Source organism: Rhizobium sp. ARZ01 (assembly GCF_014851675.1).
Classification (GTDB): domain Bacteria; phylum Pseudomonadota; class Alphaproteobacteria; order Rhizobiales; family Rhizobiaceae; genus Mycoplana.
Window position 1 is genome coordinate 460,811 of record NZ_JACVAE010000004.1, and the last position, 40,912, is coordinate 501,722.

At 61.4% G+C, this 40,912-nt stretch carries 38 protein-coding genes and 5 pseudogenes (1 of these 43 only partly in view); 24 read left to right on the forward strand and 19 right to left on the reverse strand.

Annotation, left to right across the window (positions count from 1 at the left end; all coding sequences use genetic code 11):
• Nucleotides 1-398: the final stretch of an NADH-quinone oxidoreductase subunit NuoG gene (gene nuoG / locus IB238_RS22255; RefSeq protein ID WP_192252323.1), read on the forward strand. 2,161 nt of this gene lie to the left of the window's left edge; the window shows 398 of its 2,559 coding nt (coding positions 2,162-2,559); its start codon lies beyond the left edge, outside the window; its stop codon occupies nucleotides 396-398.
• A gap of 100 nt (nucleotides 399-498) precedes the next feature.
• Here the strand turns inward: nuoG and IB238_RS22260 are convergent, their stop codons facing one another.
• From IB238_RS22260 to IB238_RS22280, 5 genes are all read right to left on the reverse strand, one after another.
• Nucleotides 499-939, reverse strand: coding sequence for a CBS domain-containing protein (locus IB238_RS22260; RefSeq protein WP_192252326.1), 441 nt, complete (start codon nucleotides 937-939; stop codon nucleotides 499-501).
• Between the two features lie 43 nt (nucleotides 940-982).
• Nucleotides 983-1,549 carry an NADH-quinone oxidoreductase subunit I gene (locus IB238_RS22265; protein WP_192252329.1) on the reverse strand — a complete coding sequence of 189 codons (567 nt, stop codon included), beginning with the start codon at nucleotides 1,547-1,549 and terminating at the stop codon, nucleotides 983-985.
• 30 nt (nucleotides 1,550-1,579) lie between these two features.
• Nucleotides 1,580-2,566, reverse strand: a complete 987-nt coding sequence (gene nuoH, locus IB238_RS22270; RefSeq protein ID WP_192252332.1) for an NADH-quinone oxidoreductase subunit NuoH — start codon at nucleotides 2,564-2,566, stop codon at nucleotides 1,580-1,582.
• Between the two features lie 395 nt (nucleotides 2,567-2,961).
• On the reverse strand, nucleotides 2,962-4,122 hold the full coding sequence (locus IB238_RS22275) for an alpha-hydroxy acid oxidase (RefSeq protein WP_192252334.1): 1,161 nt from the start codon (nucleotides 4,120-4,122) through the stop codon (nucleotides 2,962-2,964).
• 73 nt (nucleotides 4,123-4,195) lie between these two features.
• On the reverse strand, nucleotides 4,196-5,473 hold the full coding sequence (locus IB238_RS22280; protein ID WP_192252337.1) for an L-fuconate dehydratase: 1,278 nt from the start codon (nucleotides 5,471-5,473) through the stop codon (nucleotides 4,196-4,198).
• 186 nt (nucleotides 5,474-5,659) lie between these two features.
• Between IB238_RS22280 and IB238_RS22285 the strand changes: the two genes are divergently transcribed.
• Nucleotides 5,660-6,496, forward strand: coding sequence for an amidohydrolase (locus IB238_RS22285; RefSeq protein WP_192252340.1), 837 nt, complete (start codon nucleotides 5,660-5,662; stop codon nucleotides 6,494-6,496).
• A 16-nt stretch (nucleotides 6,497-6,512) separates the two neighbouring features.
• On the opposite strand, the gene IB238_RS22290 is transcribed toward IB238_RS22285, so the two are convergent.
• A complete protein-coding gene (locus IB238_RS22290) occupies nucleotides 6,513-6,680 on the reverse strand; it encodes a hypothetical protein (RefSeq protein ID WP_192252343.1) in 168 nt (55 codons plus the stop codon).
• A 233-nt stretch (nucleotides 6,681-6,913) separates the two neighbouring features.
• The gene (locus IB238_RS22295; RefSeq protein WP_192252346.1) at nucleotides 6,914-7,672 is read right to left on the reverse strand and encodes a class I SAM-dependent methyltransferase; all 759 of its coding nucleotides are present in this window, start codon (nucleotides 7,670-7,672) and stop codon (nucleotides 6,914-6,916) included.
• Nucleotides 7,673-8,000: 328 nt separating this feature from the next.
• Here IB238_RS22295 and groL point away from each other — a divergent pair, with 328 nt between their 5' ends.
• The 5 genes and pseudogenes from groL to IB238_RS22320 all read left to right on the forward strand — a co-directional run bounded on the left by groL (nucleotide 8,001) and on the right by IB238_RS22320 (nucleotide 14,664).
• The gene (gene groL, locus IB238_RS22300; RefSeq protein ID WP_192252348.1) at nucleotides 8,001-9,626 is read left to right on the forward strand and encodes a chaperonin GroEL; all 1,626 of its coding nucleotides are present in this window, start codon (nucleotides 8,001-8,003) and stop codon (nucleotides 9,624-9,626) included.
• Between the two features lie 42 nt (nucleotides 9,627-9,668).
• A pseudogene (locus IB238_RS22305) lies at nucleotides 9,669-9,821 on the forward strand (helix-turn-helix domain-containing protein); the annotation flags it as partial.
• A gap of 277 nt (nucleotides 9,822-10,098) precedes the next feature.
• Complete coding sequence (locus tag IB238_RS22310) at nucleotides 10,099-12,177, forward strand: c-type cytochrome (protein ID WP_192252353.1); 2,079 nt, start codon at nucleotides 10,099-10,101, stop codon at nucleotides 12,175-12,177.
• Nucleotides 12,146-14,032 carry an ATP-binding protein gene (locus IB238_RS22315; protein ID WP_210333676.1) on the forward strand — a complete coding sequence of 629 codons (1,887 nt, stop codon included), beginning with the start codon at nucleotides 12,146-12,148 and terminating at the stop codon, nucleotides 14,030-14,032. The genes IB238_RS22310 and IB238_RS22315 overlap by 32 nt, the downstream gene beginning before the upstream one ends.
• Entirely contained in the window at nucleotides 14,029-14,664 is a 636-nt protein-coding gene (locus IB238_RS22320; RefSeq protein WP_192252356.1) for a response regulator, read from the forward strand. Before IB238_RS22315 ends, IB238_RS22320 begins: the two co-directional genes overlap by 4 nt.
• 89 nt (nucleotides 14,665-14,753) lie before the next feature.
• Here the strand turns inward: IB238_RS22320 and IB238_RS22325 are convergent, their stop codons facing one another.
• Both IB238_RS22325 and IB238_RS22330 read right to left on the reverse strand, forming a co-directional pair.
• Complete coding sequence (locus IB238_RS22325) at nucleotides 14,754-15,698, reverse strand: sugar phosphate isomerase/epimerase (RefSeq protein ID WP_192252359.1); 945 nt, start codon at nucleotides 15,696-15,698, stop codon at nucleotides 14,754-14,756.
• Nucleotides 15,699-15,723: 25 nt separating this feature from the next.
• Nucleotides 15,724-16,902 (reverse strand): Gfo/Idh/MocA family oxidoreductase, encoded by a 1,179-nt coding sequence (locus IB238_RS22330; protein WP_192252362.1) that lies wholly within the window; start codon nucleotides 16,900-16,902, stop codon nucleotides 15,724-15,726.
• A gap of 384 nt (nucleotides 16,903-17,286) precedes the next feature.
• Here IB238_RS22330 and IB238_RS22335 point away from each other — a divergent pair, with 384 nt between their 5' ends.
• The 7 genes from IB238_RS22335 (at nucleotide 17,287) to IB238_RS22365 (ending at nucleotide 23,999) form a co-directional block, all read left to right on the forward strand.
• A complete protein-coding gene (locus IB238_RS22335; RefSeq protein ID WP_192252365.1) occupies nucleotides 17,287-17,769 on the forward strand; it encodes an isoprenylcysteine carboxylmethyltransferase family protein in 483 nt (160 codons plus the stop codon).
• A gap of 249 nt (nucleotides 17,770-18,018) precedes the next feature.
• Nucleotides 18,019-19,284 carry an ABC transporter substrate-binding protein gene (locus IB238_RS22340; RefSeq protein WP_192252368.1) on the forward strand — a complete coding sequence of 422 codons (1,266 nt, stop codon included), beginning with the start codon at nucleotides 18,019-18,021 and terminating at the stop codon, nucleotides 19,282-19,284.
• A gap of 133 nt (nucleotides 19,285-19,417) precedes the next feature.
• Nucleotides 19,418-20,320, forward strand: coding sequence for a sugar ABC transporter permease (locus tag IB238_RS22345; protein WP_192252370.1), 903 nt, complete (start codon nucleotides 19,418-19,420; stop codon nucleotides 20,318-20,320).
• Between the two features lie 11 nt (nucleotides 20,321-20,331).
• Nucleotides 20,332-21,189, forward strand: a complete 858-nt coding sequence (locus tag IB238_RS22350; protein ID WP_192252373.1) for a carbohydrate ABC transporter permease — start codon at nucleotides 20,332-20,334, stop codon at nucleotides 21,187-21,189.
• Between the two features lie 5 nt (nucleotides 21,190-21,194).
• Entirely contained in the window at nucleotides 21,195-22,256 is a 1,062-nt protein-coding gene (gene ugpC / locus IB238_RS22355; protein ID WP_192252376.1) for a sn-glycerol-3-phosphate ABC transporter ATP-binding protein UgpC, read from the forward strand.
• A gap of 16 nt (nucleotides 22,257-22,272) precedes the next feature.
• Nucleotides 22,273-23,013: an SUMF1/EgtB/PvdO family nonheme iron enzyme gene (locus tag IB238_RS22360; protein ID WP_192252545.1), complete on the forward strand. Its 741-nt coding sequence runs from the start codon at nucleotides 22,273-22,275 to the stop codon at nucleotides 23,011-23,013.
• Entirely contained in the window at nucleotides 22,992-23,999 is a 1,008-nt protein-coding gene (locus tag IB238_RS22365; RefSeq protein WP_192252379.1) for a ScyD/ScyE family protein, read from the forward strand. The genes IB238_RS22360 and IB238_RS22365 overlap by 22 nt, the downstream gene beginning before the upstream one ends.
• 49 nt (nucleotides 24,000-24,048) lie before the next feature.
• Here the strand turns inward: IB238_RS22365 and IB238_RS22370 are convergent.
• The 5 genes and pseudogenes from IB238_RS22370 to IB238_RS22390 form a co-directional block, all read right to left on the reverse strand.
• Nucleotides 24,049-24,590, reverse strand: a pseudogene (locus IB238_RS22370) (ornithine cyclodeaminase); the annotation flags it as partial.
• Nucleotides 24,591-24,681: 91 nt separating this feature from the next.
• The gene (locus tag IB238_RS22375; RefSeq protein WP_192252381.1) at nucleotides 24,682-25,569 is read right to left on the reverse strand and encodes a branched-chain amino acid ABC transporter permease; all 888 of its coding nucleotides are present in this window, start codon (nucleotides 25,567-25,569) and stop codon (nucleotides 24,682-24,684) included.
• Between the two features lie 22 nt (nucleotides 25,570-25,591).
• Complete coding sequence (locus tag IB238_RS22380) at nucleotides 25,592-26,323, reverse strand: ABC transporter ATP-binding protein (protein ID WP_246723792.1); 732 nt, start codon at nucleotides 26,321-26,323, stop codon at nucleotides 25,592-25,594.
• A gap of 108 nt (nucleotides 26,324-26,431) precedes the next feature.
• A complete protein-coding gene (locus IB238_RS22385) occupies nucleotides 26,432-27,586 on the reverse strand; it encodes an ABC transporter substrate-binding protein (RefSeq protein ID WP_192252384.1) in 1,155 nt (384 codons plus the stop codon).
• A 20-nt stretch (nucleotides 27,587-27,606) separates the two neighbouring features.
• Nucleotides 27,607-29,484 (reverse strand): branched-chain amino acid ABC transporter ATP-binding protein/permease, encoded by a 1,878-nt coding sequence (locus tag IB238_RS22390; protein WP_192252387.1) that lies wholly within the window; start codon nucleotides 29,482-29,484, stop codon nucleotides 27,607-27,609.
• A 171-nt stretch (nucleotides 29,485-29,655) separates the two neighbouring features.
• On the opposite strand from IB238_RS22390, the gene IB238_RS22395 reads away from it, so the two are divergent.
• Genes IB238_RS22395 through IB238_RS22415 form a run of 5 tightly spaced genes read left to right on the forward strand, consistent with a single transcriptional unit; the run spans nucleotide 29,656 to nucleotide 34,773 of the window.
• Nucleotides 29,656-30,537: a MurR/RpiR family transcriptional regulator gene (locus IB238_RS22395; RefSeq protein ID WP_192252390.1), complete on the forward strand. Its 882-nt coding sequence runs from the start codon at nucleotides 29,656-29,658 to the stop codon at nucleotides 30,535-30,537.
• 44 nt (nucleotides 30,538-30,581) lie between these two features.
• Nucleotides 30,582-31,244 carry an isochorismatase family cysteine hydrolase gene (locus IB238_RS22400; protein WP_210333677.1) on the forward strand — a complete coding sequence of 221 codons (663 nt, stop codon included), beginning with the start codon at nucleotides 30,582-30,584 and terminating at the stop codon, nucleotides 31,242-31,244.
• A gap of 33 nt (nucleotides 31,245-31,277) precedes the next feature.
• Nucleotides 31,278-32,624 carry a glutamine synthetase family protein gene (locus IB238_RS22405; RefSeq protein WP_192252393.1) on the forward strand — a complete coding sequence of 449 codons (1,347 nt, stop codon included), beginning with the start codon at nucleotides 31,278-31,280 and terminating at the stop codon, nucleotides 32,622-32,624.
• Between the two features lie 14 nt (nucleotides 32,625-32,638).
• On the forward strand, nucleotides 32,639-33,457 hold the full coding sequence (locus IB238_RS22410; RefSeq protein ID WP_192252396.1) for an N-formylglutamate amidohydrolase: 819 nt from the start codon (nucleotides 32,639-32,641) through the stop codon (nucleotides 33,455-33,457).
• Nucleotides 33,457-34,773, forward strand: a complete 1,317-nt coding sequence (locus IB238_RS22415; RefSeq protein WP_192252398.1) for an aspartate aminotransferase family protein — start codon at nucleotides 33,457-33,459, stop codon at nucleotides 34,771-34,773. Before IB238_RS22410 ends, IB238_RS22415 begins: the two co-directional genes overlap by 1 nt.
• Before the next feature lie 61 nt (nucleotides 34,774-34,834).
• Here the strand turns inward: IB238_RS22415 and IB238_RS22420 are convergent.
• Nucleotides 34,835-35,239: pseudogene (locus IB238_RS22420) on the reverse strand (DDE-type integrase/transposase/recombinase); the annotation flags it as partial.
• A 44-nt stretch (nucleotides 35,240-35,283) separates the two neighbouring features.
• Here IB238_RS22420 and IB238_RS24715 point away from each other — a divergent pair.
• Nucleotides 35,284-35,512, forward strand: a pseudogene (locus IB238_RS24715) (integrase); the annotation flags it as partial.
• 248 nt (nucleotides 35,513-35,760) lie between these two features.
• On the opposite strand, the gene IB238_RS22425 reads toward IB238_RS24715, so the two are convergent.
• Nucleotides 35,761-35,952 carry a hypothetical protein gene (locus tag IB238_RS22425; RefSeq protein WP_192252401.1) on the reverse strand — a complete coding sequence of 64 codons (192 nt, stop codon included), beginning with the start codon at nucleotides 35,950-35,952 and terminating at the stop codon, nucleotides 35,761-35,763.
• 23 nt (nucleotides 35,953-35,975) lie between these two features.
• Between IB238_RS22425 and IB238_RS22430 the strand changes: the two genes are divergently transcribed.
• A complete protein-coding gene (locus IB238_RS22430; protein ID WP_246723768.1) occupies nucleotides 35,976-36,401 on the forward strand; it encodes a protein-L-isoaspartate O-methyltransferase in 426 nt (141 codons plus the stop codon).
• Entirely contained in the window at nucleotides 36,398-37,084 is a 687-nt protein-coding gene (locus tag IB238_RS22435) for a hypothetical protein (RefSeq protein WP_192252404.1), read from the forward strand. Before IB238_RS22430 ends, IB238_RS22435 begins: the two co-directional genes overlap by 4 nt.
• Here the strand turns inward: IB238_RS22435 and IB238_RS22440 are convergent.
• Both IB238_RS22440 and IB238_RS22445 read right to left on the reverse strand, forming a co-directional pair.
• On the reverse strand, nucleotides 37,059-37,481 hold the full coding sequence (locus IB238_RS22440) for a type II toxin-antitoxin system VapC family toxin (protein ID WP_192252407.1): 423 nt from the start codon (nucleotides 37,479-37,481) through the stop codon (nucleotides 37,059-37,061). The genes IB238_RS22435 and IB238_RS22440 overlap by 26 nt on opposite strands.
• The gene (locus IB238_RS22445) at nucleotides 37,478-37,723 is read right to left on the reverse strand and encodes a plasmid stabilization protein (protein WP_192252410.1); all 246 of its coding nucleotides are present in this window, start codon (nucleotides 37,721-37,723) and stop codon (nucleotides 37,478-37,480) included. Before IB238_RS22445 ends, IB238_RS22440 begins: the two co-directional genes overlap by 4 nt.
• A 774-nt stretch (nucleotides 37,724-38,497) precedes the next feature.
• Between IB238_RS22445 and IB238_RS22450 the strand changes: the two genes are divergently transcribed.
• A complete protein-coding gene (locus IB238_RS22450) occupies nucleotides 38,498-38,983 on the forward strand; it encodes an adenosine-specific kinase (RefSeq protein ID WP_192252412.1) in 486 nt (161 codons plus the stop codon).
• Between the two features lie 63 nt (nucleotides 38,984-39,046).
• On the opposite strand, the gene IB238_RS25080 is transcribed toward IB238_RS22450, so the two are convergent.
• On the reverse strand, nucleotides 39,047-40,051 hold the full coding sequence (locus tag IB238_RS25080) for an ABC transporter ATP-binding protein (protein ID WP_348648286.1): 1,005 nt from the start codon (nucleotides 40,049-40,051) through the stop codon (nucleotides 39,047-39,049).
• Nucleotides 40,052-40,712: 661 nt separating this feature from the next.
• Between IB238_RS25080 and IB238_RS22460 the strand changes: the two are divergent.
• A pseudogene (locus IB238_RS22460) lies at nucleotides 40,713-40,912 on the forward strand (helix-turn-helix domain-containing protein); the annotation flags it as partial.

The following is a 40,912-nucleotide window of genomic DNA, read 5'->3' on the forward strand; positions in this document are numbered from 1 at the left end:
CGTACTTTGCAGCAGCGCCCGCCTCGACTGCGGCCGGCGGGCTCATGCTGACCACCGGCAACAGCCTGTTCCACAATGGCTATCTTTCCGAACGCTCGGAGATCCTGAATACAGTCGCCAACGACCCGTATGTCGAGATGAGCGCGCAGGACGCCGCGCAACGCGACCTTTCCGATGGGGATCAGGTGGTCGTGCGTTCCGCCCGGGCCGAACTGACGGCGCGGCTAAAGGTCAACCGGCAGTTTCCCAAGGGACTCGTCTTCGTTCCGGAAAACTACAGAGCCATGCGTCTGAACAGCCTGATGCGGCGGGGCGAATACCCGTGCCCGGTGGAGGTCCAGAAAGTACACTCCAGCCAGGAGGTCGACCGGACGAGCCAGATCTGGCGTGGGGCATGAAGATTGGGAGGGCGGGGGGCATGAAGCCTCTCAATGCCACACGTCGATCAGCGTGCGCAAGGATGTTGCGGCTGTCCGGCGGAACTCGCAATGCGGCCCGTTAGTGATAACTGGTTCCGGAAATATAGTCGTGCAGGTCTTTTTCCGTGCGGTGCGCTTCTTCAAGCCTGTGCTTCACCACGTCGCCGATGCTGACCACGCCGACCAGCGCATCGCCATCCATGACCAGCACATGGCGTGTCCGCCGCTCGGTCATGATCGCCATCGCCACCGGCAGCAAATCTCCTGTCGAACAGGTCGCCGCGCTGGGGTTCATGATGTCCGCGACGCGCATCAACGCGGCCTCCGCCCCATACTCCGCCATCGCGTTGCAGCAATCCCTTTCCGACAGCGTACCCAGGCATCTCCCGGGCGAAAGGCTGACGACAACGAAGCCGATGTTGGTGTCGCGAAACAGCCGCAGAACGTCCACCATCGTCTGATCAGGGGTAACCGCGATGACGCCGACACCCTTGTTCCTCACGATTTCGCCGACAAACATCTGGACCTCCTCCCTGCCTCCGTGGCCGACGGCTGGCGTGCGTTCACGTTCGCCGGATATTCCGCCACCAGTTGTATCCGTGGGGTTCGCTCGCCTCGACCCGCACCTCCCGTTCGGTGTTCAGGTGCGCGGCGACAACGCCGCCGCCGGTCATCGCCTTGCCCGGCTTGGCGAGCAGGTCGTCACGCCCGATTACCAGGTCGCGCGACGAGAAACTTGAGAATTCGTACTGCTGGCCGAGCGCGATCGCATCCGCCGGGCAGGCGTCCTCGCACAGCCCGCAAAACAGGCAGCGTGCCGTGTCGATCTCGAACTTGATTGGATGGCGCTTGCCATTCTCGTCCTCGTAGGGGACGACTTCAATACAGTCGCACGGACAGATCTTCGCGCAGAGTTCGCAAGCCACGCACTTGATCTCGCCTTCTTCGTCCCGCTTCAGAAAGTGATGACCGCGGTAACGCGAGTAGGGCAGCCATTTCTCCTTGTCCGGATATTGCATGGTCACGGGCCGGGAGAACATGTAGCCGAAGGTCAGGGCGAGGCCGCCCGCCAAATCGGCGAAGAACGCCCAGCCGATCCATGTTCCAGCTCTGTCCAGTGCACGTGACATCGCCGCCCCGCAGTGGAGCCGCTGCGGCTCCTAAGAGATGACAACTCCTGTGATAATTATGTTCGCCAACGACAGGGGAAGCAAGACCTTCCAGCCGATCGCCATCAACTGGTCGTAGCGGTAGCGGGGGAAGGTGAAGCGAAACAGCATGAACAGGTAGACGAAGAATGCGACCTTGAGCACAAACCAGAGGAGCGGCGGCAATGGGATCAGTACGCCATTCCAGCCGCCGAAGAACAGGATCACCACCAGGACCGATACGAGCACCATGATGACGTATTCGCTGACCATGAAAAATGCGAAGCGGATGCCGCTGTATTCGGTATGGAAGCCTGCCCCCAGATCGCCTTCCGCCTCCGCCAGGTCGAAGGGGATGCGCTGCGCTTCGGCGAGCCCCGCGACGAAGAACACGAGGAAGCCGACCGGCTGGTAGACGACATTCCAGACATCGGCCTGCGCGCGGACGATCTCGAGCAGGCTCATCGATTGTGCCATCATGACCACGCCGATGACCGCAAACCCCATCGGAATTTCGTAGCTGATCATTTGGGCGCAGGTCCTCAGGCTGCCGAGGACGGCATATTTGCTGTTGGCGGCCCAGCCGCCGAAGATCACGCCATAGACCTCGATGCCGATGACCGCGAAGACGAAGAGCAGCGCCACGTTCATGTTCGAGGCGTAGAGCGAGATGTCGTGGCCGAGCACCGAGATATCCTCGCCGAAGGGGATGGCGACGAACACCACGAAGGGCGGGGCGAGCGCCAGGATCGGCGCCAGCTTGAACAGGAAGCGGTCCGCCTCGGCCGGAATGTGATCCTCCTTGGTCAGGAGCTTGATGCCGTCCGCCACCGGCTGCAGCAACCCGTGCCACCCCACGCGCATCGGTCCCATCCGCTGCTGGATGCGCCCGGCGATCTTGCGTTCCAGCCAGGTCAACGGCAACGGCAGCAGCAGCAGCATCGCGATCAGCAGCGCGACCTTGAAGGCGATCAGGCCAAGGGCGAGGGCAAGGTCCATAATCCCGGCTACTCGGCAAGGGTTGAAACTTGAGGCCTATCAGTACTGCACGGTACAACGGCGGTGCACCACATGCAAATGCCATCATGAGGGCGCTAGATGTGCTCTGTTGCAACCGGTGGTTCGAGAATGAAGTCTTGCGAATGATACCAACGGGTTATCACTCGCAAAAAAGCCGCAATGAGGTCGATTCTCTGACCGTCACGGACGCCGAGCTGTTTGATATCACAATGCGACGCATGCAAGTGCCTTGGCTACCAGACGCCGGTCGAGCGCAAGACACTGCTCGCCCAGATAAGGCACGCAGGCTAGCTCAAGCGTTCGTAAGTCGCGGTTCACCATGAACTCACAATTTCCACAACCACTTGAATAGCAACTCGACTGCACCATGACCGCTAATCGATCCGTGCACCAACGCCTCCCTGGTGCAGATTGCGGCGCGACAGGTTGCGCACGTCGCGCTCGCCGCACAGCGCCATGGTGATGTCGAGTTCCTTGCGGATGATCTCCAGTGCCTTGGTGACGCCCGCCTGGCCGCCGGCGCCGAGGCCGTAGAGGAAGGGGCGGCCGATATAGGTGCCCTTGGCGCCGTAGCAGAGCGCCTTCAACACGTCCTGGCCGGAGCGGATGCCGCCGTCGATGTGCACTTCGACCTGACCGCCGACGGCATCGACGATGCGCGGCAGCATGCTGATCGAGGAGGGGGCGCCGTCAAGCTGGCGGCCGCCGTGGTTGGAGACGATGATCGCATCCGCGCCGGTCGAGACCGCCATGCGCGCATCCTCCTCGTCCAGAATGCCTTTCAGGATCAGCTTGCCGCCCCAGCGCTCCTTGATCCAGGCGACGTCGTTCCAGGACAGCTGCGGATCGAACTGCTCGCTCGTCCAGGCGTTCAGCGTCGACAGGTCGGTGACGCTCTTGGCGTGGCCGACGATGTTGCGGAAGGTGCGGCGCTGCGTGCCGAGCATCTGCATGCACCAAAGCGGCCGGGTCGCCATCTGCCAGACATGCTTGAAGGTGAACTTCGGCGGCGCGGACAGACCGTTGCGCACGTCCTTGTGACGCTGGCCGAGGATCTGCAGGTCGAGGGTGAGCACCAGCGCCGAGCACTTGGCCGCCTTGGCGCGGTCGATCAGGTTGAGGACGAAATCGCGGTCCTGCATCACATACAGCTGGAACCAGAACGGCTTGGTCGTGACGGAGGCGACGTCCTCGATCGAGCAGATGCTCATGGTGGACAGCGTGAAGGGCACGCCGAACGCTTCGGCCGCCTGCGCCGCCAGCATCTCGCCGTCGGCATGCTGCATGCCGGTCAGGCCGGTCGGGGCAAGCGCCACCGGCATCGACACCTTTTCGCCGATCATCTCGCTTTCCAGCGAGCGGTTCGACATGTCGACCAGCACGCGCTGGCGCAGCTTCACCTTCTGGAAATCCTCCTCGTTCGCCCGGTAGGTGCCTTCGGTGTAGGCGCCGGAATCGGCATAGTCGAAGAACATCTTCGGCACACGACGTTTCGCGCGCGCCTTCAGATCGGCGATCGTCAGGATTTCACTCACGGCAGTCTCCCCAGGCAGGATGGGACGGCACGCCGGACGGCGGTGCCGCAAAACGGAAAGCAGTGTCCGTCTTTTAGGGCCGGAACGTATAATCGGCAATCGATTCCGGCTTCATCTCGATCGAAAATCCCGGGGTCGACGGCGGCATATAGGCTGCATTGCGAATGATGCAGGGATCGACGAAATGCTCGTGCAGATGGTCGACGTATTCGATCACTCTGCCGTCTTTCGTGCCGGAGACGGCCACATAGTCGATCATCGACAGGTGCTGGACATATTCGCAAAGCCCGACACCGCCCGCATGTGGCCAGACGGGCAGACCGTACTTCGCCGCGACCAGCAGCACCGCCAGCACCTCGTTCAGCCCGCCCATGCGGCAGGAGTCGATCTGGACGATATCGATCGCCCCTTCCGCGATGAACTGCTTGAACATGATGCGATTCTGGCACATCTCGCCGGTCGCGACCTTCACGGGGCCGATAGCCTGTCGGATCTTGCGATGGCCGGCAATATCGTCCGGACTGGTCGGTTCTTCGATGAAGAAGGGCTTGGCAAAGGCGAGCTTCTTCACCCAGTCGATCGCCTGGTCGACCTCCCACACCTGGTTGGCGTCGATCATCAGGTAGCGGTCCGGGCCGATCACTTCGCGGGCTATCGTCAGCCGACGGATATCGTCATCGAGGTCGCGGCCGACCTTCATCTTTACATGGTTGAATCCGGCGTCCACCGCCTCCTGACAGAGGCGTCGCAGTTTCTCCTCGGGATAGCCGAGCCAACCAGCCGACGTGGTGTAGCAGGCATAACCCTCACGCTTCAGCGTTTCGATCCGCTCCGCCTTTCCGGCCTCGGCCTTCTTGAGGATCGCAACAGCCTCTTCGCGGGTGAGCACGTCGGTGAGATAGCGGAAGTCCACAATGTTGGCGATCCCTTCTGGCGACAGCTCGGAGACGAGTTGCCAGACAGGCTTTCCGGACTGCTTTGCCAGCAGGTCCCACACCGCATTGACGACTGCACCGGTAGCAAGGTGCATCGCACCCTTGTCCGGACCGATCCAGCGCAACTGGCTGTCGCTCGTCAGGTGGCGCCAGTATTTTCCAGGCGCTTTGCGCACCTCGTCCAGCTCCGTGCCGACGACCAGATGCTCCATCGCCTTGATCGCCATGCAGCAGATGTCGTTGCCGCGGCCGATCGTGAAAGTCAGCCCGTGACCGGCAAGGCCGGCTTTGTCCGTGTCGAGAATGACGTAGGCGGCCGAATAGTCCGGATCGGGGTTCATCGCATCGGAGCCGTCCAGGCTCTTGGATGTCGGAAACCGCAAGTCGAATACACGCATGCCGGTGATACGGGCCATTCTATCCTCCATGGTGCAGCGAACGGCGGTCGGCCGCCACTTGTGTTTCCACAATTGTTCTTTATACATAAAGGACAAATTTTGCCGCTGTCAACAAACGATACGGGCGATCAGCCGGCGGATTGAATGGCAACTCCGCTCGGCGCAGCAAGCGCCTTGAACGCGGTAACATGAGGGGGACGCGCCATGTTCATCGACACGCACCTGCATCTGATAGACCAGTCCAAGCTTGCCTATCCCTGGCTTTCGGGCGCGGGCGAATTGGATCGTGATTTCACCTATGCCGAGTACGCTCTGGAAGCGAAGCGGCTGGGCATTGAGGCGGCCGTGCACATGGAGGTTGATGTCGCCACCTCCGACATTGAGGTCGAAACCGAGATGGTACGCAGCCTCGCGGTGTCGCAAGGCGGCATGATCCAGGGCGTGATCGCCGCATGCCGGCCGGAAGAGGTCGGTTTTGCCGCCTATCTGGAACGCTGCGAGGCCGATCCCTTCGTCAAGGGCTTTCGTCGCGTGCTGCATGTGGTACCCGACGACATCTCTGAGCAGGCACTCTTCCGCGACAACCTCAAGCGCATGGCGGGTAGTCGCCTCACCTTCGATATCTGCATGCTGGCCCGCCAGCAACCGCTGGCGATGGCGCTGATCGACAGCGCGCCGGACGTCCGTTTCGTGCTCGATCACTGTGGCGTGCCGGATATCATTTCAGGGCAGTATGACAGCTGGAAACGCGGCATCAGCGAAATCGCCCGTCGGCCCAACGTGACGGCCAAGGTTTCCGGCATCGTCGCCTATGCCGATCCGCAAGCCTGGACTGTCGAGACGATCCGCCCCTATGCGGAGCACATCGTTTCCGCCTTCGGTTGGGATCGGGTTCTCTGGGGCAGCGATTGGCCGGTCTGCACACGTGGCGGGGGGCTGTCGACCTGGGTCGGCGCGACTCAAGCGATATTCGGCGCCTGTACCGCCGAGGAACGAGAGAAGCTCTACCGGGCGAATGCCAAGCGGTTCTGGAACCTTTAGAGAGGCGCAAACTCGATCAGAGCAGGCCAAAGACCAGAGCGACGACAAAGAGGAAGGCCGCGCCTGCGACCACGTTGCAGACAACACCATCAAGAGCCCAGCGCCGGGCGCGCTCCGGATGCGGAGAATGCGGTTGGCGCTTGTGGCCGAAGCTGGCCTTGCCGAAAGCATTCGCGTTGCCCATCGTCGTCATCCTTTCCTTCGGACGCAGCCGTCGGGCAAGCGTCTCCGGCCGGGCACTCATGCCCACGGGGACGAATTATAGAGAATGTCTATAAGAATGATAGGGTTCAATTTCTCTTTTTTGCCACAATCGTAAACAGCCATTTCGTGGACGGCAACGACAGTGGGCAGGACCGACCACTCCTGCCGGCCCATGCCATCCCGGCCAGGAACGGCCGCTTGGCTTGTTTGGTTTTAATCTTTTCGGCCTTCGAAGGTGATGATCCAGTCATCGGAATTCGGCGCCCGGCCGTGATCATGGCTGCCCGAGACGGAGATGTCGCTGAAACCGGCAGCACCCATCGCAAGCACGAATTCATTGACACCCCACCAGCGCAGCGTGAAAAGTTCGAGCTGCGTCTCGATCAGGCGCGTGTCGCGCCAGCGTTCGTAGCGGAGATGGGAAACCCGGCGCTGGGCGATATAATCGAAATCGGCGTGCTGCACCTGCAGCGTGATCAGGTCGCCATCGCCGACCGACCAACTTCTGACGCTTGTCGAGGAATCGATGATCTTTCCGGCCGGGTCGAGGTCGATGATCAGGCGGCCGCCGGGCGCAAGATGATCGTGGAACCGGCGCAGAACGGCAAGCGCCTCGGTGAAATCCCAGATTAGCTGGAACGAGCCGACGGGCACGATGATTGCATCGAACCGATGGTCATAGGTGAAATCCTGGAACCGCATCTGGTCCAGCCTTGGGAAAAGGTGCCGTTCGCGACAATGCGCCAGACAGCGCAGCAGCATTTCCTTCGAGGCGTCAAAACCCTCGACGTTCAGTCCGGCCTCGAGGAGAGGGATCAACAGGCGACCATTCCCGACACCCGGCTCCAGGATTGGACCACGGCACTCCGCCAGGCGGTTGCGGTAGAAGGAAAGTTCATTGCCGAATGTGCGGCCGATGGGCTTGTCGAGATCATAGACGAGGGCAGCAAGGCTACCGTAATGATTGTTCATGGCCATCCGTCAAATGTCTTTGCGCCAGTTATGGGACCGACGCGCGGCTCGACCGATTCTGGGCATCGCCGATGTTTCGCGCAGTGGTTGATTTTTGAACGCTTCTGATTCCAGAGTTATTCCCTGGTTTCAAGAACAATTCTCGGCGACTCTCTCGCGCCGCAATTATCCCACGAGTGACGAGGTCAGAAGACCAAGAGCCGCTTTCGGCGGGCAGTTCGGTGAAACACGTTAGCAGTCTTCCTAAGGGAGTGCTAATATTTGCAGTCGCATCCCTGAACGCGAAAAGTCATAGACCGAAACCGCTTAGCTACCGAAGGAGGAGGACATGGCCGCGAAGGAAGTGAGGTTTCATGCCGATGCGCGTGAAAAGATGCTGCGTGGCGTCGATATCCTTGCCAATGCCGTGAAGGTAACGCTCGGCCCGAAAGGCCGTAATGTCGTGCTCGACAAGTCGTTCGGCGCTCCCCGCATTACGAAGGACGGGGTCACGGTGGCAAAGGAAATTGAGCTCGAGGACAAGTTCGAAAACATGGGCGCCCAGATGGTGCGCGAAGTGGCCTCGAAGACGAGCGACATAGCCGGCGACGGCACCACCACAGCAACCGTCCTCGCCCAGTCCATCGTCACGGAAGGTGCAAAGGCCGTCGCCGCCGGGATGAACCCCATGGACCTCAAGCGCGGCATCGACAAGGCGGTCGAGGCGGTCGTCGAGGAATTGAAGAAGAACGCCCGCAAGATCACCCGGAACGACGAGATCGCCCAGGTCGGGACCATCTCTGCCAATGGCGACAGCGAGATCGGGCGCTTTCTGGCCGAGGCGATGGAGAAGGTTGGAAATGAAGGTGTCATCACGGTCGAGGAAGCCAAGACCGCGGTGACGGAACTGGAGGTGGTGGAGGGCATGCAGTTCGACCGCGGCTACCTCTCGCCCTACTTCGTCACCGATCAGGAAAAAATGCGCGTCGAACTGGAAGAGCCGTATCTGCTGATCCACGAAAAGAAGCTGTCCAATCTGCAGGCGTTGCTTCCTGTCCTGGAGGCCGTGGTCCAGTCAGGCAAACCGCTGCTGATCATTGCCGAAGACGTGGAGGGCGAGGCCCTCGCCACACTGGTCGTCAACAAGCTTCGCGGTGGCCTTAAGGTGGCGGCGGTCAAGGCGCCGGGTTTCGGCGATCGCCGCAAGGCGATACTGGAGGATATCGCCATCCTCACCGGCGGCACGACCATCTCCGAGGACCTCGGCATCAAGCTCGAGCACGTCACGCTGGACATGCTCGGCCGCGCCAAGAAGATCGTCGTGGAAAAAGAACACACAACGATCGTCGATGGCGCCGGCGCAAGGCAGGAAATCCAGGCGCGCATCACCCAGATCAGGGCACAGATCGAGGATACCACCTCCGACTACGACCGGGAGAAGCTCCAGGAGCGGTTGGCCAAGCTTGCCGGCGGCGTTGCCGTTATCCGGGTTGGCGGCTCGACGGAAGTCGAGGTCAGGGAGCGCAAGGACCGGGTCGACGACGCCATGCACGCAACCAGGGCCGCGGTCGAGGAAGGCATCCTGCCCGGCGGCGGCGTCGCCTTGCTGAGGGCCGTTACGGCGCTGAGCCGTGTTCAGACCGAAAATTCTGACCAGAAACACGGCATCGAGATCGTCCGCCGCGCCATTGAGGCCCCTGTGCGCCAGATCGCGGAAAACGCGGGCGCCGAAGGCTCGATCATCGTCGGCAAGCTGCGCGAGGTAGCCGACTTCGGTTATGGCTGGAACGCACAGACAAACGCGTTCGGCGACCTTTTCGCGCAGGGTGTTATCGACCCCGTCAAGGTCGTGCGCACCGCGCTCCAGGACGCCGCGTCGGTGGCGGGCCTGCTGGTCACTACCGAAGCCATGGTGGCGGAGAAGCCGAGGAAAGAAGCGCCAATGCCACAGATGCCGCCCGGCATGGACTTCTGACAAATGCAACGTACTCGCACGCCACGTGTGCGGGTACGTTGTGAACTGTCGAGAATCGCGGTGCTTAACGCGCTACTGTGTTTTTATCCGGAGTCGCATCTCTCCTGCGAAAGCAGCTTGGTGGTCTTCCCGTCGAACGCCCAGTTGTTGATCCGAGCGCACGGTATTGCTGGCACGACGCTCTCAAAACATCTTCTTCAGTTCGGCTGCGGATCATGAGGCGACTTCGAGTCGAAGTGACATTTGCAACGCTTCGTCTCCATCCACGAACCGATTGCCAACCTGCTCCACATCCGTGCCACCGCCGCCGGAGGCAAAAGGCGGTGAACAGGATGGGTACGGCCAATTCTGAAAAATGATATTTGACAAGCGCTTATAGGGAAAACCCTCATTGAAGACGGGATCGCCCCAAATCGTTTTCCCGTGTTGACGGTTCTATTCTCCTCCGTGCAATTGATACAGGATTCATGTCATGCACGAGAGAAACAGAGGGCGTTTGAGGTGGCTGAAGTTCGCGGCCGCGTCAGCGATTGTCCTTGGTGGTGGATTTGCCATCTTGATGGCGGTGCCGCCAAGCATTACGGCAGAAGAGCCAGATCCGGGCCAACTGTCCGATCCCGCCCTGGTCGCGCGCGGCAAGTATGTCGCGCAGCTTGGCGATTGCATCGCCTGTCATACCGACAAGGGTGGTGACGAAATGGCGGGCGGTCTCGCGCTTGAAACGCCCATGGGAACGATTTGGTCGACCAACATCACGCCGGACTCAAAGACAGGCATAGGCAGCTGGTCCTTTGGCGAGTTTGACCGCGCGATGCGTAAAGGGGTCGATGCCGACGGGCACAATTTATACCCCGCCATGCCGTATCCCTCGTATGCGAAGATCACCGACGAAGACATGATTGCGCTGTGGGCCTACCTTTTGAACGGCGTCAAGCCCGTCGAAAAGGCCAATCGCGATGCCGCGATGAACTTCCCGTTCAACCTTCGATTCGGACTTGCCTACTGGAACGCCGTCTTCGCGGACGACACACGCTTCGTCTTCGATCAAACGAAGGATGACGCTTGGAACCGAGGTGCCTATCTGGTGCAAGGGCTTGGTCATTGCGGGGCGTGCCACACGCCACGGGGCATCGCATTCCAGGAAGTCGCGATGACGGAAAAGGACCCTAAGGGCGACCAGTTCCTCGCCGGCGCGAAGGTGGAAAACTGGCATGCGGTCGAGCTGAGGAACCTGTGGACAGTGAATGACACCGTCGAACTGCTTAAGACAGGGCGGAATCGCTTCACGACTGTTTCCGGCTCGATGACCGATGTCATCCTGCATTCGACGCAGAATTTCACCGACGGCGATTTGGTTTCCATAGCCACATATTTGAAGTCGCTTCCGTCAGACACGCAGAGAGCGGTAGTGACGGAAGCTGTTTACGGCGATGCGCCCTCGACCGCCTATACAACCCCTGGCGGGCTCGGATACATGCAGTTCTGCAGTGACTGTCATCGGCCGGACGGGACAGGTGTGAAAGGAATCTTCCCAGCCCTCGCGGGGAACCCGACGGTCTCGGCGCTCGATCCCTCGACCCTCATTCACATCACATTGACGGGCTGGGAAACCGCGTCGACGAACGCCCATCCTCGAACCTATACGATGCCTGCCTTCGCGCGTATCGAGGATCAGGAGATCGCAGACATCCTCAGCTATGTGCGGAAGAACTGGGGAGCAGGGTCTCCGGCGATTTCCAAGGGCCAGGTTGCTCAAGCACGCAAACACATTGATCCGAAGATTGATGACTCGAGCTTCGAGACTCCACGTCTTGCCGCGCTACTTGATGAGCCAAATTCCGAGCAGCTTGTGCGCGGAATGAGATTAAACGCGGAGACGCGCAAGCTCGTGCCAGATAACGTTGGTAACGACCTGAACTGCGCATCGTGCCATCTGAATGCCGGTACCGTTGCCGATGGCTCGCCCTATGTCGGTGTTTCGGCATTTTTCCCAAGCTATGCGCCGCGCGCGGGCAAAGAGATCACGATGGAGGAACGCATCAATGGCTGCTTCCGTCGATCGATGAATGGCAAGCCGCTCAAGGTCGATAGCGACGATATGAAGGCCATGGTTGCCTACTTTGATTGGATGAGGGGTGAAACCAAGCCGGAAGACAAAGTTCCAGGTCGTGGAGTCGGCAAAATCGACCAGTCGCTCATTCCCGATCCGGTGAATGGCCAGAAAATCTACGCGGCCCAATGTGCAGTCTGCCACGGAGCCAACGGGGAAGGTTTGAAGGATGATGTCGGACGGCTAGTCTATCCGCCGTTGTGGGGTGATCGGTCGTTCAACATCGGCGCGGGCATGGCTCGTACCTATACGGCGGCCGCCTTCGTGCAGCGGAACATGCCTATCGGCTTTCACGAGAAATTTCCGCTTGGACAGGGCGGTCTGACGGACCAAGAAGCCCTCGACGTCGCGGATTACTTCAGTCACATGCCGAGACCAGACTTTGCCGACAAATTGAAAGACTGGCCAAATGGCGGGAAGCCAAAGGATGCGCGCTACTAGCCCATCAATCTGCGTCGAAGAGAGACCGGCAGTTTCAACGCTGCCGGCCTCTCGCTTTGCAAAAATTAGGGGCTTTGTCTCGCAAAGGTCGATGATCCGCGTACTGCTCGCCGTTCTCTGTATTTTGGTACCTGTGGACCTCGCGCAGGCGCGCGAGATCAGGATTGCTGTGCTTGCATTCCAGGGCTCTGAGAGAGCCGCAAGAGATTTTGAACAAACCTTTGAATATCTCGGCGATGCCTTGCCGGAGTTCCGGTTTGTCATGGTTCCTCTTGATCTTGCTGGTGTATCGCGTGCCGTGCAGTCGAACTCTGTCGATTTCCTAATCACCAATCCCGGCAACTACGTCGAATTGGAAGGACGCTTCGGGGTAACACGTGTCGCCACTTTCGAAACTCGAGAGAACAATGTTGCGGTTGATACCGTAGGTTCAACCGTGATCGTGCGAAATCGGGACGACCACCCTACCGACTTCAAAGGACTTGTTGGAGCAAGGATTGCAGTGGTTGCTGCGGATGCCTTCGGCGGGTGGCAGGTGGTGTGGCGGGAATTCGAGGATGCCGGCGTGCCGCTCACCAAGACCGGCGGCCTCGTTGAAACAGGCTTTCCGATGTCAAACGTCATTGAGGAAGTGCGTGCTGGACGGACAGACGCTGGCGTCCTGCGCACCTGCCTCCTGGAGGAAGAAGTTGCGGCAGGGCGGGTCTCCGTCGACGAATTTGCGATCGTCGCCGAAAAGGACCCGGGCGGATTTCCTTGCAGGCGTTCCTCTCGTCTTTATCCGGACTGGGCATTCGCCAGGTTGGCAACCACATCCGGCGACCTTGCCAAGTCGGTCACCGCCAAACTCTTGGAGATGGTCCCAAGCGATGGTCGCGGTTGGACCGCACCTCAGGACTACAACCCCGTTCTCGCGCTGTTCCGCGATCTGAAAATCGGGCCTTTCGAGGACCTGTCGCGCGTAACGTTGTTCGGTTTCGTGCGGGAGCACTGGCATTGGTTCGCCATTGCGGCTGTGGGCCTTGGCTGGTGGATCGTTCACGTCGTGCGTGTAGAGACCTTGGTGCGTCGACGAACGGCTGAACTTACGCGCGAGATCCAGGAGCGTGGTCGGGCGGAGGAGGAGGCGCGAGCCCACCGGCAGGAGCGCGACCAGTTCTCGCGCCTCGGCATTCTCGGGGAGATGGCGTCCAACATCGCGCACGAGCTGAACCAGCCGCTTGCTGCGATCACAAACTATGCGGAAGGTATGACGCGCCTTATTGATGCCGGGCGTAACGACCCGGCCATCCTGCGCGATGGAACTCGCGGAATTGCAGGACAGGCTGAAAGAGCTGGCACCATCGTTCGCCGCATTCGGTCTTTCGTTCGCCGCAGAGAGATCAGGCGCGAAAATCTGGACATCAACGAAGTGGTACGCGAAGCGCTTCTCCTTTTCGAAGCCACAGCGAAGCGCTGTAACATTCCTTTCCACGTCCGTCTCGCCGCGGATTTGCCGCAGGTTAAGGCGGACAGGATCGAGATTGAGCAGGTTCTTCTCAATCTTTTCCAGAATGCCGTTGATGCAATGGCCAATGCTAAACAGCCCGAGCGAGGTATTGTGGTTTCGACAAGCCGCACCGACGGCAAGGTAGAAGTGGCAGTGCGGGACCACGGAACCGGGCTCGCTCCTGACATCGAAGCACGGCTTTTTGAGACGTTCTTCACGACCAAGCCACAGGGACTTGGTCTTGGACTTTCCATTTGCCGCACTATCGTCGAAAGCCACGGCGGGCGGCTCTGGGCGTCAAATGAACAGGCAGGTGGCCTATCCATGCGGTTTGCCCTGCCCGTGCAGGCGGAGGATGGTGAATGAACGATATCGATGCTCCGCTTGTTCTCATTGTCGATGACGATGAAGCAATGCGCTCTTCCATGGCGTTCCTGTTTTCATCGGTCGGACTGGAAGCGAAGGTTCACGCATCGGCGGCAGAGCTTTTGGCCGAGCTACCGCCTGACGAATCCGTGCGTCCGGGAGTCTTGGTGCTGGACGTGCGCATGCCGGAAATGAGTGGGCTGGAACTTCAGCGAAGGCTGGTAAACAGTCAATTTCCCCTGCCGATTATTTTTGTTACTGGTCACGGCGATGTCCCCATCGCGGTTGAGACCCTGAAGGTTGGCGCATTCGATTTCATCGAAAAACCCTTCAAAGAACAGTATCTCCTGGATTCAGTTGCGGCTGCTATCCAGCTCTCGCGGACGAACTTGGCCCTCTATGCGCAGCGTCGTTCGGTAGAAGAAAAACTCTCCAGACTTGGGCGTCGAGAAGTGGAGGTGATGAATGGTGTTCTGGCTGGCAAGCCCAACAAAGTGATTGCCCATGAACTCGACTTGTCGATCAAGTCCATCGAGGTCTATCGCGCCTCCGTGATGTCGAAAATGCAGGCAAGCTCGCTCGTGGAACTTGCGAGGCTGGTCGACGCGTTGGCTTATAGTAATACGCGATAGCTACCAGTGAAACACTTCCGGTGCATCACATGCAAGCCATCACAACTAATGGGGCCTGCTGCAGCCATGTTCCGTGGAGTCTTTCGGCTTCAGGGGGTGTCCTTCGCGCTCTCGGCGATACAGAATTTGAGCGTGGAAACCGAAGTGGAGACCGCTTCCTTTGCATCAAGAGAGTAGTCCTCGTTCTCGATCGAGATGACATCGTCGTAGCCGACAGCGCGCAACGCTCGAACGATTTCGAGCCAGGCCCTGACGGGGTTGCCGTGGCCGAGCGAAACGTAGTTCCAGAAGCGACCGCGGACAGGGACAACAGGCTTGGTGTCCAGCAATCCGTTGATGCGTGACTGGAGCTCTATCCGCGTATCCTTGCCATGCACATGGTAGATGCTGGAACCCAGTTCACCGATGGCGGATACCGGATCGCCACCCATCCAGATGAGGTGTGACGGATCGAAGTTCACGCCAACCGTGGGGCCCACGGCCTCGCGCAGCCGAAAAAAACTCTCTGAATTGTACACGGCCTGCCGCCCATGTTGCTCGACGCAGATGCGTATACCCTCTTTCTCCGCCGCGGCTGCAAACGCCCGCCACCATGGCAGGATTCGCTCCTTCCATTGCCATCCCAGGATCTCCATAGCCTCAGGCGGCCATGATGATGTGATCCAGTTGGGATGGCTATCGCCAGGACCCGCGGGGAGGCCCGACATCATGACCACGCGCCGGACGCCGAGCAGTGCTGCAAGTTCCACCGTGATATAGGCCAACTGGCTGTCGATCGACCCGGTTTCTCCGGGATGCAACTGGTTTCCCGAACAGTTCAACGCCGAGATTTCGAGGCCGCGATCCCTCACATTGCCGAGCAATTGATCGCGCGCTGCAGAACTGGCGAGCAGTTCGGCGATGTTGACGTGCGGCGCGCGCGACCATCCACCCATGCAGAACTCGACGTTCGTGATGCCAAGCTCGGCGGCCTGGTCGAGGCATTCCTCGGTCGGGATATGTCCAAAACCATCCGTATTGAAACCGATTTTCATCTTGTTTCCTCCCTGTGGACGCTGCTCAGGCTGGCGCGTGCGCGATACGCGTCGCAGTACCCGTCTCGGCTGACCGTTGGATCGCGTCCAGAATTTCTGCCACGCGCAACCCGTCGAGCAGCGTGCCGCTTGCGATCGGTTTGCGTTCCGCGATCGCGGTCAGGAAGTCGTGGATCATGAAACCGAAGATTTCGGCGTATCCGACACCGACGCCGTCATAGGGGACGGGAAGCATCTCTTTTAGATTCGGTGAGGACGGCCGGTTCGCGACGGTAGCGAAGGGCGTCTGTCCCGAGCCGTCGAAGCGCGCAATCTCATACTGGTTGAGGAGTTTCGTCGAGAACTTCGCGCTGGCCTTCGTCCCGAAAACCTCGAACGAAAGCGTGTTGCCCATGCCGATGGCCACACGGCTTGCGGAAAACAGGCCCTGCGCACCGCTGCGAAAACGCAGAAGGGCCGACATCACGTCGTCGTTGTCGACGGTCTTTTTCTCTGTGCTCAGGTCCCCCCTGTCATGCCCGACCGTCGCGCCGGCGGCAACGAAGCGCTCCTTGATCGAGATATTCGAAACCGCGCCAACAATTTCGTCGATTTCGCCGCAGAGATAGCGTGCGGTGTCGATCGCGTGGGTACCAATGTCCGCCAGTGCGCCCGATCCAGCCCGATCCCTTTCGTAGCGCCAGGAGTGAGGCAGATATGGATCGGCGGCATACTCGCACTGGAACTGCACGAGGATGTTGACGATTTCGCCCATCTCACCGGCGGCAATCCTGTTACGGATCTCGATGACAGCGGGGATGCGGCGGTAGTTGAAGACCGTTGCCGCACAGACTTCTGTTCCCTTTGCCGCTTCATAAAGACGACGTGCGTCGGCGGCACTCAACGCCAGCGGCTTTTCGCAAAGAACGTGCTTTCCGGCTTGCAGCGCGGCGTCCACCGCATCGACATGAAGGAAGTTCGGAAGGGCTACGCTGACAATGCCGATCGCGGGGTTGTCCATGACCGCTTTCCAGTCGGTCGCAGTACCCTCAAACCCGTAGGTCGATGCAAGTGTCCGGGCAAGCGCCTCGTTGGGGTCCGCAACTACGGCAAGACGCAGACCGTGCAGCCGATCCGCAAACCGGGGACAATGAGTACGGTAGCCGAAGGCGTGTGCGGCGCCGATCATGCCCGCACCAAGGATACCGATCCCGTGCTGCTTCATAGATCCCTCCCATGAGCCGCTCACGCATCCCGCAGTGTGAAGTAGGCGCAGGGCTCGCGATGCTGTGCAGCTTGCGATATTACGCCCTCTTGTCGAGTTCGACTTCCCTGAGCGTCGCATGGGTTGACCAAGGGCGCTGAGGACACTGCGAGGTTCTTCGCCGGGGCCAGGCGACCACATTCTCGGCGGTAAACGAATTGCGGTCGGCGTGGTGCCTTCGAGGGCAATCTGTACGCATTGCGGTGTTCGCGCCCCTCTGCCTTCAAATCTCTTTCGAAGCGACGTAAACTCGCACCGGTTGAGCGGCCTTGGCAGTGTAGCAAAGCTCGTTCTCGGGCTGCCATATTTCAGGGGGCAGGGGGAGCGGATCGGACGGGGTTGGGCATGAACGAGACGACCGAGAACATGCGCGACAATTCAGGCGCCGTGGTGCGGCCGCCCATCGCCTGGATGCTCGCGGTGATCGCTGGGATTGCGCTCGACTGGCTTTATCCGCTGCCGTTCCTGCCGGCGGGCGTGCCGACCGGCTGGCCCGGCGGCATCTTGTTTCTAGCCGGCCTCGCGCTGCTGATCTGGGCAGCGATGACCTTCCGCCGCGCCGGAACACAGATTCAGACCACCGATCCGACGACGACGATCGTTGACGACGGCCCCTACCGCTTCACACGCAACCCGATCTACATCGGTATGTTCCTAGGCCTGATCGGTCTTGCCGTAGCCTTCGATAGCCTGTGGCTCATTGTCCTGTTGGTGCCGTTCTATCTCGTCATCCGCTATGGTGTGGTCGCCCGCGAGGAGGCTTATCTCGAGCGGAAGTTCGGAGACGTCTATCTCGCCTACAAAGCCCGTGTCAGGCGGTGGCTGTAGCGAGACGAAGGGGCAATCCTCTGTGCGCCAAAGCCAATTCGGATTGCTAATACAACCTCTCTGTATAACCCTCCCGTTGTGGTAATATTAATTCTACGAGCTGGGCCGGATCGAGGAGAGCCGGAAATCGTTTCGACTTGTCGCAGATTGGTTCGCATCGGTGTCGAGGTTGTGCCTCCGCCATGCCGGATGGGGTAAGGCCCTCTACGAAAAGGCCATTGGACAACAGCTCGGAACGGGAGGTGTACAATGGTTCGCAGACTGCTTCTCACTTTGGCAATATCGGCATCCGCCATGGCAATCGGCGGAGCGGCGTGGGCTGATATCACAATCCTTGTCCCGTCAGGCAGCGAGGGCGACGGACTTAGAGCCGCTGCAGCCGACTACTCGAAGATGAAGGGCTCGAAGGTCGAAATCGTACAGGCGCCCTACGCCAACGTTTTCGAGAAGGCGGCGAATGCCGGGCAGACGAAATCGGGTGCTTTCGACATCGTGCTGATGGACGACCCCTGGATCCCGTTCTTTGCCGAGAACGGCCACCTCGAGGATCTCAGTCCCTATTTTGCCAAACTCGGTATCCCTGGTCCCGACAACGACTTCCTGGCGAAGTCGCTGGCGGTTTGCCGCAATCCCTACAGTATCGGTCCGTTTGTCTGCATTCCCTATGTCGGCAATGCGCAGATGTTCTTCTATGACGGTGCCAAGTTCGCTGAGGCCGGCGTTTCCGGCGCGCCCGCAACGTGGGATGATGTCTACAAGGCGGCCAAGGCGATTACTGACGCCGGCGGAGGGCGGTTCTACGGCTACGTCTTCCGCGGCGGGCAGGGCAACAACGTGGTCGCCGATTTCATGCCAATCCTGTGGTCGTATGGCGCCAACCTCTTCAATGCCGACCGCAGCAAGGTGACGCTCGACAGCAAGGAAGCCAAGGACGCGATGACGATGTTCATGACGCTCAAGGGCATCTCCCCGAAGGGTGTCGAGAGCTTTGCCCCCGAGGACGTCGGTCGCGCAATGACGTCGGGCATCGCTGCCTCGTCGATCAACTGGCCGAACTGGGTCGCCACGTTCGAGGACCCGAGCCAGAGCCAGGTGGTCGGCAAGATCTCCTACGCGCCGATGCCGGCCGGCTCGCACGCCGGTTCATCGGAAATTGGCCACTGGACCATGGGCGTGATGTCGGCCGCGAAGAACAAGCAGGAAGCCTTCGATTTCATGGTCTGGGCAACATCGCCGGAGCAGATCAAGATTTCCGCCACGCGCGGCAATCCGCCGGTCCGCTTCTCTGTATTCACGGATCCTGAACTCACGTCGCAGCCGCAATTCCGGCACTATCCGACGCTGATGCAGGCGATCAACTTCTCGACACCGCGGCCGCGACATCCCAAATGGCCCGAGATAGAGAACGCACTCGGCATCGAGCTTTCCAAGGCGGTTGCCGGCACGGAGAGCCCAGACCAGGCGCTCGCCAATGCCCAGACAGCGATCCAGAAGATCACCGGCATCAGCCAATAGAGCGCTGTCGGTTTGCCCGATTGACCGGGAAGCGGGTGCTCCCGCTTCCCACGCCGATAGTGGCGCGTTGGGCGACGCTTTGCTCCGGTGCAAAAGGTGCCCCGACATGCGAGACGGGAGGTATGATCTGACAATGACCACTACGCCCGGCGGCGTTGGTGCGGCGCTTGAGCGCTGGCGCGAGCGGCATTTGCGCATCCTCATGCTGGCGCCGACGCTCCTGATCCTCGCCGGGCTGACGCTCTTTCCGACCGTCTACATGTTTACCGCGGCGGTGCAGAAGGTCAGTCCGGACCCGGATGTACCGCGCGAGTTCGTCGGTCTCGGCAATTTCGCGCGGATGCTCTCCGACCCGGAACTCCACCTTGCCGTCAAGAACACGCTGGTCTTCACTGGCGTGGCGGTGACGCTGGAATTCCTGCTCGGCCTTGGCCTGGCCCTGCTTTTCGACAAGTACATCCGCCGGCTGAACTTCCTCAAGACGGTCCTGCTGTTGCCCATGATGATCCCGCCGATCGCCGTCGCGCTGACGTGGAAGCTCATTTATCAGCCGCAGTTCGGTGTCCTCAACGAACTGATGTTCCGCCTGGGGTTGCCGTCCCAGGCCTGGGCCGGCGATGTTAACCTCGCCATGGCGACGATCATCGCGGCAGACGTGTGGGAGTGGACCCCATTCATCTTTCTGCTGATGCTGGCCGGCTTGGCAAGCCTTCCGAGCGAACCTTATGAGGCGGCGCAGGTCGACGGCGCATCCGCCTGGCGGCAGTTCTGGGACCTGACCATTCCCTTCCTCAAGCCGGTCATCGCCATCGCGTTGCTTCTGCGGATCATGGATGCGCTCAGGCTGTTCGATCTGGTGTTCATTCTCACCGTGGGTGGCCCGGCAGGCGCAACCGAAACACTCAGCCTCTACATCTTCAAGATTGCCTTCACCTTCGTCGACATCGGCTATGCGGCGGCGGTGTCGCTGGTGGTGCTGTTCGTGACTGTCGGCTTCAGCACCTGGTTCATCAAACGTCTACGACTGGTCGATTGAGGAGGCACTGGATGGAAACGCGCACCCAGTATCGCACCCTTGGCTGGATGCTACGGATTCTGGCCTATCTGGCGATGGCTTTGGCGCTGTTTATCACCCTCTTCCCCGTCTACTGGCTTGCCCAGAACTCGATCAAGCTCGACATCGACATCTTCGCGGTGCCCCCGGTATGGTTCGAATTTTCACCGACCCTCAAGCACTACGAGGCGGCCTTCATAGGGCAGCCATTTCTAATCTACGCCTTCAACAGCCTGGTCATCGCGATGGCGACGACGATCGTCTCGCTGATCTTCGGCACCATGGCCGGCTACGCCTTGGCCCGCTTCCAGTATCCAGGCCAATGGCGCAATCAGATTTCGTTCTGGATCCTGTCGACGCGCATGATGCCGCCGATCGTGACGATCATTCCGCTATTCATCTTCTTCAACTTCTTCAATCTGTTGAACACCAAGTTTGCCGTCGTCGTGGCCTACACCGCCTTTAACCTTCCTTTCGTGACCTGGATGATGAAGAGCTATTTCCAGGATCTTCCCCCTGAACTGGAAGAGGCTGCGATGGTCGATGGAGACACGCGATGGGGCGCCTTTCTCCGGATCGCGCTGCCGCTGGCGCGGCCGGGCATAGCCGCAACGGCGATCTTCAGCCTGATCCTGTCCTGGAACGAGTTCCTGCTGGCGCTAATCCTGACGCAGACGGACCGGTCGATGACCCTGCCAGTCGGCATTTCCGGCCGGGTGACCCAATACACCACGCATTGGGGCGAGATCAGCGCCGCCGGCTTCCTCTCCAGCGTCCCGATCATCGTCTTCGCGCTGATCGTCCAGAAGCATCTCGTCCGGGGGCTGTCCCTGGGCGCGGTCAAGGGGTGAGGCCTATGGCGTCCGTCACCTTCAAGAACGTCAGCAAGAAATTCGGCGAGTTCGTGGCCGTGAAGAACTTCGATCTGGAGGTGCGGGACAAGGAGTTTCTCGTGCTGCTCGGCCCCTCCGGTTGCGGCAAGACAACGACGATGCGGATGGTCGCCGGCCTCGAGGAAGCCACCTCGGGCGACATCTACATCGGTGCGGACCGCATCAATGGAATTCTGCCCAAGTATCGCGACGTCGCGATGGTCTTCCAGTCCTATGCCCTGTATCCGCACCTGAGCGTGGAAGACAACATCGGCTATCCGCTGAAGATCCGCAAAGTACCGCTGACTGAGCGCAAGCAACGCATAACCGAGGTCGCGCGGCGGGTGGAACTCGAGTCGATGTTATCCCGCCTGCCGAAGGAACTCTCCGGTGGCCAGCGCCAGCGCGTGGCGCTGGCCCGCGCCATAGTCCGCACCCCACGCGTGTTTCTCATGGATGAGCCGCTGTCCAATCTCGATGCCAAGCTTCGCACCCAGATGCGAGCAGAGTTGAAGCACCTTCAGCATGAACTGCAAGTCACGACGATCTATGTCACCCATGATCAGATCGAGGCGATGACGCTGGCGCACCGCGTGGCCGTGATGAACAAGGGAATGATCGAGCAACTGGGAACCCCGCGGGAAATCTACAACGATCCGCGCACCCTCTTCGTTGCCGGCTTCATCGGTTCACCGCCGATGAACCTCATACCGGGGGAGGTGAGGGACGGCGTGTTTTCCAGCGGTGGGTTGCGGGTGCAGGGCGTCGGTCGCGCAAACATCTCTCGTGCCGTGCTCGGGGTCCGTCCGGAGGATGCGCATGCGGTCACAGCCGAGAAAGCCGACGTCGACCTGGTTGCACCGATCTTCGCGGTCGAGCTCACCGGCGAAAACACCCTTGTCAGCGTGCGGTCGGGCGGCCAGCTCATGACCTTGCGTGCCGACAAGAATTTCGCCGGGCGGATCGACCAGCAGATCGGTGTGAAGGTCGCGATCGATCGCGTATTTCTGTTCGATGGAGAAACGCAGGATCGTGTCGACTTCTGAGATGTGGGCGGCAGTGATGGTAGCCCTTGTCGCCTTCGGCGCGACAGCCGCCGATGTCGATCCGATCACCGGCAATCCGTTGATTGTGATTCCTGCCGGTGCATTCGTCTTTGGACGTGACGATGGCCCGGAAAACGAACGCCCGCGCCAAGTGATCGAGGGGCCGGGGTTTGCGATCAATCGCACCGAGATCACCAATGGGCAGTATCAGCACTTCGTCGAAGCGACCGGCCACCGCCCGGCCTTCTACGCCAGTCACCCGCTCTTGGGGTTGGGCAACCACCCAGTCGTCGGGGTCAGTTGGGGAGATGCGAATGCCTTTTGTCGATATTATGGCTTGGCACTGCCGTCGGAGCAGCAATACGAGCGGGCGGCGCGGGGGACCGCGGGTGCCTCCTTCCCTTGGGGTGTGGCCACGATGGACGATATGAAGGCAAATTCCGGCGTGAAAATCTGCTGCTCTGGTGATGAGAGCGACGGCTATCCGATGACAGCGCCCGCAGAGTCCTTTGCCGAGGGCGCAAGCGAGGAGGGGGTGCTCAATCTTGTCGGCAATGTCTGGGAATGGACCGGCGATGTCTATGCGCCATATGGAGCGGATGCGGTGACGGCGGGTGCCGAAACATACCGCGTGCTGCGTGGCGGCTCATGGAACAGCGATCCAAAACACCTGACGACGACCTATCGTCTGGCCTATGATCCGGAATTCCGTTTTTCCGCCAATGGGGGCTTCCGATGCGTTCGCTCCGCGCCCTGACAATCGTCACCGGCTTGCTGTTTCTTGGATCTGGCGCTGGCGCGGAGCCGATGGTGGCGCCCGGCTACAGGCTCGAGACGGTCAGCGTGCCGGGCGCCGTCTTCGGCGGCCTGTCTCGCGACGGTGATGTGTTGCTCTTGACCGATCTCGCCAGCGGCCGGCTCTACCGCCGTGGCCCTGACGGCAGGCTTGTCGCATTCGGACCGGTCCTGCCCCATGGCCTCGACGTCATCGGCGACCCGACCGGTCCCTACCGTGTCGTCCGTGCGGGTAATCACTTCGTCGTTGCCCAGGGATGGACGCCGGTCAATTCCGCTGAAGGCCCGTTTGACCATGCTCTCATTGCGGTCGACGCGGCAGGCCAAGCCCGTGTCATCAGCAGCGATTTCTGGAATCCGTTCGACCTTATCGTGGCCGGTGAAACCTACTACGTGATCGACTCGGGGAAAAACAGTGTGGAACGCGTGTCGGCTGACGGCCGGAAGGACACGCTCATAACATTCCGGCGCATGGAGGAGGCAGCCACGGCGCTGCACCGCCTTTCGCCGACAGAGTTCACGGAAGGCGACAACTACGAAGTCGACGCGGTCCCGACCGGCATCGCCCTTCGCGACGGCCGCCTATACGTGACCCTTTTTGGCGGCTTCCCTTTCCTTGCGGGGGCCGGGAAGATCGTATCGATCCCCGAGGTCGGCGATACGTCAAAGCAACACGTTGACGTTGAAGGTCTCAATACACCCGTGAGCATTGCCCTTGATAGTGATGGAGAGATGCTTGTTCTAGAACACGGGCTCTATGACCAGAAGGACGGGTTCCGGAAGGGCAGCGGGCGATTGCTCAAACTCGACAAGGCAACGCTCGACCGAACGGTCCTTCTCGATGGCCTGACGCGGCCGGTGTCCGTTCTGGTCTGGGACTCGCGGCGGCTAGTTATTTCCGAGGTGGGCGGCAACCTTCACTTTCTGACACGCGTCTTGACCCGCTGATGCTTTGATGGGAGTCACCTTATGCGATAATTTGCTGTAACCGGGTACATGCCGCCTGCGACGACGTGCATGCCGTCACCTTCAGGCCGGAACCGGAGAGGTTGGCGGCCGTCTTGGCGCTGGCCTTCGGGTCGATGTCGTAGAGGCGGACATGCTCGATGCCGAGCACCGCCTTCATGGCGAGCGCCTGAAACTCCGCCTGGGCGCCGTTGCCGATCATGGCCATCGTGGTCGCGCCCTTCCGGGCGAGATGGCGCGCGGCCATCGCCGACGTGGCCGCCGTACGTAGCGCCGTCAGCACGGTCATCTCCGCCAGAAGGACCGGATACCCGGTCGAAAGTTCGGCGAGAAGCCCGAGCGCGGTGACCGTCTGCAGGCCTCGCGCCATGTTCTTCGGATGCCGTTAACGTACTTGAAACTGTAGATCTCGCCGTCCGAGGTGGGCATAAGCTCGATTACGCCCTCGTGCGAATGGGAGGCGACTCGCGGCGTTTTGTCGAAGGCCTCCCAGCGGCGGAAATCGGCCTCGATGACGTCCGTCAGCTCGACCAGCATCGCCTCGATGCCAATGTGATGGACGAGGCGCATCATGTTCTCGACGCTGACGAACGGAACGAGGGCTATCTGCGAAGGGGACTGCGGCACCGGATGCTCCAAGGATCTGGAATGAATTTGGTCCTGGTCAGAGCTTTACGACTGTCTTGCGGGCAAGCAAACCTTGCGGCGCAAACAGCAGCACGGCAATGACCAGCAGGATGGTGAAGGCATCGCGGTAGCTCAGCAGGCTTTCGGGCAGGTAGGCCTGCAGGAAGACCTCGATGAAGCCGAGCAGGAAACCGCCGGCGACAGCGCCCGACAGGCTGCCGAGACCGCCGATGATCGCCGCGATGAACGCTTTCAGCACCGGCAGGAAGCCCATCAGCGGATCGACGCTGCCGCGCTGGGCGACCCAGAGGATGCCGGCGACGCCCGCAAGCAGGCCGGAGATCGCAAAGGCGGTCGCGACGACGGCATTGGCGCGGATGCCCATCAGGCGGACGATGGCGAAATCCTCGGATGCCGCCCGCATGGCGCGTCCAAGGACGGTGGTGCGCAGGAAGAGGTTCAGCCCCACGAGCATGATCACCGTCACCAGGATCGAGGTCGCCTGGATGATGCCGATGTGCAGGCCGCCGATCTCGATCGTGCCCGACAGGCTCATCGGCATGGGCACCGGCTTCGGACGCGCCGAGATGAAATTCTGGAAGAGCACGCGCAGGATGGCGCTGACGGCGAAGCTGGTCAGAAGCAGGGTCGTGCCGCTCGCCCCGCGCACGGGCCGGAATGCGGTGCGCTCCATCAGCAGCACGAGTGCGATTGCGACCGCGAGCGCCACGACGACCGCGAGACCGAAGGGCAAGCCGAAGATCAGCGCGAAGCAGAGGCCGTAGCCCGACGCCGTCATCAGCTCGCCATGGGCGAAGTTGATCAGGCCCATGATCGAAAAGACGACCGCAAGGCCGAGCGCCAGAAGCGCGTAGGTGCCGCCGAGGCTGAGCGCGTTGACCAGCTGCTGCAGGAACATGTCCATCGGTAAAACTCCTTGTCGCCGGTCACGCGCCCAGGTAGGCGCCCTGGATTTCAGTGGAATTGCGAAGCTCGGCTGCGCTGCCCGAGAGCACGACCCGGCCGTTCGCCATGACGTAGCCGGCGTCGGCGATCTCGAGCGAAAGCGAAACGTTCTGCTCGACGAGCAGGATCGTCAGTCCGCGGTCCCGCAGTCCCGCGATCAGCTCGAAGATCTGGTCGACGATCTGCGGCGCAAGCCCGAGCGAGGGCTCGTCGAGCAGCAAGAGATCGGGCGAGGACATCATCGAGCGCGCGATCGCGAGCATCTGCTGCTCGCCGCCCGAAAGCGAACCGGCCTTCTGGTGCAGCCGCTCCTTCAGGATCGGAAAGCGCGAGAGCATGTCCTCGCGCACCTGGTCGATCGCCCCGCGACCCTTGTGCATCGCCCCGCCGAGCAGCAGATGCTCGTCGACTGTCAGCGTCGGGAATATGCGGCGTCCTTCCGGCGTCAGCGTCATGCCCATCCGCACGATCATTTCCGGGGGAAGCGCGGAGATATCCTTGCCGTCGAAGACCACCCGGCCGGCCTTCTTGGCGGCGAGGCCGACAAGCGCGTTGAGCGTCGAACTCTTGCCCGCGCCGTTGGCGCCGAGCAGCGTGACGATCTGGCCCTTGTGGACCTTGAGGTCGACGCCCTTCAGCGCCTCGACCGGACCATAGGCGACCTTGAGGCCACTGACCTCGAGCAAGGGGGTCTGGTCGGCAATCTTACTCATCATCATCGGGCAAAATCCTTGCCGTGGCACAACCGCCTCAGCCTCAAAACAGCACGAAATCCGGCAGGGTGCTCTCCGGCGCGCCGCCGGAGAGCACCGTTTGCAGGGTTACGGCGCGGGAACGTCGGCGGCGTCCGGAACGCCCTGGCTGACCAGCGAGCGGTTTCCGCCTTCGATGCGCACCAGCGAAACCGAGCGCAGCGGCATGCCCTGCGTGCCGACATAGCTGATCGCACCCGTCACGCCCTGAACGCCTTCGAGCGATGCGACGGCTTCGCGGATCGCGGTCGGCTCGATGCTGTCGGCTTTCGTGACCGCCGCCTCGATGACCTTGCCGAGGTCGTAGCCGTTGGCGATGTAGACGGTGTCCGGATCCTGGCCGAACTTGGCCTTGTACTTCGCGTTGAAGGCGGCAAGCGGGCTGTCTTCGGTCGCAAAGCCCGCAGTGGTGAACACGACGCCGTCGACCAACGGGCCGAGGCCGAAGGTGGTCGGGGAATCGATGCCGTCGCTGCCGAGGATCGGCGTGTTGACGCCCGCGCCGCGCAGCTGGCGGATGAAGGCCGGGAAGTCCGGCTCGTAGGCAGCCGTCATGATAACGTCGGGTGCGGGGTTCAGTGCCTTGATCTTGGTGACTTCGGCGCTGAAGTCCTGCTGCCCCATGCTGAAGGTGCCCTCGCCGAGAAGCTCGCCGCCCTTCGCCTTGAAGCTGGTGGCGAAGTACTCAGGCAGTTTCAGCGTGTAGGCGGTGTCCGGAGACTTCAGGATGTAGGCCGTCTTGAAACCCTTGTCCTTGGCATAGCCGGCAAGCACGGCCGCCTGCACATTGTCGGCCGGATAATTGCCGAACATGTAATCACCAACGGCCAGCGGCATTGTCGGTGTCGTGGCGCAGAAGGAGAATGTCGGGATCTGTGCTGCCTGGGTGATCTGGCCGGCGGCGATCGACGGATCGGCATCGCAGGGCGTGATCAGGATCTTGATGCCCTCGTCGACCAGTTCCTGGGCGACGAGCGCGGTCTGCGCCGCATCCGAGCGGGTATCCTTGGCGACCAGCTTGATCGGGAACTTGCCGGCGACGCCGCCGGCCGCGTTGATTTCCTCGACGGCCATTTCCAGCCCCTTCAGGGACGGCTGGTCGTAGGGCGCGAGGCCACCGGTCTGGGCGGTCGCAAGCCCGATCACGAGATCGTCGGCCAGCGCCGGAAAGGCGAGCGCACCAAGCGCGGTAGACAGGAAAAGAACCTTCAATGTCGATTTCATTATTATGCTCCTCTGGGTGGTTATGCTTGGCCGCCTGCGGCATGCGGATCGAGATCCGGTGCGGCGGCTTCGGTTGCGGGTTGTGCACGGTGCGTCCCGGCACGACGGCGGCCGATATAGGCCTCGATGACCGCGGGGTTCGACTGGATCTCCGCCGGCGTGCCGATGGCGATCTGCTGCCCCTTGTTCAGCACGACGACGACGTCGCACAGCCGCATGATCAGCTTCAGGTCGTGCTCGACGACGAGCAGGCCGAGGCGATGCTTCGTGCGGATACGGTCGAGCACGGTCATCAACTCCTGCGTCTCTGCCGGGTTCATGCCGGCCGCCGGTTCGTCGAGCAGCAGATAGCGTGGCTTGAGCGCCAGCGCGCGGGCGATCTCCAGGCGTCGCTGCGCGCCGTAGGAAAGCGTGCCGGCGAGCTGGCCGGCGACGTCGACCAGGCCGACCTCCGATAGCGCCTCGCGCGCGAGATCGACGGGATCGCGGTCCTTGGCGACCGCACTCGCGGCGACCGTCACGTTCTCCAGCACCGTCAGGTTCTTGAAGAGGCGGATATTCTGGAAGGTGCGGGCGAGGCCCGCCACCGGTACCCGATAGACCGGAAGGCAGGCCACGTCCGTGCCGTCGATCATCACCCGCCCGGTCGAAGGCGGAACAACGCCGGACACGCTGTTGATGAGGGTCGACTTGCCCGCGCCGTTGGGGCCGATCAGGCCGGTCACGAGACCGGGACGGATGTCGAAGTTGGCGTTCTCGAGCGCCACCAGCCCGGAGAAACGCTTGCCGACATTCTCGACCCGCAACGTGCCGCCCTCTGCGATCTGCGCCTGTGCGAGGGCCGGCGTCGAAACCGGTTTCGCAGCGCCAGCCGCAAGGCGCTTGAGGAAAGGCAAGTGCTCGTCTATCTCGCGAACGCCGAGAAGGCCGTCCTGCAGGCGGTACATGACGAGCAGGATCGCAAGCCCGATGCCGATGTCGGTCAGGCCGAACACGGTCGGCAGGGAGAAGACACCGAGATCGACGCCGCCCTCGAGCTTTCGCAAGAGCTCCACGATCAGCATGATGACGGCGGCGCCGACGACAGCCCCGGAAACGGTCGTGATGCCGCCGAGGATCAGCATGGCGAGCAGCATGAAGGTGAGGTTGAAATAGAAGTCCTTTGGCGAGAAGGCGCCGATGAAGTGGGCGAAAAGGACGCCGGCCGCGCCGGACAGGACGGCCCCGAGTACCCAGGCGAGGAAGCGGTGCAGGCGGACATTGACGCCGACGGCTGTCGAGGCGATCTCGTCCTCGCGCGAGGCGCGCAGCTTCATCCCTGCGCTGGAATCCCGATAGATCCGGGCGATGGCCACAGCGGCAATCGCAAACGGCAGTGCGACCCACAGGTTCACGGCGCGCGGGATTCCGAAGAAGGTCTGGCTGCCGCGGGTGAAGTCGCTGGAGGCGACAAGCACGACATGGACGATCACCAGGAAGCCGAGCGTGCAGATCGAGGCTGAAGAGCCGGCAAGCCGCGCCACCGGGATGCCAATGGCGACCGCCACCAGCGCCACGACGACGAGCGCCACGGCGAGCGCGGGCAGGAACGGCATGCCCCAGCCCATCAGCCATTCCGGCAAGTGCGGCAGTGCGGTCTTCTGCACGATCGGATTGATGGTCAGGAGACCCGACGCGTAGGCGCCGATCGCCATGAAGCCGACGTTGCCGAACGAAATGATGCCGGAATTGCCGCTGTAGACGCCGATGCCGATGACGGCCACGACATTGATCAGGAACAGCGTCACCAGCCGTTCGCCGCTCCCCGGAAAGAGAACCGTCGCCACAAGGGCCGCGACCACCAGGGGAAGCGACGTCGCAATGATCCCGACGACGGTTCCTCGCCTTATGCGCACCATCAGCATTCTCCCGTTCGTTTGGCCCTGTTTGTTTCTCAGGCCGTTCCCGCAACAAACGTTAACTGAGAAAGCGCGTATGTCAATCTTGTTTCATTTTTTATTGTCTGCTAGCAATAATGTAACGAAATGCAGAAAATGCATCGGTGCCGTTCGTGAGGGGAGGCAGGAGTCATGGCTATTCGAGACCGCCTGACGGACGGGGCAATCGCGTTTACCCGCTCGGAATTGAAGATCGTGCGCCAGCTGCTTGCGAACTATCCGGCGGCGGGTTTGAACACTGTCGCGCATCTTGCCGCGGCCGCGGGCGTCAGCAATCCCACCGTGGTCCGCTTTGCCAACACGCTTGGATACGAGGGCTATCCGGAGTTCCAAGCCGCGCTTCTGAGCGAGGTGCAGGAGCGCATGAGCTCGCCGCTGTCGATGCTCGACGCGCGCCGGCCATCACTCGAGCAGGAAAATTTCTACCAGCATTTTTTGGGCGCCAGCATTCACGCGCTTGAATCGTCGATGCAGATGCTGCCGCCCGACGATTTCGAGGCCGCTGTGGATGCCGCCGCCGATCTGAGCCTCAAAGTGCATTGCCTCGGCGGACGGTTCAGCGGCTTTCTGGCCGGCCTTCTGTGGGCGCACATGAAGCAGTTGCGCGCCGAAACCCGCTGGATCAACGGCGCCCAGGCCGATCAGGTCGACCAATTGGTCGATCTCGGCAAGCGCGACGTTTTGTTTGTCTACGACTACCGTCGCTACCAGATCGACACCATCCGCTTTGCCCGCCAGGCAGCGAAGCAGGGCGCGCGCATCATTCTCTTCACCGACCGCTGGGTCTCGCCGATCGCCGAGTTCGCGTCCGTCACTCTGATGGCGCCGGTCGATACCGTATCGCCCTATGACACGATGGTGCCGGCTGTCGCCCAGACCGAGGCTTTGATCGCCGGCCTCACGGCGCGGCTGGCCACCCAATCGCGCAACCGAATCGAGCGCATGGAAGAACTGCGCCGGAGCTACGCCATCACCGAGGACGCATTCAACTCGCCACTCGATGGCGGGCGCTAGGAAATCGCCGGAAAGGCACAACAGAAATCCTGAGGAGAACAGAAATGACTGCTATTGAAGTGCAATACGGCAAAGACCTGTTGCGGCGCGACAGCGCTTACGAAGCCGGCATGACCTCGCTGCTCTACGTCGACATGCAGCGGATCTGGTGCGAGCCGAACCTTGATCCAACTCATCCGCAGGACGCCAACAGCTACTACCATCGCCGCCTGCGTGAGATGGTCATCCCGAATCAGGTGCGCATCCTTGAAGCGGCCCGCAAGGCCGGCTGCGACGTGCTTCACACCATCATCGAGAGCCTGACGCTCGACGGACGCGACCGCTCGCTCGATCACAAGCTTTCCGACATGCATGTGCCGAAGGGTTCGCCAGAGGGACAGGTGATCCCGGCGCTGGCGCCGATCGACAACGAGATCATCCTGCCGAAGACTTCGTCCGGCGTCTTCAACTCGACCAACATCGACTATGTGCTGCGCAACCTCAATACGCGCTATCTGATCATTGCCGGCGTCATCACCGACCAGTGCGTCGACATGGCCGTGCGCGACGCCGCCGACCGCGGCTATCTGGTAACCGTCGTTGACGACGCTTGCGCCACCTATACCCAGGAGCGCCACGACAACGCCCTCCGCGCCTACTCCGGCTATTGCTGGATCACCAACACCGACACCGTCGTCAGCCGCTTGCAGACTCTCCGCCAAGCCTGATCCGTCTTGCGCACCCATATTGGAGCGGAAATCATGAGTGAAAACAACAACGGCAAGACAGCATCCGACTTGATGGAGCTTGCCACCTTCGTCACCACCGATATCGCCGGCATCACCCGCGGCCGCAGTTTCGCCGCGTCCGAGATCGACGACCACACGCGTAAGGGCGTGGGCTGGGTGCCCGCCAACCTGGCGTTGACGCCGTTCGACGTTATCGCGGATCCCAATCCATGGGGCTCGGCAGGCGACCTCAGGCTGATGGCCGATGCCGCCAGCAAGGCGCGCGTCACCTGCCTGCCTGACGTGACGCCGCTGCATTTCTACCACTCCGACATCACCAACCTGAAGGGCGAGCCCTGGGATTGCTGCGTGCGCAGCTTCCTGAAGGCGACGCTTGCCGAATTCGAGAAGGAAGCCGGCCTCAAGGTCATCGGCGCGGTGGAGCAGGAGTTCCAGCTTCTCGGCGTCGACTGGCCGGCAGCGCCGTCCTTCGGCCTGCGCGCCCAGCGCCGCGCCGAGCCGTTCGGCCCGCTGCTGATGACCGCGCTGAAGGAGGCCGGCGCAGAGCCGGAAATGTTCCTGCCGGAATATGGCAAGGACCAGTTCGAGATCACTTGCCGCCCTGCGCCGGCGCTGGTTGCGGCCGACCGTGGCGCGACGATCCGCGCCGTGACCAAGGAAGTGGCCGCGCTCTTTGGCTGGAACGCCAGCTTCGCGCCGAAGACCGATCCCAACGGTGTCGGCAACGGCGTGCATCTGCATGTCAGCTTCACCGATCTGGAAGGCAATCCGGTCACCTTCGACGCCTCGCGTCCGGGCCGGCTTTCCAAGGTCGCCGGCTCGTTCGCCGCAGGCGTCATTAAGCACCTGCCGGCGCTCACCGCCTTCACCGCGCCGTCGGTGCTCTCCTACATGCGCCTGGTGCCGCACCACTGGAGCGCGGCCTTTACCTGCCTCGGTGAGAAGAACCGCGAAGCGACGCTGCGCATCTGCCCGACGCTTGATCTGCCCGGCAGCAATCCGGCCAAGCAGTTCAACATGGAGTATCGCGCCGCCGACGCCTGCGCCAGCCCGCATCTGTCGCTGGCTGTCGTTCTCAAGGCCGGCCTCGAAGGCATTCGAGCCGGGCTCGAACAGCCGCCGCTGATCAACTCCGACCCGTCGGACTTCTCGACGGAAGAGCAGGACAAGCTCGGCATCCGCCGTCTGCCGGCGAGCCTTTCGGAAGCGCTCGACACCCTCGCCGCGGACAAGGTGGTGACCGGCTGGTTCTCCAAGGACTTCCTCGACTGCTACTTCGCCATGAAGCGCAAGGAGATCGAGATCGTCGAGGGCCTCTCGCCGCAAGACCTTTGCGCCCGCTACGCGTCCGTTTACTGATTGATGGATAAATCATGACTTCGACAACGGCCATCAAGCGCCCCGAAAACCGATGGCGGCACGACCCCGGTCAGCCGCTGCTCGCCATCGACGAGCCGCCGCCCTATTCGGTGTTCAATCCCGACGGCGCTTCGCCCTATCTTCTGCTTTGCGAGCACGCCTCCAACCGCATTCCGCGGGCGCTCGGCGACCTCGGCTTGCCGGAGCAGGAGCGCCAGCGCCATATCGCCTGGGATATCGGCGTTGCCGCACTTTCCCTGCAATTGAGCCGCACGCTCGACGCGCCGCTGTTCATGGCGAACTATTCGCGCCTAGTGATCGACTGCAACCGCCCGCTTGGCGCTCCCTCGGCGATCCCGGAGATCAGCGAGACCACCGAAATCCCCGGTAATTTCGATCTCAGCGAAGCCGAGAAGGCGCAGCGTGTCGAAACGCTGTTCAAGCCCTTCGCCGACGCCGTTTCGCGGCGTCTGGACCTCTTGCAGGGGCAGGGCAAGCGCACGTTGGTCGTCGGCATCCACAGCTTCACGCCTGTGTATTTCGGCAAGCAGCGCCCGTGGCAGGCCGGCATCCTCTATGACCGCGCGACCGGTTTCGCCCAGTCGCTGATGCGCGGGCTCCGCGCCGATCCGGGCCTGACCATCGGCGACAACGAGCCCTACAACATCCATCCGGACGAGGATTACACGGTGCCCGTGCATGCGGATGGGCGCGACCTTCCGGGTGTGCTGGTCGAAGTCCGCCACGACCTGATCGACACGCTTGATGGTGTGGCCGAATGGGGAGATCGACTTACTCGTTGCCTGAACACCGCGCTTGAGGAATGCCGTTGATGACAAGCCCCCTCTACGAGCGTGACCAGCTGGCCATCGGCAATCTGCAGAAGCTGCGTTTCTTCCCGCTGGCGATTGCCGGGGGCAAGGGCGCAAAGCTTGTCGAGGAGAATGGTCGGGAGCTGATCGACCTGTCAGGGGCGTGGGGGGCGGCAAGCCTTGGCTACGGCCATCCGGCGCTGGTCGAGGCCGTCTCGCGCGCCGTCGCCAATCCGGCCGGCGCCAGCATCCTCTCGGCCGCCAACGCGCCCGCGGTCGAACTCGCGGAGCGGCTGCTGGCAACCTTCCCATCAACGGGAACGCACAAGGTCTGGTTTGGGCATTCCGGTTCGGATGCCAACGAGGCGGTGTTCCGCGCCGTCACCAAGGCGACCGGATGCAGCGGCGTCATTTCCTTCGTCGGCGCCTATCATGGCTGCACCACAGGCTCGATGGCTTTTTCAGGCCATAGCGTGCAGGCCGATGCCGCCAAGGCTGAAGGGCTGATCCTGCTGCCGTTCCCCGATCCATACCGGCCTTACAAGGGAGACCCGACCGGCGACGCCGTCCTCGATCTTCTGAAGGAACGACTGGCGTCCGTGCCCACCGGATCCATCGCCGCAGCCTTCATCGAACCGATTCAGTCGGACGGCGGCGTGATCGTGCCACCTGAAGGCTTCTTCCGGAAATTCGCAGCCCTTTGCCGCGAACACGGAATCCTCGTCGTCTGCGACGAGGTGAAGGTCGGGCTCGGCCGCAGCGGCCGCCTGCACTGTTTCGAGCACGAAGGCTTCGTCCCCGACATACTCGTCCTCGGCAAGGGACTCGGCGGAGGCCTGCCGCTGTCGGCCGTCATCGCGCCGGCAGATATCCTCGACTGCGCTAGCGCCTTCGCCATGCAGACGCTGCACGGTAATCCAGTCTCCGCCACCGCCGGTCTCGCCGTCATCGAGACGATCGAGAAGGAAGGCATAGCGGATGCTGCCGAGCGCAAGGGAAAGCGGCTGCGCGCGGGACTGGCGGAGCTTGCCGAACGCCATGCGCTGATCGGTGATTTACGTGGCCGGGGTCTTGCCTGCGGCGTCGAGCTCGTCCGGGACAGGCAAGGCCGCGAACCGGCGCGAGCCGAGGCGGCAAAGCTCATCTACCGCGCCTACGAACTCGGGCTCGTCCTCTACTATGTCGGCATGAACGGCAACGTCCTGGAAATGACCCCGCCGCTGACGATTGCCGACGATGAAATCGACTGCGCCGTCGCGATTCTGGATCGTGCGCTGGACGATGTCGCTGCGGGACGGGTTGAGGACTCTGTGATTGAACAATTTTCCGGGTGGTAGATGTCATTGGGGTGTTGTCAGGTTGACTTGGCCGATGGCGGCATCGGCAACGCTGGTTGGATCAGCCTGCTGTTCCGGTAGCCTGTGCCTTGAGGCGATGCAGATGGAGGGAGATGGCTGAGTGTTTCGAACGTGGCGGGACAAAGAGATTCTGATCGCGGAGAAGACGCTGGCGAAGCTTTACACTGCGTCCGACGATCTAAATCCCTGCATTGCGCGCTCCCGCTTGCGCAAAGGCAGATGCGAAGTTTCGGCGCGGTTGTTCAAGCCTTTGTGTGATCGATGCTCGACCTCGGGCATGACCTGACGCCGCGCGGCGCCGTAGGAGAGCTTGCCCGTGACAATGCGCTTCGGCAGCCCCCTGCTTCTTCATCAGTCGGACCAGCAGGCGCCTGGCAGCCTTGGTGTTGCGGCGAGCCCGGACGATCTCATCGAGCACGTAGCCGTCCTGATCGACGGCGCGCCACCGCTGATCGTCAAGCGCGCCGAGGACCGGACGCCCTCGACGCCATCCTGCCATTCGACCGTCGGGACCAACTGGCGGCGCTTTTGACCGATGACGACGTTTCCACCCTGAAGCATCTGGCGAAGGAAGGCACGGGAGCGGATACACTCCGCGCGCTCGCCTCCGACCTCGCCTATCTCGAGGCCTGGTGTGTGCTTTCCACCGGCGCTGGCCGCATCGGAAGCGCTGCTGCTGAAATTCGTCGCCAACCACCTCTGGGACCCGTCCAGACGCGGCGGCGCGCCGGGCGGCGCTCACAAGAGCTCGTATCCTTGGGGATCCGTTTGACGTCTACGAATGCTGCCTCGGGGGCCCGCACCATTTGTAGCACAGCTCCAGCTTGCGGCGACGTACCGCAATTGAGTTTGCACCCGATGCCACCGCGAGGTGCTTGGACGATATCGCAACATCAAAATGGTTCCTCGATTCCATAATAAACCGACTGGAACCGCGCGCGCTGATCTTTCTGTGGCAGTGTTTTCCTAAGACAACATTCCGAGGCCATGTTTTTGCACGATCGAAAGCAGCTTCAATGCGGGTCCACTCGGCCGCTTCGCGCCGGTTTCCCATTTTTGCACCGTGGATTCGCTGGTATTCAGGTAGCGGGCAAAGACCGGCTCCGGCGTGTCCTGGATAGCGTAGCTTGCCTGCTCGTAGGATCCGGTTTGCTTCATCGCAGCCCTTCATCGTCGCGCTGATGACCGACCTGATTAACGTCGGGTCTGGTGACGTTGTCCTCGAAATTGGCACTGGCTCGGGCTATCAGGCCGCCGTCTTGTCGCCAATCGCAACGAAGGTTTACTCGATTGAGATCATACCGGATCTGGGCAAAAGGGCGGCCGCCCGGCTCGCGGAATTCCGCTTCGACAATGTCGAGGTGAAGGTAGGCGACGGTTACCATGGTTGGCCAGCGCACGCGCCTTTCGACGGCATCGTGGTGACTGCCGCTGCCAGCCACATCCCGCCGCCGCTGATCGAGCAACTCGCCAAGGGGGGCCGGATGGTCGTTCCCGTGGGAGGTCCGTTTGGGACCCAGGTCGAGAAGCGAGGCGACGGAAGCATCACGACGCGGCAATTGCTACCTGTGAGCTTTGTGCCGCTGAGGGGCGGCAGGACCCGATGAGCGCCGGGCGCCTGCTGCCGGTCAGCCTCATATCGGCGGCAACCCTTGCTTACGAAGTGCTGCTGATGCGGCTCCTTTCGATCATTCAGTGGCATCAATTTGCCTATATGATCATAAGCATCGCACTCCTGGGCTTCGGCGCGAGCGGTACGTTCGTTGCATTGGCCCGCCGCCCTCTGGTGAAACGGTACCCGGCCGTCTTCGCGGCGTCGGCAGCGCTGTTCGGAATCACTGCGGTTGCCAGCTTCGCCGGTGCCGAACGCCTGCCGTTCTTTTTTGGTGCAACCTGTATCGGCCTTGCCTTCAGCCGCCATCCTGACCAGATCGGACGCGTCTATGCCTTCGACCTGGTCGGCGCTGGGGTCGGTGCACTGGGCATCGTCGGACTCTTGTTCCTGGTCTTTCCCTCTGCGGCACTGCGCTTCGTCGCGGCATTGGATTTGCAGCGGCGGCCCTCACCGCGACGGGCATGGCTCGCCATCGGCGGCTCGCTGCGGGCAGCCGCAGCGCTTGAAGCGGATGGCGTGTCCCAACCCGGCTCGCACTTGGCGCTGATCCGGAGGCACAGCGCCTCGGGCGCCGGCTGGAGGGCGTACACCAGTGCTCGAGATAGGCGAGTTCGGAGGCGAGCGCCCTGGTTGGGGCGCTCCAGCCACCTCAGTGACGCTCCCAAGGATTTATGACTGTCAGACCGATACCCTCGAAGTCGGCGACGTTCCGGCTGGCGAGAGCTGCACCGCGCGAAATCGCAATGGCAGCGATCTGAGCATCGAATTGGCTGATGGGGTGGCCGCTCTTGCGCCGCTTTGTGGCAACTAAGGCGTAAATCTCTGCTGCCTCCCTGTCGAAGGGAAGAACGCGCCCGGCAAGGTCCTGTGCAAAGATCGGCAGAATCGCCACTTCGAGATCCCGCCGACGTCGGCTTTCGGGAAGTAGACGCAGGCCGTAGAGAATTTCGGCTTCCGTCACCGTGGTTGTAAAAATCGATGCCGGATGTTGTTCTGCAAGCCAGTCGGCCACCAAGGGCTCGGGATTGGCTACAAGCAGCTCGGAAATGATGTTGGTGTCAAGAACAATCATGAAAAATCCGGAGCGTCACGGATGGGCTCGCGGGCGGGGATCTCCAGCTCGACGCCTCCGAGCGGCTGCAGACGTGCGCGAATGACATCGGCGAGATTGCCTGGAGCCGGCTCCTGCAAGGCAAGCACCGTTTTCAGGATATCGCGCGCTTCGTCTTCCATCGATCGGCCATGGGTTGCGGCACGGATGCGCAGCCTCTGCTTCAGACGATCGTCGATGTTGCGGATGGTCATACTGGCCATAGCACGCTCCATTACTGGTCATCAATGATTGCAATATAAGCATTGATGGCAATTTTCTCAATAGAACGCATTTCTGCCTTGGGCAAGGCGTTGCAACACCCACGTCGCAAGCCTGATCCCTTTGTCCCGTCAATCCTTGCATTGCCCATAGGCCGAAGAAATGGCTTGAAACTTTATGGCCCGCCAACGAGCATAGCCGTGGAGCAGGGTGCCGGAGACGTGCAAGTCGCCACGATTGCCAGGAAGGGTCCAGACGAGTAGTCCTTCCGACATCGCCCGGGCGAAAACCCTCTGTACCTGGCCCCGCGACAGGGTGTGCGGGTCGAGATTTCGCTTTGGTCGATGCCTTGAATACTGCTCGGTAGCCGGCAGATAAGTTCGTGGAGGACGTTGCTTCCAGATTCCGAGCGCACGAACAGCTCCACGCTTGCTGGCGGCTGCGCCCAGTCCGGATCGAAAGCAAGTGCTCGAATAGCCAGCGGGTGGATGCGAGGGAGCAGGCGCGGGTCGCTGCGGAGTCTTGAAGCACTGTCGCCTCCATCAAGGCGATCAAGAGCCGACAGATGGCTCTCCAGCCACTGGCCGATCATGGTCTCCCCGTAAGCGCTCAACTGTAGGGGCTTCACGCGACCGTCGGTGCTTTTCTGTTGCACAACTAAATCTGGGCCGCCACCTGGTAACATCAACGCCACCATCAGCGGGTCCCTGGCGGCTTGAAATCGCTGTTCGTCCGCCTACTTTCCATTGCGTTACCTACCTTGAAGGAGCGCAGCCGTGGAACTTACCGTGGTGCCCATCGTCAAGCCGGACACCTCCAACTTCGTTTTTGGCCAGTCGCATTTCATCAAGACGGTGGAAGACCTCCACGAGGCGCTGGTAGGCGCAGTTCCGGGCATTCGCTTCGGTCTGGCCTTCTGCGAGGCCTCTGGTAAGCGTCTTGTGCGCTGGTCGGGCAATGACGAAGCCGCGATCGCCCTCGCATGCGACAATGCATTGACCATTGGCGCCGGCCACACGTTCCTGATCTTCCTGGGGGATGGTTTCTTTCCCGTCAACGTGCTGGCTGCGGTGCGTTCGGTGCCAGAGGTCTGCCGCATTTATTGCGCGACGGCCAATCCGACACAGGTGATCGTCGTGCAGACGGAGCTGGGCCGTGGTGTGCTCGGCGTCGTGGATGGCGCCTCACCGCTGGGTGTCGAAACGGACGCCGACATTACCTGGCGGAAAGACCTGCTGCGAAAGATCGGCTACAAGCTGTAGTAATGGACAAACCTGAACGACGCCATCATTGCGGCTCGATGCGCCGAGCTGTCGGTGGGTTGGTCATGATACGGACACGAGCCGGGCCGCCAGTCGCACACCTGACTGGGCGTCGAACAGAAAGCCTCGATCGAGTGGAAAGTGCACGGCAACGGTCTTGTCGAAGTCGATGTCGTAATCCCGCGTCATCTTGACCGACAGGCTCGCCTTGCCCACCACGAGCGTGACCAAGGTCACGTCGCCGGTAGGCTCGGCGGCGTAGACCGTAGCATCGAACAGACCAGCGCCGGGCTTGACGATGCCGGCGTCCTCCGCGCGAAAGCCCATGACCACATCCTTGGCCATGGTTCCCATCTCTGCGGCAACAGGCAGGCTCACACTGTGGCTCTCGAAGCGATCGTTCTCGATCCGCCCGCGCAGGAAATTCATCGGCGGCGAACCCATGAAGCCGGCGACGAACTGGTTCGCCGGGCGATCGTAGACTTCGCGTGGGGTGCCGATCTGCTGCAGCACTCCGCGGTCCATGATCGCAACGCGATGCGCAAGGGTCATGGCCTCGATCTGGTCGTGGGTGACGTAGACGGTGGTCACCCCGAGCTGATGCTGCATGCGCTTGAGCTCGGCGCGCATGAAGCCGCGGAGCTTCGCATCGAGGTTGGAAAGCGGCTCGTCCATCAGGAAGGCCGAGGGCCGCCGCACGATGGCCCTTGCCAAGGCCACACGCTGACGCTGGCCGCCGGACAGCTGGCGCGGGTACCGGTCGAGGAGATCCTCCATATGGACCTGCGCAGCAGCGTCGCGGACAGCAAGCTCCCGCTCCTGCTTCGACACACCACGGACCTTCAGCGGAAAATCGATGTTCTCGGCGACGGTCTTATGCGGATAGAGGGCATAGGACTGGAACACCATCGCCACGTCGCGGTACTTCGGCAGTATATTGGTGACGTCGGTATCGCCCAGCACTACCTGCCCCGAATCGACTCGAACCTTCACCGTTGGAAGATGACGTTTGTTTTGCGGCTTCGCCCGAGCCCCGCCGCTCGGCACGCTGGTCGAGATCCGCGACACGAGCGGTCACCTCGCCTGGTCGAAGGCGATATGCGATCTGCAACCGATTCAATGTAGCGCCTCGAATGAGGCCTCGGCCGGCGGTTTCATCGGCCAGCGAGCGACGATCTGATGAAAAATGATTGTCGTCAATACCGATGTCGCCATTCCTAAGGCGCACTTCGCATTCCACGAACTGCCAAGGAAGTCCGTTATGGGCGCCCCACACCTTATCCCCGACGGGGAGGCCCTTAGCTCGCCAAGCGCGGCTCGATCGCGCCTTTGTGATGTATAAAACGTAGGCGAGCTCGCTCGTTGAACTTGCGAGGCTGGTTGACACGTTGGCGTATAACGATGCGCGATAGCTCCGAACACTTCCAGCGAGCTGTCGATCTTGTCGTCTGCTACCGGACATTATCGGCGGTATCGTTGATGAAGCAAGATTGACAGGCACGGGAACCCGCGATCAGCGTTCGAACGCGAGCCTTCCACGTCCATGCTGAAAAGCGACACCGTGAATCGCTCGTTGCCGTAAACGGTGGGTTAAGGGGAAAGCAGGCGCGAAATCGCTCGAATAGTTCCATAATTTGTCTTACGCAACTTTTCTTATCATATTGGTACATTCTATTTCCAAGTGCGACATGCCAATAAAAACAATGGTTTCGCATTGGGGATATTTCGCATGTCGCTTTGCTATTCGCAGTTTTCCCTGCCCGATCGTCGACGACTTCATCATCTGAAAGAACGCAAGGTCTCTGTTGGCGAGATCGCGCGCCTGCTTGGCCGTCACCGCTCGACGATCTATCGCGAACTGAGACGCAATACGTTTCAAGATGCCGAGTTCCCGAATACAGCGGTTACTACTGCACCGTTGCTGACGAC

Bases quoted from the DNA above. Each gene is read 5' to 3' on its own strand.
- IB238_RS22390 (WP_192252387.1), bottom strand. From the start codon at position 29,484: ATGGTGCGCATAAGGCGAGGAACCGTCGTCGGGATCATTGCGACGTCG.
- IB238_RS22430 (WP_246723768.1), top strand. From the start codon at position 35,976: ATGACCGACCTGATTAACGTCGGGTCTGGTGACGTTGTCCTCGAAATT.
- IB238_RS22395 (WP_192252390.1), top strand. From the start codon at position 29,656: ATGGCTATTCGAGACCGCCTGACGGACGGGGCAATCGCGTTTACCCGC.
- IB238_RS22280 (WP_192252337.1), bottom strand. From the start codon at position 5,473: ATGGCCCGTATCACCGGCATGCGTGTATTCGACTTGCGGTTTCCGACA.
- IB238_RS22325 (WP_192252359.1), bottom strand. From the start codon at position 15,698: ATGAAAATCGGTTTCAATACGGATGGTTTTGGACATATCCCGACCGAG.
- IB238_RS22285 (WP_192252340.1), top strand. From the start codon at position 5,660: ATGTTCATCGACACGCACCTGCATCTGATAGACCAGTCCAAGCTTGCC.
- IB238_RS22365 (WP_192252379.1), top strand. From the start codon at position 22,992: ATGCGTTCGCTCCGCGCCCTGACAATCGTCACCGGCTTGCTGTTTCTT.
- IB238_RS22360 (WP_192252545.1), top strand. From the start codon at position 22,273: ATGGTAGCCCTTGTCGCCTTCGGCGCGACAGCCGCCGATGTCGATCCG.
- IB238_RS22445 (WP_192252410.1), bottom strand. From the start codon at position 37,723: ATGGCCAGTATGACCATCCGCAACATCGACGATCGTCTGAAGCAGAGG.
- IB238_RS22410 (WP_192252396.1), top strand. From the start codon at position 32,639: ATGACTTCGACAACGGCCATCAAGCGCCCCGAAAACCGATGGCGGCAC.
- IB238_RS22380 (WP_246723792.1), bottom strand. From the start codon at position 26,323: ATGAGTAAGATTGCCGACCAGACCCCCTTGCTCGAGGTCAGTGGCCTC.
- IB238_RS22345 (WP_192252370.1), top strand. From the start codon at position 19,418: ATGACCACTACGCCCGGCGGCGTTGGTGCGGCGCTTGAGCGCTGGCGC.
- IB238_RS22425 (WP_192252401.1), bottom strand. From the start codon at position 35,952: ATGAAGCAAACCGGATCCTACGAGCAGGCAAGCTACGCTATCCAGGAC.
- IB238_RS22335 (WP_192252365.1), top strand. From the start codon at position 17,287: ATGAACGAGACGACCGAGAACATGCGCGACAATTCAGGCGCCGTGGTG.
- IB238_RS22260 (WP_192252326.1), bottom strand. From the start codon at position 939: ATGTTTGTCGGCGAAATCGTGAGGAACAAGGGTGTCGGCGTCATCGCG.
- groL (WP_192252348.1), top strand. From the start codon at position 8,001: ATGGCCGCGAAGGAAGTGAGGTTTCATGCCGATGCGCGTGAAAAGATG.
- IB238_RS22400 (WP_210333677.1), top strand. From the start codon at position 30,582: ATGACTGCTATTGAAGTGCAATACGGCAAAGACCTGTTGCGGCGCGAC.
- IB238_RS22415 (WP_192252398.1), top strand. From the start codon at position 33,457: ATGACAAGCCCCCTCTACGAGCGTGACCAGCTGGCCATCGGCAATCTG.
- IB238_RS22295 (WP_192252346.1), bottom strand. From the start codon at position 7,672: ATGAACAATCATTACGGTAGCCTTGCTGCCCTCGTCTATGATCTCGAC.
- IB238_RS22405 (WP_192252393.1), top strand. From the start codon at position 31,278: ATGAGTGAAAACAACAACGGCAAGACAGCATCCGACTTGATGGAGCTT.
- IB238_RS22320 (WP_192252356.1), top strand. From the start codon at position 14,029: ATGAACGATATCGATGCTCCGCTTGTTCTCATTGTCGATGACGATGAA.
- IB238_RS22435 (WP_192252404.1), top strand. From the start codon at position 36,398: ATGAGCGCCGGGCGCCTGCTGCCGGTCAGCCTCATATCGGCGGCAACC.
- IB238_RS22375 (WP_192252381.1), bottom strand. From the start codon at position 25,569: ATGGACATGTTCCTGCAGCAGCTGGTCAACGCGCTCAGCCTCGGCGGC.
- IB238_RS22290 (WP_192252343.1), bottom strand. From the start codon at position 6,680: ATGGGCAACGCGAATGCTTTCGGCAAGGCCAGCTTCGGCCACAAGCGC.
- nuoH (WP_192252332.1), bottom strand. From the start codon at position 2,566: ATGGACCTTGCCCTCGCCCTTGGCCTGATCGCCTTCAAGGTCGCGCTG.
- ugpC (WP_192252376.1), top strand. From the start codon at position 21,195: ATGGCGTCCGTCACCTTCAAGAACGTCAGCAAGAAATTCGGCGAGTTC.
- IB238_RS22385 (WP_192252384.1), bottom strand. From the start codon at position 27,586: ATGAAATCGACATTGAAGGTTCTTTTCCTGTCTACCGCGCTTGGTGCG.
- IB238_RS22315 (WP_210333676.1), top strand. From the start codon at position 12,146: ATGGCGGGAAGCCAAAGGATGCGCGCTACTAGCCCATCAATCTGCGTC.
- IB238_RS22330 (WP_192252362.1), bottom strand. From the start codon at position 16,902: ATGAAGCAGCACGGGATCGGTATCCTTGGTGCGGGCATGATCGGCGCC.
- IB238_RS22440 (WP_192252407.1), bottom strand. From the start codon at position 37,481: ATGATTGTTCTTGACACCAACATCATTTCCGAGCTGCTTGTAGCCAAT.
- IB238_RS22265 (WP_192252329.1), bottom strand. From the start codon at position 1,549: ATGTCACGTGCACTGGACAGAGCTGGAACATGGATCGGCTGGGCGTTC.
- IB238_RS22350 (WP_192252373.1), top strand. From the start codon at position 20,332: ATGGAAACGCGCACCCAGTATCGCACCCTTGGCTGGATGCTACGGATT.
- IB238_RS22340 (WP_192252368.1), top strand. From the start codon at position 18,019: ATGGTTCGCAGACTGCTTCTCACTTTGGCAATATCGGCATCCGCCATG.
- IB238_RS22310 (WP_192252353.1), top strand. From the start codon at position 10,099: ATGCACGAGAGAAACAGAGGGCGTTTGAGGTGGCTGAAGTTCGCGGCC.